Source organism: Pseudoduganella umbonata (assembly GCF_014192225.1).
Taxonomy (GTDB): Bacteria; Pseudomonadota; Gammaproteobacteria; order Burkholderiales; family Burkholderiaceae_D; genus Rugamonas; species Rugamonas umbonata.
In genome coordinates this window covers 114,338-171,359 of the sequence record NZ_JACHXS010000014.1, presented here as the reverse complement: position 1 = coordinate 171,359, position 57,022 = coordinate 114,338, and the positions used below count along the sequence as shown (strand labels likewise).

General features: G+C 65.6%; 50 protein-coding genes, 3 tRNA genes and 1 pseudogene (2 of these 54 cut by a window edge). 36 read left to right on the top strand and 18 right to left on the bottom strand.

The genetic code is table 11. The features are described 5' to 3' along the window. From hflC to FHS02_RS28255, 7 genes are all read left to right on the top strand, one after another. Window positions 1–323 carry the 3' portion of a protease modulator HflC gene (gene hflC, locus FHS02_RS28285; protein ID WP_137314008.1) on the top strand. Its footprint begins 556 nt before the window's first position, so only the last 323 of its 879 coding nucleotides appear in the window; its start codon lies beyond the left edge, outside the window; it ends in the stop codon at window positions 321–323. Window positions 324–520: 197 nt separating this feature from the next. Further along, entirely contained in the window at window positions 521–1,681 is a 1,161-nt protein-coding gene (locus tag FHS02_RS28280) for an ATP phosphoribosyltransferase regulatory subunit (protein ID WP_137314007.1), read from the top strand. Window positions 1,682–1,685: 4 nt separating this feature from the next. Next, on the top strand, window positions 1,686–2,999 hold the full coding sequence (locus FHS02_RS28275; protein ID WP_137314006.1) for an adenylosuccinate synthase: 1,314 nt from the start codon (window positions 1,686–1,688) through the stop codon (window positions 2,997–2,999). Window positions 3,000–3,056: 57 nt separating this feature from the next. Beyond that, window positions 3,057–3,602, top strand: coding sequence for a phosphoribosyltransferase (locus FHS02_RS28270; RefSeq protein ID WP_137314005.1), 546 nt, complete (start codon window positions 3,057–3,059; stop codon window positions 3,600–3,602). Window positions 3,603–3,715: 113 nt separating this feature from the next. Then, on the top strand, window positions 3,716–4,312 hold the full coding sequence (locus FHS02_RS28265; protein ID WP_137314004.1) for a MarC family protein: 597 nt from the start codon (window positions 3,716–3,718) through the stop codon (window positions 4,310–4,312). Window positions 4,313–4,408: 96 nt separating this feature from the next. Beyond that, window positions 4,409–4,696: an autorepressor SdpR family transcription factor gene (locus tag FHS02_RS28260; protein ID WP_137314003.1), complete on the top strand. Its 288-nt coding sequence runs from the start codon at window positions 4,409–4,411 to the stop codon at window positions 4,694–4,696. Then, a complete protein-coding gene (locus tag FHS02_RS28255; protein WP_137314002.1) occupies window positions 4,693–5,340 on the top strand; it encodes an SdpI family protein in 648 nt (215 codons plus the stop codon). The genes FHS02_RS28260 and FHS02_RS28255 overlap by 4 nt, the downstream gene beginning before the upstream one ends. 60 nt (window positions 5,341–5,400) lie before the next feature. Here the strand turns inward: FHS02_RS28255 and uvrB are convergent, their stop codons facing one another. Then, window positions 5,401–7,485 (bottom strand): excinuclease ABC subunit UvrB, encoded by a 2,085-nt coding sequence (gene uvrB, locus FHS02_RS28250; RefSeq protein WP_137314001.1) that lies wholly within the window; start codon window positions 7,483–7,485, stop codon window positions 5,401–5,403. A gap of 216 nt (window positions 7,486–7,701) precedes the next feature. Between uvrB and FHS02_RS28245 the strand changes: the two genes are divergently transcribed. The 5 genes from FHS02_RS28245 to FHS02_RS28225 all read left to right on the top strand — a co-directional run bounded on the left by FHS02_RS28245 (window position 7,702) and on the right by FHS02_RS28225 (window position 11,520). Beyond that, complete coding sequence (locus FHS02_RS28245; RefSeq protein ID WP_137314000.1) at window positions 7,702–8,904, top strand: amino acid aminotransferase; 1,203 nt, start codon at window positions 7,702–7,704, stop codon at window positions 8,902–8,904. A gap of 122 nt (window positions 8,905–9,026) precedes the next feature. Next, window positions 9,027–9,102, top strand: a tRNA-Asn gene (locus FHS02_RS28240). A 135-nt stretch (window positions 9,103–9,237) separates the two neighbouring features. After that, on the top strand, window positions 9,238–9,486 hold the full coding sequence (locus FHS02_RS28235; RefSeq protein WP_137313999.1) for a hypothetical protein: 249 nt from the start codon (window positions 9,238–9,240) through the stop codon (window positions 9,484–9,486). 140 nt (window positions 9,487–9,626) lie between these two features. Next, window positions 9,627–10,718: a sensor histidine kinase gene (locus FHS02_RS28230; RefSeq protein WP_137313998.1), complete on the top strand. Its 1,092-nt coding sequence runs from the start codon at window positions 9,627–9,629 to the stop codon at window positions 10,716–10,718. 10 nt (window positions 10,719–10,728) lie between these two features. Next, entirely contained in the window at window positions 10,729–11,520 is a 792-nt protein-coding gene (locus tag FHS02_RS28225; RefSeq protein ID WP_137313997.1) for a LytR/AlgR family response regulator transcription factor, read from the top strand. 61 nt (window positions 11,521–11,581) lie between these two features. On the opposite strand, the gene FHS02_RS28220 is transcribed toward FHS02_RS28225, so the two are convergent. Continuing rightward, the gene (locus tag FHS02_RS28220) at window positions 11,582–14,257 is read right to left on the bottom strand and encodes a S8 family serine peptidase (RefSeq protein WP_137313996.1); all 2,676 of its coding nucleotides are present in this window, start codon (window positions 14,255–14,257) and stop codon (window positions 11,582–11,584) included. Window positions 14,258–14,471: 214 nt separating this feature from the next. Here FHS02_RS28220 and FHS02_RS28215 point away from each other — a divergent pair. The 3 genes from FHS02_RS28215 to FHS02_RS28205 all read left to right on the top strand — a co-directional run bounded on the left by FHS02_RS28215 (window position 14,472) and on the right by FHS02_RS28205 (window position 17,209). Beyond that, window positions 14,472–14,547, top strand: a tRNA-Asn gene (locus FHS02_RS28215). 183 nt (window positions 14,548–14,730) lie between these two features. Continuing rightward, a complete protein-coding gene (locus tag FHS02_RS28210) occupies window positions 14,731–16,965 on the top strand; it encodes a TonB-dependent receptor (protein WP_137313995.1) in 2,235 nt (744 codons plus the stop codon). 168 nt (window positions 16,966–17,133) lie between these two features. Continuing rightward, window positions 17,134–17,209 (top strand) — tRNA-Asn (locus tag FHS02_RS28205). 56 nt (window positions 17,210–17,265) lie between these two features. Here FHS02_RS28205 and FHS02_RS28200 read toward each other — a convergent pair. Both FHS02_RS28200 and FHS02_RS28195 read right to left on the bottom strand, forming a co-directional pair. Beyond that, a complete protein-coding gene (locus FHS02_RS28200) occupies window positions 17,266–17,826 on the bottom strand; it encodes a type 1 glutamine amidotransferase domain-containing protein (RefSeq protein WP_137313994.1) in 561 nt (186 codons plus the stop codon). A gap of 88 nt (window positions 17,827–17,914) precedes the next feature. Continuing rightward, window positions 17,915–18,586, bottom strand: a complete 672-nt coding sequence (locus FHS02_RS28195; protein WP_137313993.1) for a hypothetical protein — start codon at window positions 18,584–18,586, stop codon at window positions 17,915–17,917. Between the two features lie 121 nt (window positions 18,587–18,707). Here FHS02_RS28195 and FHS02_RS28190 point away from each other — a divergent pair, with 121 nt between their 5' ends. The 4 genes and pseudogenes from FHS02_RS28190 to FHS02_RS28175 all read left to right on the top strand — a co-directional run bounded on the left by FHS02_RS28190 (window position 18,708) and on the right by FHS02_RS28175 (window position 24,446). After that, entirely contained in the window at window positions 18,708–19,538 is an 831-nt protein-coding gene (locus FHS02_RS28190) for a M15 family metallopeptidase (protein WP_137313992.1), read from the top strand. 74 nt (window positions 19,539–19,612) lie between these two features. After that, window positions 19,613–21,982, top strand: a pseudogene (gene tssM / locus FHS02_RS28185) (type VI secretion system membrane subunit TssM); the annotation flags it as partial. A gap of 186 nt (window positions 21,983–22,168) precedes the next feature. Continuing rightward, a complete protein-coding gene (locus tag FHS02_RS32005; RefSeq protein ID WP_137313990.1) occupies window positions 22,169–23,791 on the top strand; it encodes a methyl-accepting chemotaxis protein in 1,623 nt (540 codons plus the stop codon). Between the two features lie 31 nt (window positions 23,792–23,822). After that, the gene (locus tag FHS02_RS28175) at window positions 23,823–24,446 is read left to right on the top strand and encodes a tRNA-uridine aminocarboxypropyltransferase (RefSeq protein ID WP_137313989.1); all 624 of its coding nucleotides are present in this window, start codon (window positions 23,823–23,825) and stop codon (window positions 24,444–24,446) included. A 20-nt stretch (window positions 24,447–24,466) separates the two neighbouring features. On the opposite strand, the gene FHS02_RS28170 is transcribed toward FHS02_RS28175, so the two are convergent. Genes FHS02_RS28170 through FHS02_RS28160 form a run of 3 tightly spaced genes read right to left on the bottom strand, consistent with a single transcriptional unit; the run spans window position 24,467 to window position 29,735 of the window. Then, complete coding sequence (locus tag FHS02_RS28170; protein WP_137313988.1) at window positions 24,467–27,292, bottom strand: Hsp70 family protein; 2,826 nt, start codon at window positions 27,290–27,292, stop codon at window positions 24,467–24,469. Beyond that, window positions 27,289–29,151: an Hsp70 family protein gene (locus tag FHS02_RS28165; RefSeq protein ID WP_137313987.1), complete on the bottom strand. Its 1,863-nt coding sequence runs from the start codon at window positions 29,149–29,151 to the stop codon at window positions 27,289–27,291. Before FHS02_RS28165 ends, FHS02_RS28170 begins: the two co-directional genes overlap by 4 nt. After that, a complete protein-coding gene (locus tag FHS02_RS28160) occupies window positions 29,148–29,735 on the bottom strand; it encodes a DUF2760 domain-containing protein (protein ID WP_137313986.1) in 588 nt (195 codons plus the stop codon). The genes FHS02_RS28165 and FHS02_RS28160 overlap by 4 nt, the downstream gene beginning before the upstream one ends. Before the next feature lie 298 nt (window positions 29,736–30,033). Here FHS02_RS28160 and FHS02_RS28155 point away from each other — a divergent pair, with 298 nt between their 5' ends. After that, window positions 30,034–31,158 (top strand): PA0069 family radical SAM protein, encoded by a 1,125-nt coding sequence (locus tag FHS02_RS28155; RefSeq protein ID WP_137317429.1) that lies wholly within the window; start codon window positions 30,034–30,036, stop codon window positions 31,156–31,158. A 6-nt stretch (window positions 31,159–31,164) separates the two neighbouring features. Here the strand turns inward: FHS02_RS28155 and FHS02_RS28150 are convergent, their stop codons facing one another. The 3 genes from FHS02_RS28150 to FHS02_RS28140 form a co-directional block, all read right to left on the bottom strand. After that, complete coding sequence (locus tag FHS02_RS28150; RefSeq protein WP_137313985.1) at window positions 31,165–31,743, bottom strand: gamma-glutamylcyclotransferase; 579 nt, start codon at window positions 31,741–31,743, stop codon at window positions 31,165–31,167. Window positions 31,744–31,854: 111 nt separating this feature from the next. Then, window positions 31,855–33,579 carry a GGDEF domain-containing protein gene (locus tag FHS02_RS28145; protein WP_229422659.1) on the bottom strand — a complete coding sequence of 575 codons (1,725 nt, stop codon included), beginning with the start codon at window positions 33,577–33,579 and terminating at the stop codon, window positions 31,855–31,857. A gap of 149 nt (window positions 33,580–33,728) precedes the next feature. Then, complete coding sequence (locus FHS02_RS28140; RefSeq protein WP_217496935.1) at window positions 33,729–37,517, bottom strand: ATP-binding protein; 3,789 nt, start codon at window positions 37,515–37,517, stop codon at window positions 33,729–33,731. Window positions 37,518–37,711: 194 nt separating this feature from the next. Between FHS02_RS28140 and FHS02_RS28135 the strand changes: the two genes are divergently transcribed. From FHS02_RS28135 to FHS02_RS28080, 12 genes are all read left to right on the top strand, one after another. Next, on the top strand, window positions 37,712–38,107 hold the full coding sequence (locus FHS02_RS28135; RefSeq protein ID WP_137313984.1) for a hypothetical protein: 396 nt from the start codon (window positions 37,712–37,714) through the stop codon (window positions 38,105–38,107). A gap of 172 nt (window positions 38,108–38,279) precedes the next feature. Continuing rightward, window positions 38,280–39,050, top strand: coding sequence for a uracil-DNA glycosylase family protein (locus tag FHS02_RS28130; protein WP_137313983.1), 771 nt, complete (start codon window positions 38,280–38,282; stop codon window positions 39,048–39,050). Window positions 39,051–39,397: 347 nt separating this feature from the next. Continuing rightward, entirely contained in the window at window positions 39,398–39,880 is a 483-nt protein-coding gene (gene iscR / locus FHS02_RS28125; RefSeq protein WP_137313982.1) for a Fe-S cluster assembly transcriptional regulator IscR, read from the top strand. A gap of 51 nt (window positions 39,881–39,931) precedes the next feature. Further along, window positions 39,932–41,197: an IscS subfamily cysteine desulfurase gene (locus FHS02_RS28120; RefSeq protein ID WP_137313981.1), complete on the top strand. Its 1,266-nt coding sequence runs from the start codon at window positions 39,932–39,934 to the stop codon at window positions 41,195–41,197. Between the two features lie 35 nt (window positions 41,198–41,232). After that, complete coding sequence (iscU, locus tag FHS02_RS28115) at window positions 41,233–41,616, top strand: Fe-S cluster assembly scaffold IscU (protein WP_137313980.1); 384 nt, start codon at window positions 41,233–41,235, stop codon at window positions 41,614–41,616. Between the two features lie 58 nt (window positions 41,617–41,674). Continuing rightward, window positions 41,675–41,998: an iron-sulfur cluster assembly protein IscA gene (gene iscA, locus FHS02_RS28110; protein WP_137313979.1), complete on the top strand. Its 324-nt coding sequence runs from the start codon at window positions 41,675–41,677 to the stop codon at window positions 41,996–41,998. A 21-nt stretch (window positions 41,999–42,019) separates the two neighbouring features. Continuing rightward, window positions 42,020–42,535: a Fe-S protein assembly co-chaperone HscB gene (gene hscB / locus FHS02_RS28105; RefSeq protein WP_137313978.1), complete on the top strand. Its 516-nt coding sequence runs from the start codon at window positions 42,020–42,022 to the stop codon at window positions 42,533–42,535. 79 nt (window positions 42,536–42,614) lie between these two features. After that, window positions 42,615–44,495, top strand: a complete 1,881-nt coding sequence (gene hscA / locus FHS02_RS28100; RefSeq protein WP_137313977.1) for a Fe-S protein assembly chaperone HscA — start codon at window positions 42,615–42,617, stop codon at window positions 44,493–44,495. Between the two features lie 89 nt (window positions 44,496–44,584). Next, window positions 44,585–44,926 carry an ISC system 2Fe-2S type ferredoxin gene (gene fdx, locus FHS02_RS28095; protein WP_130188279.1) on the top strand — a complete coding sequence of 114 codons (342 nt, stop codon included), beginning with the start codon at window positions 44,585–44,587 and terminating at the stop codon, window positions 44,924–44,926. A 1-nt stretch (window position 44,927) separates the two neighbouring features. Continuing rightward, window positions 44,928–45,122, top strand: coding sequence for a Fe-S cluster assembly protein IscX (gene iscX, locus FHS02_RS28090; protein ID WP_137313976.1), 195 nt, complete (start codon window positions 44,928–44,930; stop codon window positions 45,120–45,122). Beyond that, entirely contained in the window at window positions 45,109–46,026 is a 918-nt protein-coding gene (locus FHS02_RS28085; protein ID WP_137313975.1) for a class I SAM-dependent methyltransferase, read from the top strand. The genes iscX and FHS02_RS28085 overlap by 14 nt, the downstream gene beginning before the upstream one ends. Then, complete coding sequence (locus tag FHS02_RS28080) at window positions 46,019–46,696, top strand: RNA pseudouridine synthase (RefSeq protein ID WP_137313974.1); 678 nt, start codon at window positions 46,019–46,021, stop codon at window positions 46,694–46,696. The genes FHS02_RS28085 and FHS02_RS28080 overlap by 8 nt, the downstream gene beginning before the upstream one ends. Window positions 46,697–46,898: 202 nt before the next feature. Here the strand turns inward: FHS02_RS28080 and FHS02_RS28075 are convergent, their stop codons facing one another. Genes FHS02_RS28075 through FHS02_RS28055 form a run of 5 tightly spaced genes read right to left on the bottom strand, consistent with a single transcriptional unit; the run spans window position 46,899 to window position 49,574 of the window. Continuing rightward, window positions 46,899–47,210, bottom strand: coding sequence for an HNH endonuclease signature motif containing protein (locus FHS02_RS28075; protein WP_221403973.1), 312 nt, complete (start codon window positions 47,208–47,210; stop codon window positions 46,899–46,901). Window positions 47,211–47,247: 37 nt separating this feature from the next. Further along, the gene (locus FHS02_RS28070) at window positions 47,248–47,748 is read right to left on the bottom strand and encodes an RDD family protein (RefSeq protein WP_229422657.1); all 501 of its coding nucleotides are present in this window, start codon (window positions 47,746–47,748) and stop codon (window positions 47,248–47,250) included. Between the two features lie 13 nt (window positions 47,749–47,761). Further along, window positions 47,762–48,586 (bottom strand): DUF3106 domain-containing protein, encoded by an 825-nt coding sequence (locus FHS02_RS28065; RefSeq protein ID WP_137313972.1) that lies wholly within the window; start codon window positions 48,584–48,586, stop codon window positions 47,762–47,764. A gap of 14 nt (window positions 48,587–48,600) precedes the next feature. Next, window positions 48,601–49,008 carry a DUF3619 family protein gene (locus FHS02_RS28060; RefSeq protein WP_137313971.1) on the bottom strand — a complete coding sequence of 136 codons (408 nt, stop codon included), beginning with the start codon at window positions 49,006–49,008 and terminating at the stop codon, window positions 48,601–48,603. Next, window positions 49,005–49,574, bottom strand: a complete 570-nt coding sequence (locus FHS02_RS28055) for an RNA polymerase sigma factor (protein WP_137313970.1) — start codon at window positions 49,572–49,574, stop codon at window positions 49,005–49,007. The genes FHS02_RS28060 and FHS02_RS28055 overlap by 4 nt, the downstream gene beginning before the upstream one ends. A gap of 503 nt (window positions 49,575–50,077) precedes the next feature. Between FHS02_RS28055 and FHS02_RS28050 the strand changes: the two genes are divergently transcribed. From FHS02_RS28050 to ilvC, 3 genes are all read left to right on the top strand, one after another. Then, window positions 50,078–51,799 (top strand): acetolactate synthase 3 catalytic subunit, encoded by a 1,722-nt coding sequence (locus FHS02_RS28050; RefSeq protein ID WP_137313969.1) that lies wholly within the window; start codon window positions 50,078–50,080, stop codon window positions 51,797–51,799. Window position 51,800: 1 nt separating this feature from the next. Further along, the gene (ilvN, locus tag FHS02_RS28045; protein WP_131144674.1) at window positions 51,801–52,292 is read left to right on the top strand and encodes an acetolactate synthase small subunit; all 492 of its coding nucleotides are present in this window, start codon (window positions 51,801–51,803) and stop codon (window positions 52,290–52,292) included. A gap of 115 nt (window positions 52,293–52,407) precedes the next feature. Continuing rightward, entirely contained in the window at window positions 52,408–53,424 is a 1,017-nt protein-coding gene (ilvC, locus tag FHS02_RS28040; protein ID WP_137313968.1) for a ketol-acid reductoisomerase, read from the top strand. Between the two features lie 80 nt (window positions 53,425–53,504). On the opposite strand, the gene FHS02_RS28035 is transcribed toward ilvC, so the two are convergent. From FHS02_RS28035 to FHS02_RS28025, 3 genes are read right to left on the bottom strand one after another with little or no spacing between them, the layout of a single operon-like run. Then, a complete protein-coding gene (locus FHS02_RS28035; protein WP_137313967.1) occupies window positions 53,505–54,251 on the bottom strand; it encodes a LytR/AlgR family response regulator transcription factor in 747 nt (248 codons plus the stop codon). Next, window positions 54,248–55,366, bottom strand: coding sequence for a sensor histidine kinase (locus FHS02_RS28030; RefSeq protein ID WP_221403972.1), 1,119 nt, complete (start codon window positions 55,364–55,366; stop codon window positions 54,248–54,250). The genes FHS02_RS28035 and FHS02_RS28030 overlap by 4 nt, the downstream gene beginning before the upstream one ends. Before the next feature lie 30 nt (window positions 55,367–55,396). Next, window positions 55,397–55,879 carry a nuclear transport factor 2 family protein gene (locus FHS02_RS28025; protein WP_137313966.1) on the bottom strand — a complete coding sequence of 161 codons (483 nt, stop codon included), beginning with the start codon at window positions 55,877–55,879 and terminating at the stop codon, window positions 55,397–55,399. A 183-nt stretch (window positions 55,880–56,062) separates the two neighbouring features. On the opposite strand from FHS02_RS28025, the gene FHS02_RS28020 reads away from it, so the two are divergent. Next, on the top strand, window positions 56,063–57,022 hold the 5' end (the start) of the coding sequence (locus tag FHS02_RS28020; protein WP_137313965.1) for a hybrid sensor histidine kinase/response regulator. Its footprint extends 1,257 nt past the window's final position; only the first 960 of its 2,217 coding nucleotides appear in the window; the start codon lies at window positions 56,063–56,065; its stop codon lies beyond the right edge, outside the window.

Here is a 57,022-nt window from a genome sequence, read left to right as displayed (position 1 = left end):
AGGCCGAGCGCCTGCGCGTGGCCAACGAGCTGCGTTCGACCGGCTCGGCCGATTCGGAAAAGATCCGCGCCGACGCCGACAAGCAGCGCGCCGTGATCCTTGCCGAAGCGTATCGCGAAGCCGAGAAGATCCGCGGCGAAGGCGATGCCAAGGCCAGCGCGATCTACGCCGAGGCATTCGGCCGCAACCCCGAGTTCTACAAGTTCTACCGCAGCCTGGAAGCCTACCGGTCGTCGTTCAAGACCAAGGCCGACGTGATGCTGGTGGATCCGAATTCGGAGTTCTTCAAGTACTTCAAGGGTAGCGGTTCGGCTGGTAAATAAGCCTAGTCCGTCGCCGGAAAGCCGGTGACAGACACCAGTTTTCGAGAAACATTTCTCGAAAACTGGTGTCTGTCACCGGTTTTTGCTTGTCCTTTTTTCCTGTTTGGCCACGTTTTCGCGTAAAATATGCGGTTCGGCTTGCGCCGCACGCTTGCGCGCCGTGCCGATTGAACGTTTTTCAACAAACCGGTTTCCCCATGCCGAATTGGCTTTTGCCCGAACATATCGCGGACGTTCTGCCGTCCGAAGCGCGCAAGATCGAGGAATTGCGCCGCCTGATGCTGGATAACTTCCGCCGCTACGGCTACGAACTCGTGATGCCGCCGCTGCTGGAGTACGTCGAGTCGCTGATGACCGGCGCCGGCCAGGATACCGACCTGCGCACCTTCAAGCTGGTCGACCAGATCACCGGCCGCATGCTGGGCCTGCGCGCGGACATGACCACCCAGGTCGCCCGCATCGACGCCCACCTGCTGAACCGTGCTTCCGTCACCCGCCTGTGCTACGCCGGTCCGGTGCTGCATACCCGTCCGTCGGGCCTGCACGCCACCCGCGAGCCGCTGCAGATCGGCGCTGAAATCTATGGCCATGCCGGCCTGGAAGCGGATGCCGAGATTCAGGAACTGGCGCTGGCCTCGCTCGAGATGGCCGGCTTCGCCGAGGTGCGGCTGGACCTGGCGCACGTGGGCGTGCTGCGCGCGATCCTCGACCTGGATCCCGCCGCGCATCGCGACCGCGACGCGATCGTGCAACTGCTGCGCGCGAAGGACGTGCCGGGCCTGCGCGAGCTGACCGCAGGCTACGCGCCCGCCACGCGCGACGCCTTGCTGGCCCTGCCGAACCTGTATGGCGACGTGGACGTGCTGGCCACCGCGAAGCATGCGCTGCCGGACCTGCCGGGCATCGCCAAGGCGCTGGCCGAACTGGCGGCGCTGGCGGCGTCTGCGATCGGCCGCGCCGACGTGGCGATCGACCTGGCCGACCTGCGCGGCTACCAGTACGAAAGCGGCGCCACCTTCGCGCTGTACGTGCCCGGCCTGCCGAACGCCGTGGCGCGCGGCGGCCGCTACGATCACGTCGGCGAAGCATTCGGCCGTGCCCGTCCCGCGACGGGCTATTCGATGGACCTGCGCGAGCTGGCCCGCCTGCTGCCGACGGCCGACCGCAAGCATGCGATCCGCGCGCCATGGGGCAATTCGCCCGAACTGAAAGAACGTATCGCCGAGCTGCGCAAGGCCGGCGAGGTTGTGATCCAGTCCCTGCCGGGTCACAGCGATGAACAGGACGAGTTCGAGTGCGACCGCGCGCTGGTGCTCGACGAGAGTGGTAGTAACTGGATTCTTAAAAACTTAGGTTAGTGTGATGTCAAAAAAAATCACTGCAACAAACGTGGTCGTCATCGGTACCCAGTGGGGCGATGAAGGCAAGGGCAAAATCGTCGACTGGCTGACGGAGCACGCGCAAGGCGTGGTGCGCTTCCAGGGCGGCCACAACGCCGGCCACACGCTGGTGATCGGCGGCGTGAAGACCGCGCTGCAGCTGATCCCTTCGGGCATCATGCGCCCTGGCGTGGCCTGCTACATCGGCAACGGTGTCGTGGTGTCCGTGCCGGACGTGCTGCGCGAGATCGACAAGCTGGAAGCCGTCGGCGTGGAAGTGGCATCGCGCCTGAAGGTCTCCGAGGCTTGCCCGGTGATCCTGCCTTACCACACCGCGCTCGATGCGGCCCGTGAAGCGGCCCGCGGCGCCGCCAAGATCGGCACCACCGGCAAGGGCATCGGCCCGGCCTACGAAGACAAGGTGGCGCGCCGCGCGATCCGCGTTGCCGACCTGCTCAACGAAAAGCGTTTCGCCGAGAAGCTGGCCGAGAACCTGGACTACCACAACTTCGTGCTGGAGAACTACCTGAAGGCACCGAAGGTCGAGTACCAGAAGACCCTCGACGATGCGCTGGCCTACGTGCCGCGCCTGCGCCCGATGGTGGCCGACGTGTCGAGCGCGCTGTATGCCGCGCACAAGGCCGGCGCCAACCTGCTGTTCGAAGGCGCGCAGGGCTCGCTGCTGGACGTGGACCACGGCACGTATCCGTTCGTGACGTCGTCGAACTGCGTGGCCGGCAATGCCGCCGCCGGTGCCGGCGTGGGCCCGAACATGCTGCACTACATCCTGGGCATCACGAAGGCCTACACGACGCGCGTGGGTTCCGGCCCGTTCCCGTCGGAACTGCCGACCGATGCCGGCGTGGGTCATCACCTGGCGCAGGTCGGCCATGAATTCGGCACCGTGACGGGCCGCGCCCGCCGCTGCGGCTGGTTCGACGCCGCGCTGCTGCGCCGCTCCGTGCAGATCAACGGCGTGTCCGGCATGTGCCTGACCAAGCTGGACGTGCTGGACGGCCTGGAAACGCTGAAGCTGTGCACCGGCTACATGCTGGACGGCCGCAAGGTCGACATCTTCCCGGTCGGCGCCGAAGACGCGGCCCGCTGCGAGCCGATCTACGAAGAAATGCCCGGCTGGACCGAAAGCACCGTCGGCGCGAAATCGCTGGCTGCGCTGCCGGCCACCGCCCGCGCGTACATCAAGCGCATCGAGGAACTGGTCGGCGTACCCGTCGACATGGTCTCCACTGGTCCGGACCGCGAAGAAACCATCGTGCTCCGTCACCCGTTCGAATAAAAACGTAATTAATACGTAATAAATACGAAATACTTGCCACAAGCAGGAAGGAATTACATGAGCACCCCTCAATCCGACGACAAGCACCTGTGGGTGACCTGGGATGAGTACAATCGCCTGGTCGAAGGCCTGGCCCTGAAGGTCTACGAATCGAACTTCAAGTTCGACATGGTGCTGTGCCTGGCGCGCGGCGGCGTGCGCCCCGGCGACGTGTTCTCGCGCATCTTCGACGTGCCGCTGGCGATCCTGTCGACCAGCTCCTACCGTGCCGACAAGGGCACGGTGCAGGGCGACCTCGATATCGCCAAGTACATCACGGTGACGCGCGGCTCGCTGGGCGGCAAGATCCTGCTGGTGGACGACCTGGCCGATTCCGGTGTCACGCTGATGAAGGTCATCGATCACCTGAAGGCGAACTACAAGGATGTCGAGGAAGTGCGTTCGGCCGTGATCTGGACCAAGGGCAGCTCGGCGTTCAAGCCGGACTACCAGATGCAGGAACTGCCGCACAACCCGTGGATCCACCAGCCGTTCGAGGACTACGACGGCCTGCGCCCGCACCAGCTGGCATCCTGGTTGAAAAAAGGCGAAACGAACGCTTGAGGATGAAAAGAGCCTCTTAGCATTCGCGCCTGCGCGACAATGGCGGAGGGCCGAGAGGTCCTCCGCCATTTTTTGTTCTGGTACCGCAAAGATAAAAATAAAGAGAGTGCCCCATGACTGAAAACTTCTTCCAGACCTTCATCCTGCTGTTGCTGGTCACCGACCCTTTCGGCAACGTGCCGCTGTTCGCCGCAGCGCTGCAGCCGGTGCCACTGGCCCGCCGGCCGCGGATCGTGGTGCGCGAATGCCTGATCGCGTTCGCCGTGCTGCTGGTCTTCATGTTCTTCGGCCGGCCGTTCCTGCACGCGCTGAGCCTTTCCGAAGTCTCGCTGCGCATCGCCGGCAGCGTGATCCTGCTGATGATCGCGATCCGCATGGTGTTCCCGCATCCCGACGGCGTGCTGGGCAAGAGCGAAGGCGGCGAACCGTTCATCGTGCCGCTGGCGATTCCCGCGCTGGCCGGCCCGTCGGCGCTGGCCACGGTACTGCTGTTCTCCAGCGAGACCCGCGGCGACGTGATGATCCACGTCGCGGCACTGGCCGCCGTGGTCGTCGTCTGGCTGGCCGTATTCCTCGGCGCCGACCGGCTGCAGCGGGTACTCGGTACGCAGGTGATGACGGCCTTCGAGAGGCTGATGGGGCTGATCCTCGCGGCGATGTCGATCGAGATGCTGCTGGGCGGGATCAGGGAGTTCGTGAAGACGCTGTAGCCGCCACCATGCGCGCATGCACAGGCCGGGCTTGCCCCGGCCTTTGTTTTGTCCTATATTTAGATATCCATCTAATTAGTGATCGATCGAAATACGATGCCAGTCCCCACCGATGCCTTCAAGGCCATGGCCGATCCGGCGCGCCGCGAAATCCTGCGCCTGCTGCGCGATGGCGAAATGACGGCCGGGCAGCTGGCCGAGCATTTCGACATGACGCGGCCGACCATGTCGCACCATTTCTCCGTGCTGTCGGAGGCCGACCTGATCACCCGCCGCCGCGACGGCCAGACCATCTGGTACGGCCTGAACACGACGGTGCTGCAGGATGTCGTGGCGTGGATGATGGACCTTACCGAACCCCAGCCGAGAAGGAGAGGTACATGACAAGGCAGCACCTGATCGCCAATATCGTTCTGATCCTCGCCGCCACCGTGTTGACGGCGTTCTGCTGGCCGCAGCTGCCGGAGAGCATTGCGATCCACTGGAATCTTGCCGGGGAGCCCGATGGGTGGGCCGGGCGCTGGACGCTGTGGCTGACCGGGCCGGGGCTGATGGCGCTGCTCCTGGCAATCGGGGCGGCGCTGCCGTACCTGTCGCCGCGCGACTTCTCGGTCGCCAGTTTCGGTGCGACCGCCGGCCATATCGTGACGCTGATCGTGCTGATGGCCGGCGCTGTACACGTCCTGCTATTGGCCGGCAACTTCAATATGGACATCGACATTGCCCGCGTGGTACCGGCCGGCGTATTCCTGCTGCTGATCCTGATCGGCAATCCACTGGGCAAGGTACGGCGCAATTTCTACATCGGCATCCGCACACCGTGGACGCTGGCCAGCGAGCGTGTCTGGTATGCGACGCACCGCATGGGCGCGCGCGTGATGGTGGCAACCGGCATGTGCGGCCTGGCCGCCGTCCTGCTGCGCGCGCCGGCGCCGATGCTGCTGGCACTCATTGCCGCCGCGGCGTTGCTGCCAGTGCTGTACTCGCTGATGCTGTACAAGCGGCTGGAGCGGAAAGGGCAGGTGTAGAAAAAGAAAAACGCCGCGTCGACCGCGGCGTTTTGCATGAGGCGCAGCCTGCAGGGAGGCTTACTTCCCGGTGATCGAAATCACGTCCGCCCCTGGCGCCCCGAAGGCCTGTTCCTTCAGCAGGTGCAGCTGGTCGCGCACCTGCGCCGCCTTTTCGAACTCCAGGTTCTTCGCATGCTCGACCATGAGCTTCTCGAGGCGCTTGATCTCTTTCGAGACCTGCTTCTCGCTCATCGTCTCGTACTTGGCCGTTTCCTGCGCCGCCTTCAGGTTCGTCGACTCGCGGTTCGGGTCGTACACGCCGTCGATCATGTCCTTGATGACCTTGTTGACGCCGCGGGCAATGATGCCGTGCTTCTCGTTGTGGGCGATCTGCTTGGCGCGGCGGCGTTCGGTCTCGTCGATCGCGCGCTTCATCGAATCGGTCATCTGGTCCGCATACAGCAGCGCCACCCCGTTCAGGTTGCGGGCGGCGCGGCCGATGGTCTGGATCAGCGAACGTTCGGAACGCAGGAAGCCTTCCTTGTCGGCGTCGAGGATCGCCACCAGCGACACTTCGGGCAAGTCGAGGCCTTCGCGCAGCAGGTTGATGCCGACCACGACGTCGAACGTGCCGATGCGCAGGTCGCGCAGGATTTCCACGCGCTCGACCGTTTCGATGTCGCTGTGCAGGTAGCGCACCTTGATGCCGTGGTCTGACAGGTATTCCGTCAGCTGTTCGGACATCCGCTTGGTCAGCGTCGTCACCAGCACGCGTTCGTTCTTGGCGATGCGGTCGTTGATTTCCGACAGCAGGTCATCGACCTGCGTGCGCGCCGGCCGCACGATCACCTGCGGGTCGACCAGGCCGGTCGGGCGCACCACCTGTTCCACCACCTGGTCGGCATGCTGCTTCTCGTACTCGGCCGGCGTGGCGGACACGAAGATCATCTGCCGCATCTTGTTCTCGAATTCCTCGAATTTCAGCGGGCGATTGTCGAGCGCGGACGGCAGCCGGAAACCGTAGTCGACCAGGTTGGTCTTGCGCGAGCGGTCGCCGTTGTACATGGCCGACAACTGGCCGACCAGCACGTGCGACTCGTCCATGAACATCAGCGCATCCTGCGGCAGGTAATCGATCAGCGTCGGCGGCGGCTGGCCCGGCAGCGCGCCGGACAGGTGCCGCGAGTAGTTCTCGATGCCTTTCGTAAAACCGATCTCGGCCATCATTTCCAGGTCGAAGCGGGTGCGCTGCTCGAGGCGCTGTTCCTCGATCAGCTTGCCTTCCTTGCGGAAGAATTCGAGCCGGTCGCGCAGTTCCGCCTTGATGCTTTCGATGGCGCGCAGCACGGTCGAACGGGGCGTCACATAGTGCGAGCCTGGGTAGACGGTGAAGCGGGGGATCTTCTGGCGCACGCGGCCCGTGAGCGGGTCGAACAGCTGGATCGATTCCAGTTCGTCGTCCCACATTTCCAGGCGCACGGCCAGTTCCGCGTGTTCGGCCGGGAAGATGTCGATCGTGTCGCCCCGCACGCGGAACGTGCCGCGGCCGAAGTCCACCTCGTTGCGCGTGTACTGCATCTGGATCAGGCGCGCGATGATGTCGCGCTGGCTGACCTTGTCCTTGGCGCGCAGGGTCAGGATCATCTGGTGGTATTCGGTCGGATTACCGATACCGTAGATCGCCGACACGGTGGCCACGATGACGACGTCGCGCCGTTCCATCAGCGACTTCGTGCACGACAGCCGCATCTGCTCGATGTGCTCGTTGATCGAGGAATCCTTCTCGATGAACAAGTCGCGCTGCGGCACGTAGGCTTCCGGCTGGTAGTAATCGTAGTACGACACGAAATACTCGACGGCGTTCTGCGGGAAGAATTCGCGGAATTCGCTGTACAGCTGGGCTGCCAGCGTCTTGTTCGGCGCGAACACGATGGCCGGGCGGCCCATGCGGGCGATCACGTTGGCCATCGTATAAGTCTTGCCGGAACCCGTCACGCCCAGCAGTGTCTGGAACGACAGGCCGTCGGAGATGCCTTCGCACAGGCTGTCGATCGCGGTCGGCTGGTCGCCGGCGGGCGGGAACGGCTGGTGCAGCTTGAACGGGGAATCCGGGAACGTCAGCACGGTGGGCTCGGGAGCGCCGGCCAGTGATAAATCAGCCATGAAGTCAGACCTTTGCTAGAATAGGGAGTTGCACACCACATTGTGCAGTCATTGCGCGGTGGCCGGCACACCTGGCCAACGCCGCGCATCGGAATTGCTGTGCACCGTCATCACTGTCCAGAGTAATTGCCGCTGAATTTCTTGCTCAGTAATTCACTCAGTAATGTTGTAGTGCTCATCCGCTGCGAATCGCATCCAATCGAATCCAATCCTACCATGACGAATCCTTCCGTTTTCAGTGCCATCGAGATGGCTCCGCGCGACCCGATCCTGGGTATCACCGAAGCTTTTAACGCCGACACCAACCCCAATAAAATCAACCTGGGCGTGGGTGTTTATTATGACGACAACGGTAAAGTGCCGCTGCTGTCGTGCGTGCAGAAAGCTGAAAACATCCTGATTGAACAGCCAGCCCCGCGTACCTACCTGCCGATCGAAGGCCTCGCCGCGTATGACAAGGCGGTGCAGGAGCTGGTATTTGGTGCCGACAGTGCTGTTATTCAAGAGCGCCGCGCGATCACCGTGCAGGCCATCGGCGGCACCGGCGCACTGAAGCTGGGCGCCGACTTCCTGAAGCGTTTCTCGCCGTCGTCGGACGTCTACATCAGCGATCCGAGCTGGGAAAACCACCGCGCGCTGTTTGAAAGCGCCGGCTTCAAGGTCAACAATTACGCTTACTACGATGCCGCCAGCCATGGCGTGAACTTCGACGGCATGCTGGCCGCGCTGAAGGCGATGCCGCAAGGCGCCGTCGTCGTGCTGCACGCGTGCTGCCATAACCCGACCGGTGCCGACCTGACCCAGCAGCAGTGGGACCAGGTGATCGACGCCGTCGTGACCGGCGGCCTGATCCCGTTCCTGGACATGGCTTACCAGGGCTTCGGCGCCGGCATCGCCGAAGACGGCGCCGTGGTGCGCCGCTTCGCCGCCACCGGCGTGCCGCTGCTGGTGTCGAACTCGTTCTCGAAGTCGTTCTCGCTGTATGGCGAGCGCGTGGGTGCCTTGTCCGTCGTGGCCGCCACTGCGGAAGAAGCTTCGCGCCTGCTGTCGCAGCTGAAGCGCGTGGTGCGCACCAACTACTCGAACCCGCCCGTGCATGGCGGCAAGGTCGTCGCCACCGTGCTGTCCACGCCGGAACTGCGCCAGCTGTGGGAAGAAGAGCTGGCCGCGATGCGCGTGCGCATCAAGGCAACCCGCGACCAGTTCGTGCAGAAGCTGAAGGAAAAGGCCCCGGGCCACGATTTCGCTTTCGTGCGCGAACAGGTGGGCATGTTCTCGTACTCGGGCCTGACGAAAGAGCAGGTCGCCAAGCTGCGCGAACAGTCGATCTACGCGGTGGACACGGGCCGTATCTGCGTGGCCGCGATGAACTCGAAGAACATCGACATCGTTGTTGACGCGATCGCCAAAGTTCTCTAAAATCCTGCTTCTTCGTTGACGCAAGTCAGCGAAGAAAGCAAGCAGTAAAGTAGTTCGCAGCAAACGATACCGATAAGCAAGCTTGCAAATGTTGCTCTGAACGTATAAAATGCTGCTTCTAATCCCTGATAGCTCAGTCGGTAGAGCGACGGACTGTTAATCCGCAGGTCCCTGGTTCGAGTCCAGGTCGGGGAGCCAGAATTCATGTGAAGAGCCCAGCCTTTGGTTGGGCTTTTTTCATTTCGAGATGTAATTCCGGCCGCGTTCCAGCCTTCGTTCCGGGTCCCGGTTCAGATCTCATTTCACTCCCCATTTCAACTTCGAGCGTTCACCATGGAAAACATCGATCAGCGCTACCTGGTCCAGCAAAACAAAATCAGCGACGGCGACAGGAAGCCGCCCGTCTTCGCCAAGGTCATGCGCAGCAAGGAAGGGGTGTTCGAAGGCGTTTCCTTCATCAAGAACAAGGAAAAGGCGACGGTGATGACCATCGCCCAGGCGGAGGAGGCGGTCGAGTGGGCGAAGAAGAAAAAGGCCGCATCCCACGAATATGAAACGAAGATCATCTGCCTGGGGCAATAAAGGATCTGGCGCGCGGTGATCCAGGCCGCTTCGCGCCATAGGGGGCCTGTTTCACGCTGCGCCACCGCGGTTTCGTCGCCCGGCCGTTGCCATGACACCGCTGCCGCGACAGAATGGCTGCTCACCCACCCCGAGCCGCCATGAACGACACCGCCACCCTCGACCGATCGCACCCCGCGCGCCGCTTCCCATGGCGGCGCTTCGCCACCGATGCCTGCTGGATGATGGTTCTGGTCGCGATCTGCGCCGTGATCATCACCTGGTCGTTCGGCGACGGTACCGGCTTCGGCATCAACCTGCTGGTCTCGGCCTGCATCGGCACGATCGCGTTCGTCATCATCGACGGTGTGCGGCTGGCATTCTGGGGGCAGGGCGTGCGCCCGCACTGGCTGGCGTTTGCCGCCATCATCGCGGTCGGCGTGCCGGTCGGCCAGATTGGCGGCGCGCGCGTGGCCGGCTGGCTGCTGGGGCGCGAGCTGACCACGCTGCACACGCTGGGGTCGAGCCGCACCACCGGCATGCTGGTGTTTACCTTGCTGACCACGGGCGCCGTGACGCTGTTCTTTGCCAGCCGCGACCGGCTGGCACGGGCGGAAGCAGCGGCCGCGGAAGAGCGGGCGCGTGCCGAAGCCGTCGAGCGCCAGGCGCTGCAGGCGCAACTGCAGCTGCTGCAGGCGCAGATCGAACCGCACATGCTGTTCAACACGCTGGCCAACCTGCAGGGCCTGATCGCGCTGGATCCGGAACGCGCCCAGCAGATGCTCGACCAGCTGATCCAGTACCTGCGCGCCACGCTGTCGTCGTCGCGGGCGCAGCGGACCACGCTGGCACAGGAATTCGCGCTGCTGGATGCCTATCTCGGCCTGATGTCGGTGCGCATGGGCGCCAGGCTGACCTACGCGTTCGACCTGCCGGACGCGCTGCGCGCCGTCGAGATTCCGCCGATGCTGCTGCAGCCGCTGGTGGAAAACGCCATCGCGCATGGGCTGGAGCCCACGATCGACGGTGGCCATATCCGCGTTTCCGCCCGGCGCGACGCAGGCCTGCTGACACTGTGCATCCGCGATGATGGCCGCGGCCTCGATGCCGGCCCGGGCAAGGCCGGCACGGGCCTGGGCCTGGCCAATACCCGCGCCCGCCTGGACGTCCTGTTCGGCGGGCGCGCATCCGTTACCCTGCGCCCGGCCGATGGCGGCGGCGCGCTGGCCTGCATCACCATTCCACTGACGTGAAAACCTAGCCATGACGACTGCCCTGATTGCCGAAGACGAACCGATCCTCGCCGCCACGCTGGCAGCCAGCCTGAAACGGCTATGGCCCGGCCTGGAGATCGTGGCCACGTGCCCGCACGGCGTGGCCGCGCTGGCCGAGGCGCTGGCGCGCCAGCCGGATGTGCTGTTCCTCGACATCAAGATGCCGGGCAAGACGGGACTGGAAGTGGCGGAAGAGCTGGCCGAGCAATGGCCAGCCGGCAAGCCGTTCCCGCAGATCGTGTTCGTCACCGCTTACGACGAGTATGCGGTGCAGGCTTTCGACAATGCCGCCGCCGATTACGTGCTGAAGCCGGTCAGCGACGAGCGGCTCGGCCGCACCGTGCAGCGCCTGCGCCAGCGCCTGGAAGCGCAGCCCGGTGGCGGCATGGAGGCATTGCTGGCGCAACTGCGGGCGGTCGCGCAGTTCCAGCCGCAGCCGGCGCAGGCGCCCGTCGAGCGGCTGACGGTGATCCGCGCCGCCGTCGGCAACCAGGTGAAAATGATTCCGGTGGCCGATGTGATCTATTTCGAAGCGACCGACAAGTACGTCAACGTGGTCACGGCGGAAGGGGAAGCGCTGATCCGCACCAGCCTGAAGGAGCTGCTGCCGCAGCTGGACGACCGGCAGTTCTGGCAGGTGCACCGGGGCACGATCGTCAATGCGTCCTGCGTACTCAGCGCGGTCAAGGATGAGGCCGGCAAGCTTGCACTGAACATGAAGCGCCGGCCGGAAAAAGTGCGCGTCAGCCCGCTGTACGCGCACCTGTTCCGGCAGATGTGACTTGCGGCGACAGATGTGATGTGCGGCGGCACTGCGCCCCCGCACGGCGCTCGCCGGCGCGCTATCGCACGACGTACACCATGCCCGCGCCGCCCACGGCCATGCCCTGGCTATTGAGCTGGGCCACGCCGAGCATGAACTGCTGGCCGCCTTCGGCCGAGGCGGGAATCGTGGTACGCAGGGCCAGCGGGTAGACGATGCCGGGCGCCTTGTCCATTGTCACACGCACCAGCGGACTGGTAATGTCCACATAGCGCTGGCCGTTGCGCACTACCACGTCGCCGCCCTGCACGGTCACGTTGCCCGGCTTGTGCGCCTTGTTGCACTCGAACTTGGAGCCCTTGCCCAGCGTGAGGATACCGGCGCAGCAGCCGAAGCGGGTTTTCACCCGCGTTTCCTCGAGGAAGACCAGGCCGTCGCAGCCGCCATCGTCCGGCTGGTCGCCGGCGCCGGCCTGGTTGAGGAAATCGACCGCGGGGAAAGCGCTGCCGGGTTCGTCGAGCGAGAGCGTGACCGGCATCCCGGCCGGCAGTCGGCTGCGGTCGATCTGCAGCGTCATCCGGCTTTCCAGGTTGAAGCGGTTGCCGGCGATGAAGTGGAACGCGGCCGGCGCGCCGGCCAGCACGTCGATGACGGACAGGTTGCGCTGCGCCAGGTTGTTGCGCAGCGCGCTGATCGGGTCGCCGGTCAGCGGCGCCGTGGCGAACGCATAGTCGTTGTCGGCATTGACCACCGCCACCAGGCAGCCGTGCCAGCCGTTGCCGGCCTGCCAGCCATACAGCGTTTCGGTCTGCGGCGCTTCGATGCGGAACTTGGCGATCACGGAAGTGCCGGGCGCCACGGTGCCGAAGCTGGTGGTGATGCCGGTCGGGGCGACGTGCATCGCATCGGTCAGCGTCCAGTCCTGCGGGTAGACGAACTGGGTGCCGACGAACGGCGTGATGCGGGCGCCGACGGTGACGTTGCGGGCTTCCCGCGCGCCATTGTTCGTCACGCGCACGTAGATGTAGTTGGCCTGGCCCCGTTCCACGTTCTTCGATTGCAGCGGGTCGCTGGGCTGGAACACGTTGTCGTCCATGATGCGCACGACGACGTCCGAGAAATCCCAGAAATTGCCGCCGGTGAAGGGCTCGTCGCCGGTATCGGAGGGCGCGTCCTTGATCATCACATCCGCCTCGTCGAGCGCGCGGAACACGTTGATGCGGCCGTAGCCCATTTCCTGGTTCCAGCTGCCGTTGGGCCGTCCGAGCGTGTCGGCATAGGCCACCGCGCCGACCTTCTGCGCGGTGCGTTCGATGTGGGCGCGCACCTGGACATTGGTCAGCGCGGGATAGGCGCTGCGGATCAATGCGGCCAGGCCGGCCACGTGCGGCGTCGCGGACGAGGTGCCGTTGAACACCAGGTCGTAGTCGCCGGCGGTGCCGGCGCCAGTGTTGTAGCCACCGGTGCCCTGGATATCCGTGGTGGGGATGTGCACGCCGGGCGAGACGACGGAAATCTGCGGGCCGAAGTTCGAGCCCCAGTTTTCACCGTCGGGCGAGAGCGGCGTCTTGCGGTTGTCGATTTCATCGGATGCGCCGACCGCGATCACCAGCGGGTTGGTGGCGGGGTAGGTGATCGGGCCGTTGTAGTTGTGCGTGGCCACGCACATCACCACGTCGTTGTTGAAGGCATTCTGGATCGCCGGGTCGATGATCGCCGCGCTCCAGGCGTTCCAGCCGAAGCTCATGCTGATCACGCTGGCACCGTTGGCGGTGGCGAAGTTGATGCCGGCGGCCACTTCCACATCGGTCCAGGCATCGAACGCCACCGGCAGGATGCGCGCATTGCCGGCCACGCCGGTCACGCCGGTGCCGTTGTCATAGGTGGCCGCGACGATGCCGGCGCAGGCGGTGCCGTGGTTGCCCGTGGGCGCGCCGTCCGGCAGCATCGTGCCCAGGTTGATGCCCGGCGCGGAAAAGCGCAGGTCCGGATGGGTCAGGTCGCAACCCTCGTCGAGCACGCAGACCACCACGGTCGACACGCCGGTGGTGATGTCCCAGCCGGTGGTGCCCGGGCCGCCGGCCTCGATGCGCGTCATGTCCCACTGCTGTGCGAACAGCGTATCGTTGGGGGCGATCGAAGTGGGCGTCAGCAGCGGCATCGTCTCGAACTGGAAATCCACCAGGCCGGCATTCGGTGACTGGCGCACGCGTTCACGCAGTTCATAGGCGTTGACGTCCTGCGGATTGGCGATCCTGAAGTAGCGGTAGCCGTTCAGGTAGCGCGATTTTTCCGGCACTTCGTTCAGGATCGGCTCCTTGCCCTCCGCGCTGGCCAGGCCGTTGGGCAGGGGAGCGCCCGCCGGATCCTGGCCGCGCCCGTCGCGCAGCTTGATCACGCCGACGTCCGGCAACGGCGTCATCAGGCCGCGCCGCCCTTCCTGGCCCGCCATGCGGTACACGGGGCCGATCCATTCCAGGCCCACCGCCGCGCCGGCCTGCGTGATCGCCTGCAGCCGCTCGTCGTTCAGCGGGCGCCGTGCCTGCGCCCAGTAGCGCGTTTTCGTATGATTGACCCGTTCGCCGGGGATGTTGGCACGCTCCGCTTCGTCTTCCAGGAACATGTCGAAGCCGTGCAGGAACTTTTCAACGTCGGCCCTGTCGCGCGGTGCCTTCAATGCCAGCAGGAGACGGCCGGGGTCCAGCGCCAGCGGGGCGCCAGAGGCATGCGACAGTATTTGGGGAAATTTGCTCATGATTCTTCCTTGGGTAATCCTCGTTGTTTCGGAGGTCCCTCGGCCGGGGGATGTTGCCGCCCTTGCAGACGGTACGACCCAGTCTACGCGCTGCAATCGCACATGCTAGTCGCAGTATGTCGTTCCTTTGCCGCCGCTTTGAGACAGTTCGAGACACCATGCGGAAAAATAGTGTTGTCGACTTTGCCTGGCGCCGCTATAATGCGGCCTCTTTTCCCTGATAGCTCAGTCGGTAGAGCGACGGACTGTTAATCCGCAGGTCCCTGGTTCGAGTCCAGGTCGGGGAGCCAGAATTTCAAAAGCCGCGTTTATCGCGGCTTTTTGTTATCCGCGACAATGACAGAATTACAGGTAGTTGGCAGTGCGTACATACAGAGACGGAGCCGGGCCGTTGGGCATCCGCACGAGGACGTTAAAAATCCGGAGACAGCGTTGACCACCTTTGCAGCATTATTTTTAACCCAGGAAGGCAAATGATGAAACTGTCCAAGATGCACAAGCGTCTCCTCGCGCTGACGGCCGTGCTGCCGATGGCCGCCATGGCCCAGGACGCTACCCAGGCAAACACCGAACAAACCACCCAGCAGGCTGCCCAGCAGCCGGTCGCCAGCGGCCAGCTGGAAACGGTGACCGTCACGGCCCAGCGCCGCGCCGAGAACATCAAGGAAGTGCCGGTATCGGTATCGATGCTGCAGCACGAAAAGCTCGACGTGATCCTGTCCGGCGGCCAGGACGTGCGCGTCCTCGCCGGCAAGACGCCCAGCCTGAACGTGGAATCGTCGACGGGCCGCGTGTTCCCGCGCTTCTACATCCGCGGCTACGGCAATGCCGACTTCTCGATCTTCGCCTCGCAGCCCGTGTCGCTGATCTATGACGACGTGGTGCAGGAAAACCCGATCCTGAAGGGTTATCCGATGTTCGACCTGGCCAACGTGGAAGTGCTGCGCGGCCCGCAGGGCACGCTGTTCGGCCGCAACACCCCGGCGGGCGTGGTGAAGTTCGAATCCGCCAAGCCGAGCCTGAAGGGCGTGGAAGGCTACTACAACTTCTCCGTGGCCTCGCACGGCACTACCAACGTGGAAGGCGCCGCCAACATTCCGCTGTCGAACGAGTGGGCACTGCGCGTTTCCACCCTGCGCCAGCACCGCGACGACTACGTGGCCAATGGCTTCACCGACGGCCGCGATTCGCTGGACGGCTACAACGAGCACGCCGAACGCGTGCAGCTGCTGTACCAGCCGAATGGCACGTTCAACGCGCTGTTCAACGTGCACCAGCGCACCACGACGGGCAATTCGCGCCTGTTCCAGGCCAACATCATCAAGAAGGGCAGCAACCAGCTGGTCGACAACTACGATGAAGGCATGGTGTTCACCAACGGCCAGAACTACCAGAACCTGACCACGCGCGGCGGCAACGTACGCCTGTCGTGGGACCTGGGCGCGGTGAAGCTGTACTCCGTGACCGGCTACGAGTCGATCGCCGAGTACAACAGCCGCGGCGACATCGACGGCGGCAATCCGGTCTACGGCCCGGGCGTGGTGCCGTTCCAGGTGGAGACGGCATCCGTGCTGCCGGACCTGAAGCAGTACACGCAGGAATTCCGCATCGAATCGAAGAAGGCCGGCCCGATGAGCTGGCAGGCTGGCGTGTACTACTTCGATGAAGACGCCACCGGTGGCAGCGACAACTTCAACACCGCCGGCGCGCGCACCAGCCGCGTGATCAGCAACCAGCGCAACAAGGCCTGGGCGGCATTCGGTTCCGTGAACTACGCGGTGACCGATGCGCTGACCGTGCGCGGCGGCCTGCGCTACACCAACGACAAGAAGGACTTCCGCACGATCGAAGCGACCGGCACGACGCTGCAGGGTCCGGCCACGATCAACGCTGAACGCCACAAGACCAACTGGGATCTGTCGGCAACGTATGCGATCAATCCGGACGTGTCGGCCTACGCCCGCGTGGCGACGGGCTTCCGCGCTCCATCGATCGGCGCGCCTTCGGCTTCCGGCCCGGCCACGATCGCCGATGCGGAAACCATCACGTCGTATGAAGCCGGCATCAAGGCCGACCTGCTGAACCGCCGCGCCCGCGCTTCGCTGTCGATCTTCGACTATGACGTGAAGGACCAGCAGCTGACGGTGGTAGGCGGCAATTCCAACGTGACCGCGCTGATCAACGCCGAGAAGACCAAGGGCCGCGGCATCGAAGCGGAGATCGAAGGCTTCGTCACGCCGGACTTCAAGGTATCGGCATCGACCAGCTACAACTACACGAAGATCCAGGATCCTTCGCTGTCGGTCAACAAGTGCGCCCAGTGCACGGTGGTCGACCCGATCAATGCCGCCGGCCGCGTCGTCATCGACGGCAATGCGCTGCCGCAGGCGCCGAAGTGGATCGTCAACCTGACGGCCCGCTACAACTGGCCGCTGGCCGAAGGCAACCTGTTCGTGCTGACCGACTGGTCGTACCGCAGCAAGGTCAACTTCTTCCTGTACGAGGCGAAGGAGTTCACCGGCGCACCGCTGACGGAAGGCGGCCTGCGCATTGGCTACAACTGGCAGGGCGGCAAGTATGAAGTGGCCGCGTTCGGCCGCAACATCACCGACCAGCGCCGCATCACGGGCGCCATCGACTTCAACAACCTGACCGGCTTCGTCAACGAGCCGCGGCAGTGGGGTGTGCAGTTGAAGGGTCTGTTCTAAGGCCGCCGTAAACGAGCCGTGGCGTTGTTGCGGCGCCTTGCCGTACAGATGGGTACTGTCTGCGGCGCCGCGCCTAGCCACAACTCGTTTGCGACAGCCTTAACGCTTGCTGGGAGAAATGTTTCTTCTTGCCAGCGGTCAAAGCGGCCGCTATAATACGGCCTCTTTTCCCTGATAGCTCAGTCGGTAGAGCGACGGACTGTTAATCCGCAGGTCCCTGGTTCGAGTCCAGGTCGGGGAGCCAGAATACAAAAAGCCCAGCAGCGATGCTGGGCTTTTGCATTTCCTGCGGCGTGAGCGTTAGCCAGCCAGCTGCTTCAGGATCGCCTCATTGAATGCCGGGATATCGTCCGGCTTCCGGCTGGTAACCAGCTTGCCATCCACGACCACTTGCTCATCCGTCCATTCGGCCCCTGCATTGCGCAGATCGAGCTGCAAGGTCGGCCAGCTGGTCAAGCGCTTGCCCTTCACGAGGTCGGCGTCGATCAAGGTCCACGGGCCGTGGCAGATCGCGGCGACCGGCTTGTTCTCGCGGCCGAATTCACGGATGAAGGTGATCGCTTCCGTCGACAGGCGCAGCTGGTCCGGGTTGGCCACGCCGCCGGGCAGCACCAGCGCGTCGAACTCGATGGGGCGGGCATCGCGCACATCAAGTTCCACGTCGAATTTCTGCGCCGGATCGAGGTGATCGAAGCCCTGGATCTGTTCGCCCTTTGCCTTCGGCGAAATCAGTGTCACCTTGGCGCCATGCTGTTCCAGGAACTTGCGTGGTTCCGTGTATTCGACCTGCTCGACACCGTCCGTCATCAGGATGGCGACGTTCTTGCCGTTCAGTTTGTTGCCATTGTCTTGCTGTGTCATCGTGTTCTCCCATGTGAATACGAGGGCGACAGCATGCCATGGCGCCCCGCACCGGGATGTGCGCGCACGAACGTTTCAGCAAAGGTGCCTAGTCGGCATGGCAGGCTGCGTCGCCGGCCCGGGTGGCGCAGATGCGGATCGCGCACAGCCGGCCTTCCTCGCCACCGACGCGCCGGCAGCGCTGCAGCAGGCTCGCCGCACTGTCTCCGGCGCGCGCTTCGACCACGTCATGGTCATTGGCATGGGCAACCAGGGCTGACAGCAGTGCCACGTCCGTATCGGCAGGCGTCCGCGCCGGGCGGAAGGCCTGCTCGCGCGACACCGCGAATTGCTTCACTCCAGGTTTCGGTTTCGGCTTGGGCTGCGCCATCGCCACGCGGTCGCGGCGCATCACGGCCGGGGTGACCGGCGCCGGCCCCAGCACGGCGATCAGCGATGGCGACACGGCTGGCGGCCGGGCAACGACGGGAGGCAGTACATCGTCGACGATAGCAGCCGCCGCGGCTTGCGTCATCGGTGCCGGCTCCTGTCTCGGAGGAGCGGCCTGCGCGAAGGGCGGCAGCGCTTCGTGCACGATCACGGGCGAGGGCCCGTTCGACAGCCACCAGGCCAGCAGCGCACCGATCAGTACGCCGCCAGCCACGATCAGCGCGGCACCGCGCCCCCGCGATGGCGCGGTAGTGGCGGAATATCGCGGCGTTTCCGCGGCCTTGTGTTCGAGGCTGGCCAATATGCCCCTGCCGGGTTTTGATCGATCCAAGGTCGTTCTCCAAAGCTTGATGTAGGCGGTCCTGCGCGGGGCTTTGCCTGGCTTACGATGGCAGCCCGCCCGCCGGTTAGTGTCGCGCGGAAACTTTTTGATCATGTTGACGGAGCTCACCATGTTTCTCCTTTCGATGCTGCTGTTGTTCGTGACCGCCTGCGTGGCAGGTTGGCTGCTCGTGTTCCCTGCCGGGCGGGATCTCGCAGGCGCGGCGCTGTTGCGGCTGGGCCGCGATGCCGATCGCGTCCGGCAAGGCATCAGCATGGGAGGCGTGCAGGCCCTGCTGTCCGCCGGTCGTGCGGCGCATGCCGTGCTGGCGCGGGCGGGGCGGCTGGTGCAACGGTCTCCGCTGCTGACCGTCGGCTGCGCCGCGCTGGTGCTGGTGCCGCCGCTGACGGCGCTGCTGCTGGCCGTCCGCACGTCGCTGCCCAGCGGGGCGACGCCAGCCCACGCGGTCAATGAGCAGGTGGCTGAACTGCTGCGCGGCGAACGGCTGGCGGCACCGCCCTCATTGCCACCCACCGTTTTCACCACGGCCGAAGTGACGCTGGTGCGCCCCCAGGTGGCCAGCGCCAACCGCAACTGGGATTTGCTGGACGCGGACTTCACGCAGCGGCTGCTGCTGGTGTTCAAGGTCATGCGCGACCAGTACGGCTACGAGATGGTGCTACTGGAGGGCTACCGCAGCCCGGAGCGGCAGAACCGGCTGGCCGACGCCGGCGGCCATGTCACGAACGCGCGCGCCTTCCAGAGCTGGCACCAGTTCGGCCTGGCTGGCGACTGCGCCTTCCTGCGCAACGGCAAGGTCGTGATATCGGAAAAGGATCCGTGGGCGATGCGCGGTTACGAGCTGTACGGGCAGGTGGCCGAAGCGGCCGGGCTGACGTGGGGTGGGCGCTGGAAGATGATGGATTTCGGCCACGTGGAATTGCGTGGCCGCCGCCGCTAAAGTTGCGTTCAGTCAATAAATTTCCTGGAGGATAGTGGCACCATCATCCGATCCGAAACGAACGGGTGGACATGATGCGACGAATCTGGCTGTTCCTGACGGACTCCCGTCACCTTGCGATCCTTGGCCTGGCCGCGATGGCAGGTCTTTATTATCTCGGCGCCGAGCTGATGGAGCTGGCGCTGATCTGGGTGATTGCCGCCACCTGCGCGACCGTGCTGCTCTGGCTCGCGGTGCGATGGCTGCGGCGCGCGCTGGCGGCACGCCACGCTGCCCGGATGGCACGGGCCATCGAAGAAACGTCCCGGGCGTCGGGCACGCGCGGCGACGACGACGTCGATGTGCTGCGTACCGGCTTGCTGAAAGCGATCGACACGATCCGCACGTCGAAGCTGGGCATGAAGTCCGGCAGCCGCGCGCTGTACGAACTGCCGTGGTACATGATCATCGGTAATCCGGCGGCCGGCAAGAGCAGTGCCATCGTGAACTCCGGCCTGCAGTTCCCGATCGCCGACAACAAGGTGGTGCAGGGCGTGGGCGGTACCCGCAACTGCGACTGGTTCTTCACCACCGAGGGCATCGTGCTCGATACCGCGGGCCGCTATTCGGTCGACGACGAGCACCGCGGCGAATGGCACGGCTTTCTCGACCTGCTGAAGAAGCACCGTGCGCGGGCGCCGATCAACGGCATCCTGGTCGCCGTCAGCATCGCCGAACTGCGCGGCGGCGACGCCGATGCCGGTATCCGGCTTGCGCGCGGCCTGCGCAAGCGCGTGCAGGACCTGATCGAACGGCTGCAGGTGTTCGCGCCCGTGTACGTGGTGTTCACGAAGGCCGACCTGATCGCCGGCTTCGCCGAGTTCTTCGCGCCATTCGAGCGCGCCGAGCGCGAACGTCCCTGGGGTGCCACGATGCCTTACCAGCGCAGGGCGGGAACGCAGGAAATACTGGCGTTCTTCGACAGTGCGTTCGACGAACTGCACGAGGGCCTGAAGGAAACCTGCGTCGCCAACATGTCGCTGCAGCGGCGCGACGGGCCGCCTTCCGGCATCTTCACCTTCCCGCTCGAGTTCTCGTCGCTGCGGGTGCCGCTGCGCGCTTTCCTGGCCACGCTGTTCGAGGAAAACCCGTTCCAGTTCAAGCCGGTATTCCGCGGCTTCTACTTCACCAGTGCGCTGCAGGAAGGCGTGCCTGCATCGGCGCAGTCGCACCACGTGACGCAGCGCTTCGCCCTGTCTCGCCGGCCGGAGCCGGAGCCGGCGCCGCCACAAGCCGGCGAAGTGCGCCAGGCCGGCTACTTCCTGCTCGACCTGTTCCGCAAGGTGATCTTCGAAGACCGCAACCTGGTGTCCCAGTACGCCAGCCGCGGCACGCTGCAGTTCAAGGTTGGCGCATTCATCGCGGTGGCCGTGGCGCTGGGCGTATCGCTGGCAGGGTGGAGCTGGTCCTACGTCGGCAACCGGCAGCTGCTGGCCTCCGTGCAGGGCGATCTCGACAAGGTGGTGCGCCTGCAGGACCGCCGCCTCGACCTGCAAGCGCGGCTGGAAGCGCTGGACGTGCTGCAGCGGCGCATCGAACAGCTTGAAAAATATCGCCGGGACCGGCCGTGGGCGCTGTCGTTCGGCCTGTACCAGGGCGAGCTGCTCGAGCGCAAGCTGCGCGAGGAATTCTTCGGCGGCGTGCGCGAGGTGATGGTGAAGCCGGTGGCGGCCAACCTGGAGGCGCTGCTGTACGAGATGAACGCCAGCGCCGGCCAGCTGGTTGCGCCCGCGGCGGCGTTGCAACAGCCAGCGCAGCCGCCTGTACACCAATCTGCGCGCGCTTATGCCGATGCCTCGCCGACCAATGTGGAAGATGCCTACAACGCGCTGAAGACCTACCTGATGCTGGCCGATCCCTCGCACGCCGAACGAGGCCACCTGAACGACCAGTTGACGCGCTTCTGGCGCGGCTGGCTGGAGGCCAACCGGGGCACGATGCCGCGCGAGCAGATGATCCGCAGCGCCGAGCGGCTGATGACGTTCCATCTCGCGCAAGTCGGCGACCCGTCATGGCCGCGGGTCGAGCAGAAGCTGGCGCTGGTGGACACGGCACGCGAGAACCTGCGGCGCGTGGTGCGCGGCATGCCGGCGCGCGACCGGGTGTATGCGGAGATCCGCGCCCGCGCGGCGACGCGCTTCCCGGCGATGACGGTGGGCCGCATCGTCGGCGAACAGGATGCCGCGGTAGTACAGGGAAGCCACGCGATCTCCGGCACGTTTACCCGCGAGGCCTGGGGGAAATACGTGGCCGGCGCGATCCGGGAAGTGTCGGCGAAAGAACTGCAAAGTACCGACTGGGTCCTGAAGACCGCCAGCCGCGACGACCTGACGCTGGAAGGCAGCCCGGAACAGATCGAAAAGAACCTGGTTGCCATGTATCTTGCCGACAAGGCCGCGGCATGGGCGGCGATGCCTTTGCATCAATGGCTGCGCGCCGTCGTCAAGGATCCCGGCCAGATGGCCCAGCTCGATGAGTTGCTGGGCACTGTCGCGCGGGAACCCGAGAACTGATTTCGGTTGCCGCGTTCCGCTTGCATTCTCCCTGTGTTATCGGCAGACTGGCTTGCAACGGTAATGCAGGGAGGCAATATGGGCAATCTTCGTATCGGCGCGCGGCTGGCGCTCGGCTTTGCGCTCGTGCTGGCGCTGCTGGCGGCGATGACGGTCACCGGCGTGCTGCGCATGAACGGCGCCAGCCGGCTGACCGACGAACTGGTCACCCAGCGGGTCCATAACGAGCGCCTGATGGCCGAGTGGAACAAGGTCATCGAAGTCAACGCGGCCCGCACGATCGCCGCCTTCCTGGCACCGGACGCGGCAACGCAAAAGGCCATCGAGGCGACAATGGCGGCCTCGTCGAAGCGGGCCACGGAAATCCAGGACCTGCTGGGGCGCACGCTGGCCGATGACGACTCCCGCCGCGGCCACGCCGCCGTGATGGCCGCGCGCAAGCAGTACAGCGATATCCGCAAGAACATGCTGGCGGCGAAGGTGGCCGGCGACATGGCCACCGCCCAGCGCCTCTACGCGACCGACCTGAATACGAGCCGTGAAACGTACCTGGCCGCGCTGGCAAGCTTGCTGAAAACGCAGCAGACGGCGCTCGATGCCACTGCCGCCGCCATCCACGCCAACTATGCCGCCGGCCGCAACCTGCTGGTTGCGCTGGGTATCGGCGCCACCGTGGCCGGCGTGCTGCTGGCCTGGCGGCTCACGCGCGCGATCACGGCGCCGCTGCGGCAGGCCGTGCAGGTGGCCGAGAACGTATCGTCCGGCAATCTCACCAGTGCCATCGATGCTTCGCGGGGCGACGAGACCGGTGAACTGATGCGTGCGCTGAAAAAGATGAACGGCAGCCTGCAGACCATCGTCGGCCAGGTGCGCAACGGCACCGACACGATCGCCACCGCCGCCGCGGGGATCGCCGCCGGCAACTTCGACCTGTCGTCGCGCACCGAGCAGCAGGCCAGCGCACTGCAGCAGACCGCCGCCACGATGGAGGAACTGACGTCCACCGTGCGCTCGAATGCCGACAACGCGCGCGCAGGCCGCACGCTGGCCGATGGCGCCGCCGTCCTTGCCGGCCAGGGCGGCACCGTGGTGGCCGACGTCGTGCGCACGATGGAGGACATCAACGCATCGTCGGCCCGCATCGTCGACATCATCGCCGTCATCGACGGCATCGCGTTCCAGACCAATATCCTGGCGCTCAATGCGGCCGTCGAAGCGGCGCGCGCAGGCGAGCAGGGCAGGGGATTCGCCGTCGTCGCGTCCGAAGTGCGCGCGCTGGCGGCGCGATCGGCGGCGGCGGCCAGGGAAATCAAGGAACTGATCGGCGACTCGGTACAGAAGGTGCAAGCCGGTTCCGCGCTGGTGGACCGCGCCGGCCAGGCGATGGGCGACATCGACGCGGCGATCGGCAAGGTCACGCAGATCATGAACCAGATCGCCGATGCCAGCGCGCAGCAGCAGGACGGCATCGAGCAGGTCAACACGGCGATCACGCAGATGGACCAGGTGACGCAGCAGAACGCGGCGCTGGTCGAACAGGCCGCCGCCGCCGCGGCGGCGATGCAGGAGCAGGCCGAGCGGCTGGCCGACGCGGTGGCCGTGTTCCGGCTCGATACGGCACCGCCGTCGCGCCGCCGCGAAGATCACGGCAGCGGTGAAGACCACCGTGGCGGGAGCCGGCCCATCGCGCTGCCCGCCTGAAGATGGTTGCAAGCCCGGCTACAATGCGCGGATGACGAAGAAACGGGCCGAATGCCCCACCTGCCTGCGTGCCGCCAGTGCCTGCATCTGCCACTGGATACGCCCGGTCGACAGCCGCACGGCGTTGCTGATCCTGCAGCATCCGATGGAAACCATGAACGCCAAGAACAGCGCGCGGCTGCTGCACCTGTGCCTGCCCGGCAGCACGCTCGCCGTCGGCGAGACTTTCGACAGCCTGGATGAACGATTGAGCGGGCCGCGCCGGCCCGTGCTGCTGTATCCCGACACGCCGGGCGACCGTTCGCTCGGCATTCCGGCGCCGCCGCCATACCGGCCGGAAGAGGCGGAGCAGGTGCTGCTGGTCGTGCTCGACGCCACGTGGCGCAAGAGCCGCAAGATGCTGTACCTGAACCCGGCGCTGCAGGCGCTGCCCCGGCTGGCGTTGCACGATGTGCCGGCCTCGCATTACCTGATCCGCAAGGCGCACGCGCCGGGCCAGCTGTCGACGCTGGAGGCAACGGCGTATGCGCTGGCCCGGCTGGAAGGCGACCCGTCGCGCTTCGCGCCGCTGATCGACGCGTTCGACGGCTTCGTCGGCCAGCAGCAGATGCTGGCCGCGCAGCGCGGCCAGCCAGGGCTGGCACAGGTCAGCTGATCGGTTTCAGCTGCTCAGTTTCAGCTGATCAGCTTCAGCCCCGGCGGCAGCGCGTCGCCGAACATGCGCTGCTCGCTGGCCTGGTCCAGTTCGACGACGTCGCGCACCATCGCGCTCCACGTCGGCGGTGCGCCCACGCCGGTCAGCCGGCGCAGTATTTCCTCGCGCAGGGCGGGATTGATGTCGCGCGACCGGTCGCCGGTCATGCGCGCCAGGTGCGCGGCGGCGAAGCCGGCCGGCTCGATCTTCTTCCAGTCCAGTTTCAGGATCGCGCCCAGCCAGCCTTCCACCGACGCCACCGGCGCCACTTCGTGTGCGCTGCCATGGAACGGCTTGCGTGCGCCCACCCGGCCCAGCGCCCACAGGTAGCGGGTAAAGCTGGCGGCCGCCTTCGCGTCGAATTTCGGGCCCGATGCGGGCAGCTTGCCGATCGTGCCTACCATCCAGTCGCCGATCTCCGCCTTGTAGGCGGCCGGGATGCGTTCCAGCGAAGCGCCGAGGCGCAGCATGTCTTCCTCGCTGCCGTCGACCAGTGTGGCGGGACGGGTACCCCGCTCGGCGGCAGTGGCCTGCAGGTTGAACGCGAAGTCGTCCAGCAGGCGCAGCTGCATGTCGGTGGACAGGCCGCCGGCCACGCGGCGCCACAGCGTCCACCATTCGGCGCGCACCTGGCTGTCCTTGAAATACTGGGCGCCGCTGCCGAACAGCGCCCACAGCTGGCCGATGCGCCAGTCGTCCAGCGGCGCGCCGAAGCCCGGCCGCAGGCACCAGCCGGCCAGGTTGAGCCACACGCGCTCGTGCTCGGCCGAACGGCGCCGGCCCTTGGCGCGCGCCATCAGCGCATCGAACAGGTGCCGTAGCAGCGCGGTCGGCCAGCGCTCGCGGCTGCCCAGCAGTTGCTCGAGCTGGCCGCGCAACTGGCGTACGTCCTTGCTCTCCACCGGCAGCACGCGGGCGCCGAAGATGCGCTCGATCTTCTCGACGGCATCGGCGAAGCGCGGCGGCGGCGCGTTGTCCTGCGGCTCCGCCGCCTGCTCCTCCTCGCCGCGCAGCTGGAACTCCAGCAGCCAGCGCCGGCCGCTCGCCGCTTCCACGCAATGCACTTCCAGCGTGCCGACTTCGGACAGCGCCGCCGCCAGCCGCACGGGGATCTCCTTCGGCATCTTCGTGTCGTCGGTCTTCAGCACCGTGGAGATCGCCGGCAGCGCCACGTAGTCGGCCGGATCGAGGTCGGCCAGGTCGCCGGCGCCGTGGCGCAGGTCGGTCACGGTGGAGACCAGGTGAAAGCGCACCGGGCGGCCGACGCGCAGGCCGAACGTGCGGTCGGCCAGCGTCACCTCGCTGCCCGGCTGGGCGCCGCGCGGCAGGATGCAGACGGCGCGGCGCTTCACGCCCGGCGCCTTGTCCGCATCGAGCAGCAGGTAGTAGGCGCGCGCGGAACCGCCGGCAATCGACGGCGCCATGCCCTGCCGCGACAGCGAATACGCGACACCGCCGCGCGCCACGGCCACGTCCGGGTTGTCGTTGTGCAGTACCTTGACCGGCCCCAGTTGCTGCAGGCCGCGCCAGCCGTCCAGCGTGGCGGCCAGCCGCTGCGCCAGCGCATCGGCACGGAACACGCCGCCGTTCAGCAGCAGCGTGTCCGGCACCGGGAACGTGGTGTCGTCGGCAATGCCCAGCGCGGCCCGCGCGGCCTGCCCATGCTGGCGCAGGAAGCTGGCGAGATGCCGCGTGACGGCGGCATCGCTGGCATACGGCAGCCCGAACTCGACGATGGCGCCACGCGCGCGGCGCGCATCGGCCTGCTCCTGGTTCAGCGGGAAAAAGCCTTCGACGACGATCTGCGCCACGTCGGCCCGGGTCAGCGTCACCGAGCGGCTGCCGCCGATCAGCTTCGAACCGCTGCCGAGCAGCGTGACGTTGGCCTGTTCCGGACCGCCCGCCGCCAGCAACTGCTCCTTCGCAGCGCGGCAGCGTTCCGTCAGCTGCGCCAGCCGTCCCGCGGACAGCCGCTGCTGGCTGTCCGGCGGCGCCAGGCGCGATTCGGCCAGGTGCGCCAGGGCCAGGTCCATGTTGTCGCCGCCGAGGATCAGGTGGTTGCCCACGCCGATCCGTTCCAGCACCGGCTCGCCGTTCGCTACCCGGACCTGCACCAGCGAGAAATCGGTGGTGCCGCCGCCCACGTCGGCCACCAGTGCCAGCCGCGTGTCCGCCAGTTCGGCGGCCAGCGTGGCGCGGTGGCGGTACAGCCAGTCGTACAGCGCCGCCTGCGGCTCCTCCAGCAGGCGCACGCCATGCAGGCCGGCCAGCTTGGCCGCCTCCAGCGTCAGCGCGCGCGCACCTTCGTCAAACGATGCGGGGACCGTCAGCACGATGCGCTGGTCTTCCAGCAAATGATCGGGGAAACGGGCATTCCAGGCGCCGCGCAGGTGCGCCAGGTAGCTGGCGCTGGCGGCCACCGGGGAAACTTTCGGCACTCCGTCGGGAGCGCCCCATGGCAGGATCGGCGCCGTGCGGTCGACGCCCGGGTGCGACAGCCAGCTTTTCGCGCTGGCCACATAGCGCCCCGTGACCTGCGCGCCGAGCGTGCGGGCCAGGCGCCCGACCACGAACCGCTCGACGCCGGCCACGTCGGCCTGCAGCCATGGCAGCTGCAGTTCGGCCGGACCCAGTTCGCCTTCGGCGGGGTGATAGCGGCTCGACGGCAGCAGCAGCGCGCCGTGCACTTCGCCCGGCGCGGTCAGCTGGTCGATATCGAGCAGTTGCACTTCGCTGGCGCCGGGCGCGGCGTAGGCCAGCACCGTATTGGTGGTGCCGAGGTCGATGCTGACCAGGTAAGGTGTCATTGCCCCTCGGCGGTGCCCCGCACGTCGAATTCCACTTTCCAGCGCTGGCCGTCATCGGCCACCGCCAGCAGTTCCAGCGTGCCCGCCTCGGTGGCGTGCGCATGCAGGCGCACCTGCACCACGTCGCCCGGCCGGCGGCCTTCCGGCGACAGCTCGGCCTGGATCTCGTTCAGCTCCACCAGTTCGTCCGGTGCCCAGAAATCGAGCACGGTGCCGATCGTGTCCTGCCGGCGGGTGGAGGAACCGAAGAAGCGGAACTGCACCGGCTCGCCGACGACGAGGCCGAATTCCTGCCCCGGCAATTCCAGCTCGCTGCCTTCTTCCATGCCGAACGGCGCCACGCACAGCGCCTGGATTGGCGGTTCCATGCCGGGAATGGCCGGCATCGACGATTCCACGGCCACGTAGTACGAACGGGCCGTGCCGCCGCGGATGCGCACGCCGGTGCCGCGCCGCACGTAGCTGTAGTACGCCGCGCCGCGGGCGACGGCCAGGTCCAGGTCCGCGCCGCCCAGCATGCGCGCGGCTTCGGCGCCTTCCATGTACAGCCAGTCGTTGATGGTGTCCATCACGCGCTGGGCCAGCAGCGCCGACTTGAACACGCCGCCGTTGAACAGCACGGCGCTCGGGTGCAGGAACGAATGGTCCGGGTTCTGGCGCTCGGCGAAGCCGGGGACGTCGGCCGTCGCACCCTTCTGGCGGCCCAGGAAGGCGGCCAGGTGGCGCGTGATCGCCGCATCCTGCGCATACGGCAGGCCCAGTTGCGTCAGGCCGGCGCGGGTGCGCACGGCCGGGCGGGCGGTCGCTTCCACTTTCGGGAAGAAGCCGTCGGTGATGAACGTCGTCACTTCATCGCGGGTCAGCTCGGTGCGGATCGAGCCGCCGATCAGCTTCGAGCCGCGGCTCGGCACCACGATCGGCCAGCTGTCGGCGCTGGCGTCGGCCAGCAGGTTTTCCTTGGCGGCGCGGCAGCCGTAGGTCAGCGCGCGCAGTTGCCACGGGTCGAGCTGCGTGCCGTTCGCGGACAGCTTGCGCGCCACCAGGTGGGCCAGCGCCAGGTCCATGTTGTCGCCGCCCAGCAGGATGTGGTCGCCCACGGCCACGCGGTGCGGTTCCAGCACGCCGTCGCGCTCGGCGATGGCGATCAGCGAAAAGTCGCTGGTGCCGCCGCCCACGTCGACGACGAGGATGATGTCGCCGGGCTTGACTTCCTTGCGCCAGCGGCCTTCGCTGCCCTGGATCCAGCTGTACAGCGCGGCCTGCGGTTCTTCCAGCAGGGTCACGGCATCATAGCCCGCGGCCCGGGCCGCCTCGGCGGTCAGCTCGCGCGCGGCCGGGTCGAAGGAGGCGGGAATCGTCACCGTCACGGCCTGTTCGCCGAACGGCGCATCCGGGTGCGCGGCATTCCACGCCTGGCGCAGGTGGGACAGGTAGCGGGTGGACGCTTCCAGCGGCGAGACGCGCGCGACTTCTTCCGGCGCGTCGTTCGGCAGGATCGCGGCGCGGCGGTCCACGCCGGGGTGGCACAGCCAGCTCTTCGCGCTCGACACGAGGCGGATCGGCGTGGTGGCACCGCGGCTGCGCGCCATTTCGCCGGCGACCGAAGTCTCCCCCTCGGTGCTCCATGGCAGCGCGAGCTCGCCGGGCGGCACTTCATCCGGATGCGGCAGGTACAGGAAAGACGGCAGCAGCGGCAGCTCTTCGACCGTGCCGGGCGCCGTCAGCTGCGGCACGCCCAGTACGGTTTGCTGGGTCTTTTCGCCATCGCTGGCAGCCAGGTCCACATACGACAGCGCGCTGTGCGTGGTGCCCAGGTCGATGCCGATCGCAAAACGTGGCGCGTTGTTTTCGCCGCTCACAGTTCCACCTCCGCCGGTGCCAGGATCTTCGCATCGTGGGCCTCGGCCAGCTTCGGCAGGCGCACCGCCGTGGCACGCCAGCCGCGGTGGCTCAGCGTACCCTTGAACGGGGGCTTGCCGACCACGTTGCCGGTCAGGCGCACGGCGCCCGCATCGAAGCCTTCTTCCAGCGTCACGCGGCTGCCTTCGGCTTCGGTGCGCGCCGGCTCGATCGTGAAGTGTTCCTTGAGTACCTTGCTGCAGCCTTCGTGCACCACGCGGGCCGCGGCGCCGATGTCGGCATCCGAATAGCCGGCCAGGTTTTCCTGCGTGAAATCGATCAGGCGCGCTTCGCGCTGCAGCAGCGACAGCAATTGCAGGGCCGCATCGGGGGTTGCTTCGCGCAGCGGCGGTGCGACCGGCGCGGAAACCGGGGCAGGGGCGGGTGCTGGAGCAGGAGCCGGTGCGGGAGCCGGTGGCGCGGCAACCGGGCCGATCTGGTCGTTCTGGTAACGGCCGGCGAATTCGGCGTCGCCCAGCGTCTTGAAGAAAGCGCTGAAGGCAAGCGGGATCCTGGCCAGGAAGGACGGATTTTTGGTAGTCATATTGCTTATGGATGGTGGGTCCGGGTCGCTCCGGACAGGCAATTGCGAATCATACCAGTTGGCGAACTGCCAAGGTGCATGTAGCGGTTGCATGCCCTTGAAGATCGGCCTAGAATACTGTATATACATACAGTCATAGCGAAACTCTGGAGCGGCCATGCACCGAGACAACTTCACCACGAAGAGCTTTACCAGGAACGACTTCACCAGGAACGACTTCACCAGGAACGATTTCCCCGATAACGACTTCCCGGCGAATGAATTCACCAGGGAATTCGATCCCCAGGCCGGACAGGTCATGCTGATGCCCCGTTCGCTGAAGGCGCTGAAAGGGCGCGGCGCCGTCGCGAACGTGCAGGGCCGCTACGAGGTGGACGTGCGCGAAACGTTCGACGACGGCTGGCTGCGCGAGGAAGAGGAAGCGCGCGTGTGGCGCACCCATGTCACCGAGGAAACGGCCAAATCGATCCTGTCGCGCAACCAGTCGCCCGATATTCCGTTCGGCGTGTCGCTGAACCCATACCGCGGCTGCGAACATGGCTGCATCTACTGTTTCGCGCGGCCCACGCACAGCTACCTGGGCCTGTCGCCGGGGCTCGATTTCGAGAGCAAGCTGTATGCAAAGATGAACGCGCCCGACTTGCTGCGCAGCGAACTGGCGAAACCCGGTTATGCGGTGGAGCCGATCGCGCTGGGCGTGAATACCGATGCCTACCAGCCGATCGAGCGCGAACTGAAGCTCACCCGGCGCGTGCTCGAGGTGTTGCAGGAATGCCGGCATCCGGTCGGGCTGATCACGAAATCGGCACTGATCGAGCGCGATATCGACATTCTCGCGCCAATGGCGGCACAGGGGCTGGCGGCTGCATCGATCACGCTGACCACGCTCGACCCGAAGATCGCGCGCACGCTGGAACCGCGCGCCGCGGCACCGGAGCGCCGGCTGCGCGCGATCCGCACGCTGACCGAAGCAGGCATCCCGGTCGGCGTGTCGGTCGCGCCGATCATTCCGTTCGTCACGGAACCGGAGATCGAGAAAGTGATCGAGGCCGCTTTCGATGCCGGCGCGATCCAGGCCAGCTACGTGGTGCTGCGCCTGCCATGGGAAGTCAATCCGCTGTTCAAGGACTGGCTGGAAGCGCATTTCCCGGACCGCGCCCAGCGCGTGATGAACCGCGTGCGGGAGATCCACGGCGGCAAGGATTACGACGCATCGTTCGACACGCGGATGGGTGGCCAGGGCCTGTGGGCGGACCTGATTCGCCAGCGCGTGGAAAAGTCCATCCAGCGCTGCGGCATGGCGGGCCGTGGCAGCCGGTTCAGGCGGCTCGACTGCACGCAGTTCAGGGCGCCGCTGGTGGTGCCGCCGCAGGGCGCAAAGGCGCGGCGGGCCGAGGCGGCAGGGCAGTTGAGCCTGTTCTAAGTGTCTTCAGCGACCGAGGCCGGCCAGGTGCCGCTCGATCGCGAACACATGCTCGTCCTCGTGCCCCATGTCGCGCAGCGCGTGTGCCAGGTGTACCAGGTATTCCACGTTCGGCCCGCTGGGACCGCGTGCGCCGGCGATGTGCCGGGCGATCTCCAGTTCCGATGCCTCGCCCAGGTAGGCGGCATTGTCGTGCCGGGCAATGTAGACCAGGCCTTTCTCGCTGCCGCCGCCGTCGAAGCGCATGTCGATCGGCAGCCGCAGGTAGCCGTTTTTTTCGCGGTGGTCCAGGTGCAGGAATTCTTCCGGCGTCACCAGGTAGGCCATGCCGTGGCACACGGCATTTTCCTGCGGCACGAGCGTCACCACGCGGCCCGGCGCATCCGGTGTGCCGCGGTGGTCGTGCGAACCTTGCCAGAAGCGCCGTACCCAGCCGGCGATGCTGGCCGGCCGCCGTTCGATGAACGGGAAATCGGCCTTCCAGATCAGCGAACCGTAGCCGAACAGCCACACGCTGTGGCGGCCGTCGAAGAGGTTCATCGAGCGGTCCATCGCGCGGTTGATCTCGATGGTGTTATGCGACATGGCGGCAAAGGGAAATGTTGGATGGGCAATTATAGGACGCGAACGCGTGCGATAAGGCGCGAACGCGTGTCATAAGCAAGAACGCGTGTTGCTGCCGGCGGGAGGCCAATGCTAGAACCGCACCACGCGGTCGCGGCCTTCCTGCTTGGCGCGGTAAAGCGCCTGGTCGGCGCGCATCAGCAGCGTCGACGGCGTGTCGCCGGCGATCGCCGACGCCACGCCGATGCTGATCGTCAGCGTGACCTCGCTGCCATCCTCGCTGTGCAGGCGGAGCGCGGCAGCCGCTGCGCGCAGCCGTTCCGCCGCCACCGCGGCCACCGCTTCCTCGGTTTCCGGCAACAGCACCACGAACTCCTCGCCGCCGAAGCGCGCCGCGGTATCGATCACCCGCAGCGACTCGGCCAGCAGATTCGCCACCGCCACGATCGCGTGGTCGCCGGTGTCGTGGCCAAAGGTGTCGTTGATGCGCTTGAAAAAGTCGATATCCACCATCAGCACCGAGACCGGGTGGCCAAAGCGCCGTGCGCGTTCCTGTTCCGCGACGATCTGCTCGGTCATCTTGCGGCGATTGGCAATGCCGGTCAGCGGATCGGTGGTGGCCAGCTGTTCCAGCTGGGTGTTCGCGGTGCGCAGCTCCAGCGTGCGGCGCTGTACACGCTCTTCCAGGTGGTCGCGCTCGTCGTTCAGCGCGGCCAGCGTGCGGCGGCGGTCGCGCAGCGCCACCACCAGTGCCGAGATCAGCGCGCCCTGCAGGACGATCAGCGTGATGCCGGAAACGATCTGCCAGCGATAGCGTTCCCATACGCTGTCCGGCCGGTTCAGCAGCTTGGCCTCGGGCGGCAGGTTCCGCAGCTTGAAGCGGGCGACCGTGGGCGCATCGAACACGTAGCGCTGCAGCGGGATATCGTCGGTGCGCGCATCCACCAGGATGCGGGCGATGACGCGCCCGATGCCTTCGCCGCTGACGACATAGCCGCCCACCATGCCAGGCAACACCAGCGAATCCAGGTGCGTAAACACGGGGACCGGGCTGGCGGCGGCGATGCGGTGCGCCATGTCGTGCGGATCGAGGCGGCCGGCCTTGTCGTTCAGGCCGGCGGCCAGCAGCAGCAGGGCGCTGTGCCGGTCCAGCGTCGACAGCTTGCGTGCCACCTGGTCGAAGTCCTCCCCGGTCCAGTACTCGAACGTCAGTTCCCCGGCATGGCGTGCCGCCGCGGCACGGATCGCGGTGATCCAGCGCTGCACGCGCGGGCTGCTGTCGCCGATCACGACAAGGTGCCGCACGTCCGGTGCCGTGCGCGCCACGATGCCGACGGCCCGGTCGAAATCGGGATGCACCGCGATCGGCGTGCCGTCCGGCGGCTGCCAGCCCGTGTGGCCGTAATTGACATAGAAGCGCCGCGCACCGGGAAACAGGTCGGGATGCTCGCCCAGGAACATGGCGGCCACCTGCCCTTCGGTCACCACCAGGTCGAATTTCACCCTGGCGTACTTGCTGCGCAGGTAAGGGGCCATGCCGGCCGTTGCGGCGTCGGCACCGACGCGGATCGCGTCCAGCCGTTCCTCGTGGATGACCGGCATCGCGGCGGCACCGCGCTTGCCCAACTCGTCATACATGCCGTCGTGCAGCAGCCGCTGCCAGTTCGACATGGTATCCGGGCCCAGCGAATACAGCACGAGTACGCGGCGTTCAGCCACCGCTTCTGTCACCGCGCCTGTCATCGCTTGTGCCGCATGCGTTGGCAACAAGACCAGTGCGAGCACGGCGGCCAGCCAGCAGCCGGCGATCAGCCGGTAAAGCCTGGAGGACGGCGCGAGGGGCAGCGTGAAGTGCATCGGATGGTGGAAACGGCAATGGCGGAGAGGCTGGCCGGGCATGGAGGCCGGCGCAAGGTTTTACATGCAGAAAAGTGTAACACCGCCACGTGGAAAATAGTTACTTTAAGGGAATACTCCGGACGCCGTTGCAATGGCGCGACGGCGTCTTACTGCACTTGCGCTTCGTCTTCGACCAGCGTTTGCAGTTCGCGCGCGTTGATCGGCTTGGTCAGGTGCGCGGTAAAACCGGCCGCGGCGGCGCGTCGCTGATCGGCCTGCTGGCCATACGCCGTCAGCGCGATCAGGCGGGTATCGCGCAGGTGTGGCCGGCGGCGCAGTTCGGCAGCGAGCTCGTAGCCATCCATGCCGGGCAGGCCGATGTCGAGAATGGCCAGGTCCGGCGCCAGGCTGTCGGCCAGCCGCAACGCCGTGGCGGGATCGGACACGGCATGCACTTCGTGGCCGCGCAGCTCGAGCAGAGCGCGCAGCCCGTCCAGCACGTTCGGGTTGTCGTCCACCAGCATGACCCGGCTGCGCGCGGCCGGTATGGCCCTGCCTGCCGAAACGGGCTCGATCGCGGCCGGCAGCAGCGTGGACGTCGCCGTTCGCGTGGTCCCCGTTGCCAGCGGCAGGCGTATCTCGAACACGCTGCCCCGGCCTGCGCCGGCGCTGCTGGCGGTAACGGTGCCGCCGTGCAGCGTGACGATGCTCTTGACGATCGCCAGGCCCAGGCCGAGGCCGCCGCGCGAGCGGTCCAGCGCCTGGCGCTCCTGCACGAACTTGTCGAACAGCTGCGGCAGCATCTCGGGCGAGATGCCGATGCCGTTGTCGGTCACGCGGATCACCACGTGGTCGCCCGTGCGCAGCGCCGTCAGGCCGATGTCGCCACCGTCACCGGTGTACTTGGCCGCGTTCGTCAGCAGGTTCGACAACACCTGGACGAAGCGCACCGCGTCGGCGTCCACCGGCATGCCGGCGCCCGGCACGTCCAGGTGCAGCCGGTGCCGCCGCTCTTCCAGTAGCGGGCTCACCGTTTCCACCGCCTGCGTGACCAGCGCCCCCAGCTCGATCCGCTCGCGCCGCAGTTCGAACTTGCCCTGGGCGATGCGGGCCACGTCCAGCAGGTCGTCCACCAGGCGCACCAGGTGGCGCGCCTGCCGCTCGATCACGGCGTGCTCCCTGTCCAGCGTGCCGATGCCTTTCAGGCGCATCAGTTCCAGCGCCACCAGGATCGGCGACAGCGGGTTGCGCAGTTCGTGGCCCAGCATGGCCAGGAATTCGTCCTTGGCGCGGTTCGCCACCTCGGCCTCGCTGCGGGCCCGTACCAGCGCGGTCACGTCGAACGCCACGATGGCGACACGGTCCACCACGCCGCCCGTATTGCGGATCGGCTGGTGCACGTAGTCGAAGAAGCATTCCTCGGGTGCGGTGTCCGGCTGGCGTTGCAGCAATACCCGGCGCGCCCGGCCCACCGCCGGTTCGCCGCTGGCCAGCACGTGTTCCAGTTCCTCGAACAGGGCCTGGTCGGATACTTCCGCCAGCGCTTGCCGGAACGGCGTGCCCTGCACGTCGCGCCCGCCGATCAGCGCCGCGTAGCGCGCGTTCACCAGCTCGTAGACCAGGTTCGCGCCACGCAGGATCGCGATAGCCGCCGGCGCCTGCATGAACACCTCGGCCATCCGCTCCGCATGCGCGCGTTCCACCTGGCGGATGCGGTAGCGGATCAACTGGGACTCGATGCGCGTGAGCAGCTCGCGCGCCGAGAACGGCTTGACGAGGTAATCGTCGGCGCCTGCGTTCAGGCCTTCGATGCGCGCCTCCTCGCCGGCGCGCGCCGACAGCAGCAGCACCGGCACGTCGTGCAGCGCATCGTCGGCCTGCAGGGCGGCGATCAGGCCGAAGCCGTCCAGCTCCGGCATCATCACGTCGGAGACGATCAGGTCGGGCCGCTCATGCCAGGCCGCTTCAAGCGCCTCGCGGCCATTGGCCACCGTCGTCACGCGCCAGCGCTGCTTCAGCAGGCGCTCCAGGTAGCCGCGCATGTCGGCGTTGTCGTCCGCCACCAGCACGTGGGCGCCATGCGCCAGCAGCGTGCGATCGTCTTCCTCGTCGCCGGCCTGCCGCGGCAGCCAGCGCCGCGCCTCGGTCGTATACGCTTCCAGCGTGGCCGCGGACACGGTGCCGTCGGCACGGCCCGCGAGGCGTTCTTCGGGGAGGTGCGCGTGGCCCAATGGCAGCGTCACCGTAAAGCAGGTGCCCGTGCCGGGTTCGCTGCGGACAGCGATCGCGCCGTGATGCAGGTCCACCAGGTCGCGTACCAGCGCCAGGCCGATGCCGGAGCCTTCGTGCGACCGCGAGCGCGCGCCTTCGACACGCTGGAAGCGCTCGAAGATCTTGTCCAGGTGTTCGGCGGCAATCCCCACGCCGGTATCCTGCACGGTCAGCACCGCGTGGCCATCGTGCTGCCGCAGCGCGACCTCGATACGGCCCGCGAAGGTGAACTTGAACGCGTTCGACAGCAGGTTCAGCACGATCTTTTCCCACATCGACGTGTCCACCCAGGCCGGCGCCGGCAGCGCCTCGCAGTGCACGTCCAGCGCCAGCCCGGCGCTCTCGACGATCGAGCGGAAGCCGCTGGCCAGGTCGCACGTCAGCGCGGCCAGGTCCACCTGCGCATACGAGGCGTGCATGCGGCCGGCCTGCACGCGCGAAAAATCGAGCAGGGTGTTGACGAGCTTTTGCAGCCGCAACGCATTGTCGTGCGCCAGCTCCAGCCGCTGGCGCTGCGCAGGCGGCAATGGCGCCGTCTCGTCGTCCAGCGCATCCTCCACCGGCCCCAGCATCAGCGTGAGCGGCGTGCGGAATTCATGGCTCACATTCGAGAAGAAGGCCGTCTTGGCACGGTCCAGTTCGGCCAGCGCGTCGGCGCGGCGGCGCTGCTCCTCGGCCGCGGTGGCATTCTGCAGCGCCGCCGCAACCTGGCCGGCGACCAGGCCGAAGAAGGTCTGGTGGTCGGCATCGAGCGGCCGCGCCGGGTTGACGCCGGCGATCAGTACACCGGCTGCCCGGGCGCGGCCCGGGATCGACAGCGGCAGCGCGAGCGCCTGCGTGACCGGTTGCCCGGCAACGCCGGCCGGCAGGCCCGCCACGTCGCCGACCGGCACCAGCACGGTGCTGCCGGTCGTGCAAACCTCGGCAATGGGCCACGGCGCGGCGGCATCCTCGAGCGCGATGGCGGCGGGCGTGACGCCATCGGAGCCCGGCAGGTGCACAGCGTGCTGGAGCCGCGCGGTCCCGGTTTCGTCGTCGACCAGGTAGAGCAGGGCGAACGGCATGTCGAGCGGATTGCGGCCGATGATGGTCATCGCCGCCGCGCAGGCGCGCGTGACGCTGTCCTCGCCGGTGGCGGCCGCCAGCGCCGACAGCGTGGCAAGCCGGCGCGTGTTCAGGTTGCTGGCGGTAACGTCCGTGGATGGGCAGAACAGGCCGCCGACGCCGCCGGATTCGTCGACGATCGGGCTGTACGAGAACGAATACCATGTCTCTTCGAGGTAGCTGCCGCGGTTCATGTACAGCTGCACGTTGGCGACGAACGTGGCTTCGGCCTGGCGGAATACCTTGTCGGCAAGGGGGCCGCAGAAGTCCCAGATCTCCGCCCACACGCGGGCGGCGGGCAGCCCTAGCGCCCATGGATGCTTGGCGCGGCTGAGCACGTCCACATAGGCATCGTTGTACAGGAAGGTCGCTTCCGGCCCCCAGCCGATCCAGATCGGGTGGCTCGAGTTCAGCATCAGGCTGACCGTGGTGCGCAGGCTCTGCGGCCATGCATCGAGCGGTCCGAGCGGCGTGGCCGACCAGTCGTGGCCGGCAATCAGTCCGGCCATCTCGCCAGGGGCGGCGAGAAAACCCAGGTGGGTCGGTACAACGGGTGGCGCCGGCTGCTCGTGGTCCTTCAAGGCGCTCTCCGTCGAAGGTTTTGCAAAATATTGTGCAATGTTGATGAATGTCTACTTTACGGCAATCCAGCAAGCAAGTCGCGCACGATAGAGGGGGACGTTGCGGAAATCCATACAGCCGAGCTTGCGCTTGCACACGCGTTTGACACCTCGAAGCGTGCGCAGGATACTTTTCCAGCCATTACTTTCACGCCATGTTCCCACTTCCGATCCGCAAGGAGTGCCCGCCGGGCGCTTGCGACTGCAAGCGCGAGCTGCTGGACAACGACCCGCAGGCGGATGTCCGCGTACTGCGCCTGACGCGCGACGAAGAAAAGCGGCTCATCGAGCGCATCGAGGCACTCGGCAGCTATGCCGAGCTGATGCGGCTTGGCCAGCGCTTGCAGGAACAGCTGGGCGTGACATTGACGATCGCGCCGGGGCCGAACGAAGTCCGCACCGTGCGCGGTTTCGCCATCGAGCTGGCACCGCGGCCCGGCCTGTGCCGCAAGACCCGGCAAGCCGTGCCCGCCGCGATCCGGCGCTGCCTCGAAGCCCGCCCGGAAATCGCCTTCGCCATCCTCGATGCGCACGACCTGCTGGGGCGATAGCGGTGCCGATAAACAGGGACGCAAAATAGGACGGAAAATTGGGACGGCCCCTGTTTTCCAGGCAATAAGTTGCCCGGAAAATGGGGACGGACCCCATTTTTCAGGCAACAACCTGCCCGGCGGTAGAGCTTGTGTAAGGTAAAATCCCGCCCTTTGCCTTCTTCGCCAGCGCATGACGATTCCCCCGCATTTCCTCGCCGCCCTCGACAGGGCCGACCCTTCCTGGCATCCGGTGCTGGTAAAAGGCCTCGAAGCTGTCGCCGCCGCGGATCCCGCCTATCTGCCGGCGCTGGCCGAAGACACCTACCTGCCCACCGAAATGCGCTTGTTTGCCGCCTTCGCGCTGCCGCTGGAGCGGGTGCGCTATGTGCTGGTCGGCGAGGGCCCGTACCCCCGTGCGGAAAGCGCGACCGGGGTGTGCTTCATGGATGGCGCCGTCGACAGCCTGTGGTCGGAGCTCGCCGATGGCGGCCTGTCGAAGCGTGTCAACCGTGCCACGTCGCTGCGCAATTTCATGAAGATGCTGCTGGTGGCGGACGGGCAACTGCAAGAGGCGGACACCGCCGGTGCCGCACTGGCCGCCTGCGCGACGCGGGCCCGGGCCGGGGGCGCAATCGGCACGCTGGCCGAACTGCAGGAGCGGCTGACGGAGCATGGCTTCCTGCTGCTGAATGCGTCGCTGGTATTCCGCACGCATGTGGCGCCGGTGAAGGATGCCAAGGCATGGCTGCCGTTCTTCGCCACCGTGATCGACGCCCTTGCGGCGCGCGCGGAGCAGCCCCAATTGGTGTTGTGGGGCAAAATTGCCGAGCAGCTCAACAAGCTGCCGGCCGTGCAGGCAATGCCGCAGGCGGTGGCCGAGCACCCCTACAACCTGTCGTTCATCGCCAACAAGGACATGCATGCCCTGTTCGGTCCGCTGCGCGTGTTGCATCGCAGCTAATCCTTCGGGGGCGACGGGCAGGGGGATGGCGGAAGGAGCAAGCTGGGCCCGGTACGGTGCCGTTGAAAACGGAGGCGCGCCGGGCAAGGATCGGGCGAAGCTGTTATACTTGACTAAATCGTTCAGGTAATCAGGTTTTGTTTGCAGCGCCGCAGGATGTTTGCAAAGGAACCTGTTAGTTGAAGCACGAGATTTTACCTTAGTTCAACGAAGCCAAGCACTGAGCTGAATACAGAGCTGAACACAGAAGCTGAACACCAAGCAGCGACTGAGTGGGCACTTCGTTGGACACCCAGTTGGAACCGTGCCGGGTTAGGTTGTTCCCGGCGGCATTTAATCGAGGTCGTATGCGTCTGACTACCAAAGGCCGCTTTGCCGTGACGGCAATGATCGACCTGGCAATGCGCCAGGGCAAAGGTCCCGTCACGCTCTCTGGCATCAGCCAGCGGCAGGCCATTTCGCTGTCTTACCTGGAACAGTTGTTCGGCAAGCTGCGCCGGCACGAGATCGTGGAATCGATTCGCGGTCCCGGCGGCGGGTACAGCCTGGCACGCCGTGCCGACAAGGTGACGGTGGCCGACATCATCATCGCCGTCGACGAGCCGCTGGATGCGACCCAGTGCGGCGGCAAGGAAAATTGCCATGGCGCGGACCACGCCAGCGGCGCCCGTTGCATGACCCACGAACTGTGGACCACGCTGAACGAGAAAATGGTCGATTACCTTGACTCGGTCTCGCTGCAGGACCTGGTCGACCAGCAGAAACAGAAGAACGCCGAGCAGAACGTGGTGGTCATGCACCGCAACGAACACGCCGCCCTGGCAAAGTAAGCCCAGCTACACAGATAACCCATACACGCCGCAAAGCACTGGAGTGAAAAGATGAACGCCCCTGAAAAAAACGTCCCCAAGGTTGCCCCGGTCGATTTCAAGACCGCGCCGCACTTCCCGATCTACATGGACTATTCGGCGACCACGCCGATCGACCCGCGGGTGGCGGACAAGATGATTCCGTACCTGCGCGAGCAGTTCGGCAACCCCGCCTCGCGCAGCCACATGTACGGCTGGACGGCCGAGGCGGCCGTGGAAGAGGCGCGCGGCCACGTGGCGGCGCTGATCAATGCCGATCCGCGCGAGATCATCTGGACTTCCGGCGCGACCGAAAGCAACAACCTGGCAATCAAGGGCGCGGCGCAGTTCTACAAGACCAAGGGCAAGCACATCATCACGGTGAAGACCGAGCACAAGGCCGTGCTGGACACCGTGCGCGAACTGGAGCGCCAGGGCTTCGAAGCAACGTACCTGGACCCGCAGGACAACGGCCTGATCACCGTCGAGCAGCTGGCCGCGGCCGTGCGCCCGGATACGATCCTGGTCTCCGTCATGCTGGTCAACAACGAGATCGGCGTGATCCAGCCGGTCGGCGAGATTGCCGCCTTCTGCCGCGGCAAGGGCATCATCTTCCACTGCGACGCGGCACAGGCGACGGGCAAGCTGGCCATCGACGTGCAGGCGCTGAAAGTGGACCTGATGACGTTCACCGCCCACAAGACCTACGGCCCGAAAGGCATCGGCGCGCTGTACGTGTGCCGCAAGCCGCGCGTGCGCCTGGAAGCGCAGATGCACGGCGGCGGCCACGAGCGCGGCCTGCGTTCGGGCACGCTGCCGGTGCACCAGATCGTCGGCATGGGCGAAGCGTTCCGCCTGGCCAAGGTGGAGATGGATGAAGAGATCGCCCGCATCAAGGCGCTGCGCGACCGCCTGGCCACGGGCCTGCAGGAAATCGAAGAGGTCTACATCAACGGCGACATGGACCACCGCGTGCCGCACAACCTGAACGTGTCGTTCAACTACGTGGAAGGCGAGTCGCTGATCATGGCCGTGAAGGACCTGGCCGTATCGTCCGGTTCGGCGTGCACGTCGGCCAGCCTGGAGCCGTCCTACGTGCTGCGCGCGCTGGGCCGCAGCGACGAATTGGCGCACAGCTCGATCCGCTTCACGATCGGCCGCTTCACGACCGAACAGGACATCGACTTCGCCATCGAACTGATGAAGTCGAAGGTGGGCAAGCTGCGCGAACTGTCGCCGCTGTGGGACATGTTCAAGGAAGGGATCGACATCAGCTCGATCCAGTGGGCCGCTCACTAAGCTGGCCGTCATAACGAATCTTTAGGAGCAATATCATGGCTTACTCGGAACAAGTACTCGATCACTACGAAAACCCGCGCAACGTGGGCGCCTTTGAAAAGGGCGATGAAACCGTCGGTACCGGCATGGTCGGCGCGCCGGCCTGCGGCGACGTGATGAAGCTGCAGATCAAGGTCGGCGCCAACGGCCTGATCGAAGACGCGAAATTCAAGACCTACGGCTGCGGCTCGGCCATCGCTTCCAGCTCGCTGGTGACCGAATGGGTCAAGGGCAAGACGCTGGACGAAGCACTGGCCATCAAGAACACGCAGATCGCCGAAGAGCTGGCGCTGCCGCCGGTGAAGATCCACTGCTCGATCCTGGCGGAGGATGCCATCAAGGCGGCCGTCAGCGATTACAAGGCAAAGCATTCTGCTTAATTGGTAATACCAGTACGACGGGGCTCGCGAGGCGGGCCCCGATGAAGGAGGAATTCGCATGGCAGTCACCCTGACCGAAAAGGCAGCAAAGCACATTTCCCGCTACATCGAACGGCGTGGCAAAGGCGTCGGCCTGCGCTTCGGCGTGCGCACGACGGGCTGCTCGGGGCTGGCCTACAAGCTGGAATATGTCGATGAAGTGGCACCGGAAGACACGGTGTTCGAATCGCACGGCGTGAAGGTGTTCGTCGACCCGAAAAGCATGCCGTACATCGACGGTACCGAGCTCGACTTCGCGCGCGAAGGCCTGAACGAGGGCTTTAAGTTCAACAACCCGAACGAAAAAGACGCCTGCGGTTGCGGCGAAAGCTTCCGCGTCTGACGCATTGACATCATCTCCACCGTGCAGAATTACTTCGAGTTATTCCAGCTGCCGCGGCAGTTCGCCATCGATACCGCCGCGCTGGACGCCGCTTACCGCGAAGTCCAGGGCCGCGTCCACCCCGACAAGTTCGTGAACGCCACGGACGCTGAAAAGCGTGTCGCGATGCAGTGGGCCACGCGCGCCAACGAAGCCTATCAAACGCTGAAGAATCCGCAGCGCCGCGCCCAGTACCTGTGCGAATTGCATGGTGTCGACCTGCAGACCGAGTCGAACACGGCGATGCCGATGGCGTTCCTCATGCAGCAGATGGAATGGCGCGAGGAACTGGCCGAGGCGCGCGCCAGCCGCGATGCCGGGCTGCTCGACCAGCTCGACGGCCAGTTGCGCACCGCGCGCAAGGGGCAGCTGAAGGACATCGAAGCGCAGCTGGACGTGGGCGACTACCACGCCGCCGCGCAGGGCGTGCGCGCGCTGATGTTCCTGGAAAAATTCGGCGAAGACGTCCGCCACGCGTTCGACGCGCTGGACGCCTAGGCGGACTTCAACAAGCGCCGCAACGTCGTCCCCGGCGGCACGCAGCATACAACAAGCGCACAACAAGAACAGGTTTCACATGGCTCTTCTGCAAATTTCCGAACCCGGCATGTCCACCGCACCGCATCAGCATCGGCTGGCGGTCGGCATCGACCTGGGCACGACGAACTCGCTGGTCGCCACCGTGCGCTCGTCCATTCCCGAGGTGCTGAACGACGAGGACGGCCGGCCGCTGCTGCCGTCCGTCGTGCGCTACCTGCCGAATGGCCACGCCAACATCGGCTACAAGGCGCTGGCGGCGCAGACCACCGACCCGAAAAACACGATCGTCTCGGTCAAGCGCTTCATGGGCCGCGGCCTGAAGGACATCGCCTACGCCGAGAACCTGCCGTACGATTTTGTCGACGCTCCCGGCATGGTGCAGCTGAAGACCGTGGCCGGCGTGAAAAGCCCGGTCGAGACGTCGGCGCAGATCCTGGCCACGCTGCGCCAGCGCGCCGAGGATGCGCTGGGCGACGACCTGGTGGGCGCCGTCATCACCGTGCCTGCCTACTTCGACGATGCGCAGCGCCAGGCCACCAAGGATGCGGCCCAGCTGGCCGGCCTGAACGTGCTGCGCCTGCTGTCCGAGCCGACCGCCGCGGCGATTGCCTATGGCCTCGACAACGGCTCCGAAGGCCTGTTCGCCGTGTATGACCTGGGCGGCGGCACGTTCGACATCTCGATCCTGAAATTGTCGAAAGGCGTGTTCGAAGTGCTGGCCACCGGCGGCGATTCCGCGCTGGGCGGCGACGATTTCGACCACCGCCTGTTCTGCTGGATCCACGCGCAGGAAAAGCTGGCACCGCTGAACGAGAAGGACACCGCCGTGCTGATGGTGAAGGCGCGCGAAGCCAAGGAGCTGCTGTCGACCAAGAACGAGGTGCTGGTCGATGCCAGCCTGTCGTCCGGCGAGAACGTGCACCAGATCATCACGGCCGAAACGTTCAACGAGATCACCAAGCACCTGGTGGCCAAGACCATCAACGCCGTCAAGAAGGCGCTGCGCGACGCCAACATCGATGCCGACGATATCGACGGCGTGGTGATGGTGGGCGGCGCCACGCGCATGCCGCACGTGCAGCGCGCCGTGGGCGAGTTCTTCCATACGATTCCTCACGCGAACATCGACCCGGACAAGGTGGTGGCGCTGGGCGCCGCGATCCAGGCGAACCTGCTGGCCGGTAACCGCGCCGCCGGCGACGACTGGCTGCTGCTCGACGTGATTCCGCTGTCCCTGGGCATCGAGACGATGGGTGGACTGGTTGAAAAGATCATCCCGCGCAATTCGACGATTCCGTGCGCCCGCGCGCAGGAATTCACGACGTTCAAGGACGGCCAGACGGCACTGGCGGTGCACGTGCTGCAGGGCGAGCGCGAGCTGGTGTCCGATTGCCGTTCGCTGGCGCGCTTCGAGCTGCGCGGCATTCCGCCGATGGCGGCCGGCGCGGCGCGCATCCGCATCACCTACCAGGTCGATGCCGACGGCCTGCTGTCGGTCTCGGCACGCGAGCTGCGTTCCAACGTCGAGGCATCGATCACCGTGAAGCCGTCGTATGGCCTGGGCGACGACGATGTCGCGCGCATGCTGCAGGATTCGTACACGTCGGCCGAAAGCGACATGAAGGCGCGCGCACTGCGCGAAGAGCAGGTCGAGGCCGAGCGCATCCTGCTGGCGACCCAGTCGGCGCTGGATGAAGACGCGGCCCTGCTGACCGCCGAAGAACGGGCCGCGGTCGATGCGCTGATGCAAAAAACGCGCGAGATCCTGGCGCAGTCGGTCGCCGGCACGGTCGATCACCTGGCCGTGAAAGCCGCCGTCGAGGAACTGGCGCACGGCACCGAGGAATTCGCTTCGCGCCGGATGGACCGCAGCGTGCGCAGCGCACTGGCCGGCAAGTCGCTGGACCAGGTCGCGTAATCCAGCCGCATAAGTTAGCCGCATAAGTTAGCCGCATAAGCCAGCCACGTCTTCCACCGCGTCATCTACAAATATTACAGAGGTAGCAAGTGCCACAAATCGTCATCCTGCCCCACGCCAAGCTGTGCCCCGAGGGCGCCGTCATCGAGACGGAAGCGGGCAAATCCGTCTGCGATGTCCTGCTGGACAACGACATCCACATCGAGCACGCCTGCGAGAAGTCGTGCGCCTGCACCACCTGCCACGTGATCGTGCGTGAAGGTTTCGACTCGCTCAACGAAGCCACCGAGACGGAAGAAGACCTGCTCGACAAGGCATGGGGACTGGAAGCACAATCGCGCCTGTCGTGCCAGTCGATCGTGGCGGACGAGGACCTGGTCATCGAGATCCCGAAATACACCATCAACCACGCCAGCGAAGGCTCGCACTGAGATGAAATGGACGGACATCACGGCGATCGCGGAAGCGCTGTATGACAAATATCCGCACCTGGACCCGACGCAGATCCGCTTTACGGACCTGCACCACTGGGTGGTGACGCTGGAAGGATTCGACGACGACCACAAGCGCGGCGGCGAAAAGATCCTGGAAGCGATCCAGCAGGCGTGGATCGATGAAGCGCAATAAGACGAACAACGTCGGCAAGGCGGACAAGGCGCCGTTGCCGGCGACCGTGACGGATATCCCGGAAATCAAGCCAGGGCAGTCCGTCGCGCTGCTGCAGGAACTGCACATTCTGACGCGCGACGGCAAGCTGAACCAGGACAGCCGGCGCAAGCTCAAGCAGGTGTACCACCTGTACCAGTTCATCGAGCCGCTGCTGAACGACGTGGTGAATGACAAGGGTGCCGTGTCGCTGGTCGACCATGGCGCCGGCAAGTCCTACCTCGGCTTCATCATCTACGACCTGTTCTTCAAGGCCTTGCAGGACGGGTCGCATGGCAATTCGCACATCTACGGCATCGAAACGCGCGACGAGCTGGTACAGCGCTCGCGCGAGCTGGCCGCCAGGTTCGACTTCCCAGGCATGTCGTTCCTGCCGCTGTCGGTGGCCGAATCGACGACGTCGTCGGAACTGCCGGCGACCATCGACATCGTCACCGCGCTCCACGCCTGCAACACGGCCACCGACGACGCGATCGACTTTGCATTGAAGAAGCAGGCGAAGCACATCGTGCTGGTGCCGTGCTGCCAGGCGGAAGTCGCGTCGGTGCTGCGCAAGAACAAGGGCCAGTCGCTCGGCAAGAGCGCCCTGACGGAAATCTGGCGCCATCCGATCCATACCCGCGAGTTCGGCAGCCAGATCACCAACGTGCTGCGCTGCCTGCAGCTGGAAGCGCACGGCTACCAGGTCAATGTGACGGAGCTGGTGGGATGGGAGCATTCGATGAAGAACGAGCTGATCATCGCCACGTATAAAGACCTGCCGCGCAGGCGTCCCGCCGACCGCTTGAAGGAAGTACTCGATACCGTAGGATTGCAGGAAATGGGCCACCGTTTCTATACCGGCGCGGAGGCTGCCCATGAGTGACGAGTCGATCCGCCTGTCGAAGCGGGTGATGGACGAGAAGGGCTGCTCGCGGCGCGAAGCGGAACTGTACATCGAAGGCGGCTTCGTGCTCGTCGACGGAACTGTCGTCGAAGAACCGGGTGCCCGCGTGGCACCGTCGCAGGCGGTGGCGCTGGCTGCGGACGCCACGCTGCTGGACATCGTGCCGGTCACGATCCTGCTGAACAAGCCGGCCGGCGCCGATGCGCTGCGCTGCCTGGTGCCGGAGGCGCGCAGCGAGCACGCTGCGAAAGAACGCTTCCTGAAGCGGCACCTGCACAACCTGACGCCGGTGCTGCCGCTCGACCTCTCGGCCAGCGGCTTGTTCGTGTTCACGCAGGACTACCGCGTGATCCGCAAGCTGGTGGATGAGCCGGGTTCGGTGGAGCAGGAGCTGATCGTCGATGTCGACGGCAGCATCGTCGACAACGGCCTGGCCCAGCTGAACCAGGGCGCCACGAAGGTCAGCTGGCAGAACGAGCGGCGGCTGCGCTTCGCCGTCAAGGGCCCGAAGCCGAGCCAGATCGAGCGGATGTGCGGCGCCGTCGGGCTGACGCCCACCGCCATCCGGCGGCTGCGCATCGGCCGCCTCTCGATGGGCAGCCTGCCCGTCGGACAGTGGCGCTACTTGCTCGGATACGAACGCTTCTGACGCCCCAGAACCGGTGACAAAACCGGTGACAGGCACCAGTTAATTTGCAATATTTCCTCAAAACCGGTGACAGGCACCAGTTAATTTGCAATATTTCCTGAGCAAACACGGTGTCGAAGCAGGTGCTGCGTTGCGGTGACAGGCACCTGTTTATCTGAAATGTTTCAAATAAATAGGTGCCTGTCACCGGTTTTGTCGTTGGTCATTTCCGCTTCTTGCTGTTCGCGGTGGCCGTGGTCGTATAAAACTCCGGCGGCTTGCGCGCGACCCAGTCGATGAAGGTGCGGATGTCTTCGTTCTCGCGCAATTTTTCCCACGTGTGATATGTGCGGAACAGTTCCTTTTCGGTGAAGACCGAATGGATTTTCCGGTGGCAGATCTTGTGGATGGGGAACTGCGCACGGCCCTTGAACGTCTTCGGCACGAGGTGGTGCCGGTCGATGTTGACGGTACCGAGCGGGCGGCCGCAGAGCGGGCACCGCGGTTCGGTGAGGGAGTCGTCGTCCGGGATCATCCGGGACAGGTGAGGGCGGCAATCGCCCCCTGCAAGGTCAGGCCGCCTGGGCGGAAGCCTTCTTCGGGGGCTTCGGCAGTTGCACCAGTCGCGTACCGGCGATCCGGTCATGGAGAAATTGCCGGTTGCGGTCGAGGAACGCCGTCAGCGACCAGGCGCCGATGCCGATCGCGATGGCGCCCAGCGCATGCCAATGGGCGAGTCCGAACGCCCAGCTGGCGACGAGCGCGGGCAGCACCCACATCCAGGCCAGCAGGTAGCGTAGCGCGGCGCGCTTCGGCGTTACCGGCGCGCCATCGGCCAGCGTGACACGCAGGCGCCAGGTCTGCATCGCCAGCGTCTGGCCGTTGCGGCTCCACTGATGAATGAAATACGCACCCAGCACGAGGAAAGCAAGCGCCTGCCGGCCATGCTCGACCGCGGTGGAATGGCTGGCATCGACAAGGAATTCGAACACCAGGAAAGGCAGGAACAGGGCGGCGAACGCGAGCAGCAATTCATAGACCATCGAGACCAGGCGGCGCCTGATCGAAGGCATGGATACTGTCGCGTTACTTGACTGCATTGGGCGCGGCGGACGACGCGGCGGGCGCTGGCGCCGGCGCGGTCGGGGCCGGCGCGGGCACGAGTGCCGGGGCAGTCGGCACTGCCGGAGCGGGCGCCGGCGAAGGCGGATTCTGCTGCAGCATCACGGCCGGCGTGGCGGCGCCTTCGAGCGGATACACGAGTTCCTGCACCGGCTGCTGTGGCGGCGCCGGCGGCGGTGCGGCGGGTGCCGGGGCCGGCGTCGCGGCTACCGCTGGCGTGGGAGCGACCGGCCCGTGCGGCTTGGCCGGATGCGGCGTCTTCGCCAGGCTTTGCGCCGGCGTGGGCGGCTTCGCCACCTGCTGCTTCTTCACGGTGCCGGCCTTGGCCAGCTTGCGTTTTTCCTCGTCGGAAAGCTGCTGGTATTCTTCCCACTGGGCCGCTTTCTTGCCGCCGACGGCGCGCTGCGCACGCGCGTAATTCTCGCGCACGGCCTTGCGTTCCTCCGGGGACATCTCGGTCCAGGCACGCATGCGCTCGAGCATGCGTTTCTTCTCGGTGGGTTTCATCGACGCATAACGGCCGGCGATGTCGAGCCACTTCTGCTTGCGCACCGGGCCCAGGTCGTCCCATCCCGCTTTCAGCGGGCCGAGCGCTTCCTGCTGCGCGGGCGTGAGATCCTGCCAGCGCAATTCGGTCACGGAAGAGGAAAGCAGTGCCGAGGCCGAGGCGGCGGGCGACGGCGCGACGTCCGCACGATGATGCCGCAACACGGCAGCGCCGACGGCGATCGCCACGATCAGCGCTGCGCCACCGCCCAACAGCCACGCGCGGCCATTCTTTTGCGCCATCCTACGCGCCTTCCCTAGCGTCCGCGGGTTTCAAGATAGGCGTTGAATCCGTTATCCAGGTAGGCCGACAGCGGCAATTCATCCGACAGCAGGGCCGCATCCAGTTCCGCCAGCTCGGCGATCGACTGCTGCTGCTCGTACTGGTACACACCGACCATGCCACCCACGACGAGCAGCAATGGCAAGACCACGGAGAAGCGGCTGATCCAGCCGAACGGTGCCGAGAAGAAGCCGTTACCGCCTGCGGTGGCAGCCACCGTCGCGGTACGGGTCACGCGCACTTCCACATGCGCTTTCTTGCGGGCCATGGCGGCCTGGCGGGCGGCGGCAAGGCGATCGGTAGTCGAGGCCGGTAAATCGTCCAGCTTCTCGTTGAGCGCATGGCGCACGCGGTAAGCGAAATTGATTTCTTCGGTATTCATAATTTGATTCCCTTGGCTTTGAGTGCTTCGGCGAGAGTGTGATTTGCTCTTGAGCAATGTGTTTTCACGCTCCCTTCGGAACATCCCATCGCTGCGGCCGTCTCTGCTACATCCATATCCTGCCAGTAACGCATAAGGAACGCTTCCCGTTGACGCGTCGGGAGCTTTTGCACTTCATCTTCAATGATTTGCAGGACCTGCATGCGTTCGACCTGGTCGGCGCTCGATTCGGCAGCCTGGGTGCCCTGTTCGGCCTCGTAGGATTCGAGTATATCAAAATCCTCATGTTCCTCCTGGGAATTTCCCAGTCCGGAAAACAGGCTGACCCAGGTATTTCGCACCTTTTCGCGGCGAAAATAATCGAGGATGGTGGTTTGCAGGATGCGCTGGAACAGCAGGGGCAGTTCGGCAGCCGGCTTGTCGCCGTATTTTTCCGCCAGTTTGATCATCGCGTCCTGGACGATGTCCAGTGCTGCCTCATCCTTGCGTACTGCATAGACCGCCTGCTTGAAGGCACGTCGTTCGACGTTTTCCAGAAAGTCTGAAAGTTCTTTATCTGTTGCCATCAGGAGGGGTGCATGGGAAATTCGGTGCCGTTGAGGTCTTCTGAACTCTGCATCCTAGCAAAAAACCGGTATTCCCGCATTTTTTTGGCGCTTTTCGCCACGCTTGCCCCCGCGCGGTGCACCGAACCGGCGCATAAGTACGAAAAAATCATAATATTTCTTGACCATCGATGGTGCAACGCAGTAACGTATGGGACGCTTTGTACACCACGAAGCTCCCAGGTCGCGCGCAGTTGCACACAACGCCGCCGTGCACGATCCGCTTTCATATGTCAGCAGTTTGCTCCAGCCCGTGCCAAAAGCGCGAGAGGTCGTCCGAACAGCTGCAGAAACTCCAGCGGAAATAATTGCGTTACAGCGTCCGTCTCGCACCCCACTACGGTTGGGGGAACAGCCGGCGTCACCGCAAATGCAAGTACGCTCGAGGGAGCTGTGGCGATAGGCTAACTTCGACAGGCAAGAGCATCCGTTCAATCTCCTATGGACCTTGAAAGGAATGTTTCATGAACAACGAAGCAGCCATCACTGGCGCCGAGATACTCGTGCGCTGTCTGGCCGAAGAGGGCGTCGAACACGTCTTCGGCTATCCGGGAGGAGCAGTCCTCTATATCTACGACGCCATCTTCAAGCAGGACAAATTCCAGCACATCCTGGTTCGCCATGAGCAGGCTGCCATCCATGCGGCGGACGCGTACTCGCGCAGCTCGCAGAAAGTCGGCGTTGCCCTCGTCACGTCGGGACCGGGCGTCACCAATGCGGTGACCGGCCTGTCGACCGCGTACATGGATTCCGTGCCGATGGTCGTCATTTCCGGCCAGGTGCCGAGCCATGCGATCGGCCAGGATGCATTCCAGGAATGCGACACGGTCGGCATCACGCGCCCCGTCGTCAAGCACAATTTCCTCGTCAAGGATGTGAAGGACCTGGCCGAAACGGTCAAGAAAGCCTTCTATATCGCCCGCACCGGCCGTCCCGGCCCCGTGCTGGTCGACATCCCGAAAGACATCTCGATGCACAAGCACGTGTTCTCCTATCCGAAGGAGATCGAGATGCGCTCGTACCGGCCGGTCGACAAGGGCCACTCGGGCCAGATCCGCAAGGCGGTGCAACTGCTGCTGGCGGCCGAGCGCCCGATGATCTACACGGGCGGCGGCGTGATCCTGGCCAATGCATCGAACGAATTGAACAAGCTCGTCGAGCGCCTCGGCTTCCCCGTCACGAATACGCTGATGGGCCTGGGCGGCTCGCGTTCGTCGAGCGACCAGTGGGTGGGCATGCCCGGCATGCACGGCACCTACGAAGCGAACATGGCGATGCAGAACTGCGACGTGCTGATCGCCATCGGTGCCCGTTTCGACGACCGCGTGATCGGCAACCCGAAGCACTTCGCGTCGAACCCGCGCAAGATCATCCACGTGGACATCGACCCGTCGTCGATCTCCAAGCGCGTGAAGGTGGACATTCCGATCGTCGGCAACGTCAAGGACGTGCTGATCGAATTCCTGGCGCAGCTCGACGCCGCCGACCACCGGCCGAATCCGGCCCAGCTGTCGAAATGGTGGGGCCAGATCACCGAATGGCGCAACCGCCAGTGCCTGAAGTACCCATCGTCGGACCTGATCATCAAGCCGCAGTCGGTGGTTGAAAAAGTCTACGAAATCACGCAGGGCGACGCGTTCATCACGTCGGACGTCGGCCAGCACCAGATGTGGGCGGCGCAGTACTACAAGTTCGACAAGCCGCGCCGCTGGATCAATTCCGGTGGCCTGGGCACGATGGGCGTGGGCCTGCCGTACGCAATGGGCGTGCAGATGGCGAATCCCGATGCCACGGTGGCCTGCATCACCGGCGAGGGCTCGATCCAGATGAACATCCAGGAACTTGCCACCTGCAAGCAGTATCACCTGACGCCGAAGATCATCATGCTGAACAACCGCTTCCTGGGCATGGTGCGCCAGTGGCAGCAGCTCGACTACGGTTCGCGTTACTCCGAGTCCTATATGGATTCGCTGCCGGACTTCGAAAAGCTGGCCGAGGCCTATGGCCACGTCGGCATGCGCATCGAGAAGCCGGGCGACGTCGACGGCGCTTTGCGCGAAGCCTTTGGCATGAAGAACCGCCTGGTGTTCATGAACTTCATTACCGACCAGAGCGAAAACGTGTGGCCGATGATCCAGAGCGGCAAGGGCCTGTCCGAAATGCTGCTTGGTTCGGAGGATCTCTGATATGCGACACATCATTTCTGTTTTGCTGGAAAACGAAGCCGGCGCGCTGTCCCGCGTCGTCGGCCTGTTCTCCGCGCGCGGCTACAACATCGAGACGCTGACCGTGGCGCCGACCGAGGATTCCACGCTGTCGCGGATGACGATCGTCACCAGCGGCTCCGATGACATCATCGAGCAGATCACCAAGCACCTGAACCGGCTGATCGAGGTGGTCAAGGTGGTCGACCTGACCGAAGGCCAGCACATCGAGCGCGAGCTGATGCTGATCAAGGTGAGGGCAGTGGGCAAGGAGCGCGAGGAAATGAAGCGCACCGCCGACATCTTCCGCGGCCGCATCATCGACGTGACCGAGAAGACCTACACGATCGAACTGACCGGTGCGAAGAGCAAGCTCGACGCCTTCATCGACGCCATCGACCGCACCTCGATCCTGGAAACCGTCCGTACGGGCGGCTCCGGCATCGGCCGCGGCGAACGCATCCTGAAGCTCTGAACACGCTGCACGCGGTATCGACACCGCGTTGAAGCTACCGGGTTAAAGCTGCCGGCTTTAAGCTGCCGGCTTTAAGCTGATTAATACGATTCACACAAAATACTTAGGAATGACCATGAAAGTTTTCTACGACAAAGACGCCGACCTCTCCCTGATCAAGGGCAAAAACGTTGCCATCATCGGCTACGGCTCGCAGGGTCACGCGCACGCACAGAACCTGACCGAGTCCGGCGTGAACGTCACCGTCGGCCTGCGCAAGGGTGGCGCGTCGTGGCAGAAGGTCGAAGCGGCCGGCATCAAGGTTGCCGAAGTCGACGACGCAGTGAAGGCGGCCGACGTCGTCATGATCCTGCTGCCGGACGAGAACATCGCCCAGGTCTACAACGAAAACGTGGCACCGAACATCAAGCAGGGCGCCGTGCTGGCCTTCGCCCACGGCTTCAACGTGCACTACGGCCAGGTCGTGCCGCGCGCCGACCTCGACGTGATCATGGTCGCACCAAAGGCCCCCGGCCACACCGTGCGCAACACGTACAAGCAGGGTGGCGGCGTGCCGCACCTGATCGCCGTGTACCAGGACAAGTCCGGCCACGCTCGTGACATCGCCCTGTCCTACGCTTCGGCCAACGGCGGCGGCAAGGCCGGCATCATCGAGACCAACTTCCGCGAAGAAACCGAAACCGACCTGTTCGGCGAGCAGGCCGTGCTGTGCGGCGGCGCCGTGGAACTGATCAAGGCCGGCTTTGAAACGCTGACGGAAGCGGGCTATGCGCCGGAAATGGCGTATTTCGAGTGCCTGCACGAACTGAAGCTGATCGTCGACCTGATCTACGAAGGCGGCATCGCCAACATGAACTACTCGATCTCGAACAACGCCGAGTACGGCGAATACGTGACCGGCCCGCGCATCGTCACGTCCGAGACCAAGGATGCCATGCGTGCGGTGCTGAAGGACATCCAGACCGGCGAATACGCCAAGTCCTTCATCCTGGAAAACAAGGCCGGCGCCCCGACGCTGATCTCGCGCCGCCGCCTGACGGCCGAGCACCAGATCGAAGAAGTCGGCTCGAAGCTGCGCGCGATGATGCCTTGGATCGCCGCCAACAAGATGGTCGACAAGTCGAAGAACTAAGCGGCTTTCGCCTGACGGAAAACGGCCCTTGCGGGCCGTTTTTTTTTGCCGAGACATTCCGTGAACCCGGAGCGGAACGCTCAAGCGGCGGTCCGCTGCCGCTCCAGCGCCGCCAGCAGCGCGTCGATATACGTACGGCTGGCGCGCAAGGGCGTGCCGTCGCGCAGCCGCAGCACCGCGTCGCGGTTGCCCAGCGTGCGCAGTTCTGCCACGCGGTCCAGGCGGACGATGGCCGAGCGGTGCACGCGGACGAACGCCGCGGGGTCGAGCGACTCGGCCAGCCGGTGCAGCGGCGTGCGCACCAGGTATTCGCGGCCAGCCGCGTGCAGCGTGGCGTAGTCGCCCGCCGCGTCGATCCAGTCCACGTCCCCCGCATCGACGAACACCAGGCGGCTGCCGTAGCGCACCGTGAAGCGCGACAGGTATCCGCCATGCCGCTGCGCCGCTTCCGGCGCCTGGTGCCGGAAGCGCCATGCCTGCCGCGTGCGCGCCACCGCTTCCGCGAAGCGCTCGTCCTCCACGGGTTTCAGCAGGTAATCGACGACGTCCAGCGCAAACGCCTGCACGGCGAACTGCTCGTACGCCGTCAGCAGCACGGCCAGCGGCCGCTCCGCCGGCGGCAGCGCGGCCAGCACATCGAGGCCATTCAGGCCGGGCATGTCCACGTCGAGGAATACCAGGTCGGGCCGGGCATCGCGGATACCGGCCAGCGCGGCGGGTCCGTCGCCGTACTCCGCCACCACGTCGATATCCGGGCATTGCCGCAGCCGGGCCAGCACGCCGGCACGGGCCAGCGGTTCGTCGTCGATGACGAGCGCGCGCATCATGCCGCACGCACCCCTGACCCACGCACCCCTGACCCACGCTCCCATGATGCGCCCGCGCCCGCGTCGCGCCGCAGCGGCAGTTCGATCGTGACCTCGAAGCGGCTGCGTGCCACGTGCCGTGCCGTGAAGCGGTACGTACCGCCATACAGCTTGCGCAGCCGCTCGGCCACATTGCGCATGCCCACGCCCAGGGAGTCGCCATTGGCGCCCTCGCTGCGCGCGTCGTTGACCAGCAGGATGCGCAGTCCGCTGCCGGCCGCAGCGATTGTCAGTGCCAGTTCGCCACCGGCGGGATCGGGCGCGATGCCGTGCCGCACGGCGTTCTCGACCAGGGGCTGCAGCAGCAGGCACGGTACCTGCACATCGAGCAGGCCGGGCCCGATGTCAATGGCGATGCGCAGCCGGTCGCCCAGCCGGGCCTTCTCGATTTCCAGGTAGTTTTCGGTCAGTGCCAGTTCATCGGCCAGCGCGTGCTCGTGCGCGTGTTCGGTGGCCAGCGTGGCGCGCAGCAAGTCGGCCAGCTGCGCGATCATCCGGTTGGCGTCGCGGTCGCGGCCCGTGGCCACCAGCGTGGAGACAGCGTTGAGCGTATTGAACAGGAAGTGCGGCTGCAGCTGGTAGCGCAGCGCGCGCAATTCGGCATCGCGCGCCAGCAGCAGGGCCTCGGCCGCGCGCGTGCGCTCGGTCCCCAGCGCGCTGTTGTAGGCCACGACCGCATGGGTGGCGCAGAACGCGATCAGTGGCAGCCAGCAACCGTCCAGGCCTGCGAACAGCATGCCCAGGCGGTATTCGTCGCGCAAGCCGAGCCGGATGCCCAGCGTCTGCCCCAGGCCGCTGTTCGCCACCGACATCGCGTACGTGGCCGCCAGCAGTGCCAGCGCCACGACCCACCACGGCAGGCCGCGCCGCCACAGGCGGCGCTGCAGCCACGCGGTGGGCGCGATCCACGCCAGGTAGGTGCACAGGTACAGCGTGCGGAAGATCAGCGGCCGTTCGTGGCCGAAGTCCGGCACGCCCATGATCGCGATGCACGCCGAGATCGGCAGCGCCGCCAGCAAGGCATGGTGAAAGGGAAGGTCGGCCAGGCGGGCCGTGTCGAACGTGCTTGGGGACATCGGGCGATTGTAGCCGCAATTTCAACAATTTCAGCCGAGTGAAAACACCATCGAACTGATCTTCCAGCCGCCTTCGGTTTTCACCAGGTGCCATGATTCGGCGCCCTTGTTGATGACCTTGCCATCCTCGATGAAGTCGAAATCGAAGTACACCATGCCGATGCTGCCATTGCTGTGGATACGCACGTTGTAGAAGCGCTCTTCGACGGGTACTTTGCTGGCGCCGATGGATTCGGCAAACTGTCGGTAGCTGGAAGCCCGCACGCGCGGCCGGCCCGGCTTCAGACGGGACGGATCGCTGGCCACCATCAGCCAGCTGTTATCGGCCGGAAGGAACATCGCCTCCAGGGCGGCGCGGTCTTTCGCAATGATCGCGGCCTGGAAAGCCTTGACGATGGTATCGATCTCCGCCACGGCAGCCGCATCGTCGCCGGCCGGTCCGGCGTGGGCGATCGGGCAAAAGGAAGACACCAGCAGGGAGGACAGCAGCAGGGTTGCCAGCAGTTTTTTCATCGGGATTCTCCGGATTCATGGCGACACCGGCACTGTAGGACGGCGGCCAGCCCGGCGGGAGCCTTTTGCGGCGAACCGGTAGTTGCTCGCGCTGAAGCGTGCAAGGCGTTGCGTGCCTTGCTCGGATAGAATGCGTGTTGCTGTTTCGTTATCATCGCCGCATTACCGTCATTCGACATCCCCATGCCTATCCGAACCCGCCTGCTGCTGCTGATCCTGTCGATCCTGTTCCCCGCCGTGGTGGTGGCATCCGTGGCCGTGTGGTACGTGTACCAGGAACAACGCAAGGCCGAACAGGCCGGCACGAAGGAAGCGGTGCGTGCGCTGTCGCTGCTGGCCGACCGCGAAGTGCTGGCGATCGAAGGCATCCTGCGCACGCTGGCCGCGTCGCCGGCCCTGCGGGATGGGGACTTCCGCGCGTTTCACGAGCAGGCCCGCAGCGTGGCGCCGCCGCAGACGTCGACGGTGGTGATCCAGGACCTGGAAGGGCGCCAGCTGCTCAATAGCCGACAGCCGTTCGGCAGTACGCCGCCGCAAGGCGGTTCGACGCTGCGAGAACTGCGCCAGGCCAAAGGCGAGCACGGCACGGTGGTCTCCGACCTGTTCATGGCGCCGGTCGGCAAGCGTCCCGACATTGCCGTGCAGATTCCGGTGCATATCGGCGGTGAGTTGCGCTACTACCTGGCGATGGGCATGGCGGCGGAACGGCTGGTGCCGCTGCTGGTCCAGCAGGGGCTGCCGCCGCAGTGGACCGCGTCGCTGGTGGACCGCCAGGGCCGCGTGATCGCGCGCAGCCGCGACGCCGGGAAGTACATCGGCATGAGCGTGCGCCCTGTGCTGCGCGGGCGCATCCTGGCCGGCGAGCGGTCCGGCGTGCACCAGGGCGTCACGCTGTCCGGCATCGACACCAAGGCGTTCTTCAGCCGTGCCCCGTTGTCCGGCTGGACCGTGATCCTCAGCGTGCCGCTCGACGAGATACGCCGGCCGGCCATCTACGCGGCCACCGGCTTTGCCGCGATGATCGTGCTGATGCTGGCACTGTCGATCGCCGGCGCACACTGGTACGCGCGGCGCACCGCGGCGCCCATCGAGCGCCTGCGCCGCAGTGCCGAAGCGCTGGGTGCGGGCGAAGCCGTGGCGGCG

Coding starts and splice junctions, on each gene's coding strand:
- FHS02_RS28280 (WP_137314007.1), top strand. CDS start 521: ATGCCGAATTGGCTTTTGCCCGAACATATCGCGGACGTTCTGCCGTCC.
- FHS02_RS28275 (WP_137314006.1), top strand. CDS start 1,686: ATGTCAAAAAAAATCACTGCAACAAACGTGGTCGTCATCGGTACCCAG.
- FHS02_RS28270 (WP_137314005.1), top strand. CDS start 3,057: ATGAGCACCCCTCAATCCGACGACAAGCACCTGTGGGTGACCTGGGAT.
- FHS02_RS28265 (WP_137314004.1), top strand. CDS start 3,716: ATGACTGAAAACTTCTTCCAGACCTTCATCCTGCTGTTGCTGGTCACC.
- FHS02_RS28260 (WP_137314003.1), top strand. CDS start 4,409: ATGCCAGTCCCCACCGATGCCTTCAAGGCCATGGCCGATCCGGCGCGC.
- FHS02_RS28255 (WP_137314002.1), top strand. CDS start 4,693: ATGACAAGGCAGCACCTGATCGCCAATATCGTTCTGATCCTCGCCGCC.
- uvrB (WP_137314001.1), bottom strand. CDS start 7,485: ATGGCTGATTTATCACTGGCCGGCGCTCCCGAGCCCACCGTGCTGACG.
- FHS02_RS28245 (WP_137314000.1), top strand. CDS start 7,702: ATGACGAATCCTTCCGTTTTCAGTGCCATCGAGATGGCTCCGCGCGAC.
- FHS02_RS28235 (WP_137313999.1), top strand. CDS start 9,238: ATGGAAAACATCGATCAGCGCTACCTGGTCCAGCAAAACAAAATCAGC.
- FHS02_RS28230 (WP_137313998.1), top strand. CDS start 9,627: ATGAACGACACCGCCACCCTCGACCGATCGCACCCCGCGCGCCGCTTC.
- FHS02_RS28225 (WP_137313997.1), top strand. CDS start 10,729: ATGACGACTGCCCTGATTGCCGAAGACGAACCGATCCTCGCCGCCACG.
- FHS02_RS28220 (WP_137313996.1), bottom strand. CDS start 14,257: ATGAGCAAATTTCCCCAAATACTGTCGCATGCCTCTGGCGCCCCGCTG.
- FHS02_RS28210 (WP_137313995.1), top strand. CDS start 14,731: ATGATGAAACTGTCCAAGATGCACAAGCGTCTCCTCGCGCTGACGGCC.
- FHS02_RS28200 (WP_137313994.1), bottom strand. CDS start 17,826: ATGACACAGCAAGACAATGGCAACAAACTGAACGGCAAGAACGTCGCC.
- FHS02_RS28190 (WP_137313992.1), top strand. CDS start 18,708: ATGTTTCTCCTTTCGATGCTGCTGTTGTTCGTGACCGCCTGCGTGGCA.
- FHS02_RS32005 (WP_137313990.1), top strand. CDS start 22,169: ATGGGCAATCTTCGTATCGGCGCGCGGCTGGCGCTCGGCTTTGCGCTC.
- FHS02_RS28175 (WP_137313989.1), top strand. CDS start 23,823: ATGACGAAGAAACGGGCCGAATGCCCCACCTGCCTGCGTGCCGCCAGT.
- FHS02_RS28170 (WP_137313988.1), bottom strand. CDS start 27,292: ATGACACCTTACCTGGTCAGCATCGACCTCGGCACCACCAATACGGTG.
- FHS02_RS28160 (WP_137313986.1), bottom strand. CDS start 29,735: ATGACTACCAAAAATCCGTCCTTCCTGGCCAGGATCCCGCTTGCCTTC.
- FHS02_RS28155 (WP_137317429.1), top strand. CDS start 30,034: ATGCTGATGCCCCGTTCGCTGAAGGCGCTGAAAGGGCGCGGCGCCGTC.
- FHS02_RS28150 (WP_137313985.1), bottom strand. CDS start 31,743: ATGTCGCATAACACCATCGAGATCAACCGCGCGATGGACCGCTCGATG.
- FHS02_RS28145 (WP_229422659.1), bottom strand. CDS start 33,579: ATGCACTTCACGCTGCCCCTCGCGCCGTCCTCCAGGCTTTACCGGCTG.
- FHS02_RS28135 (WP_137313984.1), top strand. CDS start 37,712: ATGTTCCCACTTCCGATCCGCAAGGAGTGCCCGCCGGGCGCTTGCGAC.
- FHS02_RS28130 (WP_137313983.1), top strand. CDS start 38,280: ATGACGATTCCCCCGCATTTCCTCGCCGCCCTCGACAGGGCCGACCCT.
- iscR (WP_137313982.1), top strand. CDS start 39,398: ATGCGTCTGACTACCAAAGGCCGCTTTGCCGTGACGGCAATGATCGAC.
- FHS02_RS28120 (WP_137313981.1), top strand. CDS start 39,932: ATGAACGCCCCTGAAAAAAACGTCCCCAAGGTTGCCCCGGTCGATTTC.
- iscU (WP_137313980.1), top strand. CDS start 41,233: ATGGCTTACTCGGAACAAGTACTCGATCACTACGAAAACCCGCGCAAC.
- iscA (WP_137313979.1), top strand. CDS start 41,675: ATGGCAGTCACCCTGACCGAAAAGGCAGCAAAGCACATTTCCCGCTAC.
- hscA (WP_137313977.1), top strand. CDS start 42,615: ATGGCTCTTCTGCAAATTTCCGAACCCGGCATGTCCACCGCACCGCAT.
- iscX (WP_137313976.1), top strand. CDS start 44,928: ATGAAATGGACGGACATCACGGCGATCGCGGAAGCGCTGTATGACAAA.
- FHS02_RS28085 (WP_137313975.1), top strand. CDS start 45,109: ATGAAGCGCAATAAGACGAACAACGTCGGCAAGGCGGACAAGGCGCCG.
- FHS02_RS28080 (WP_137313974.1), top strand. CDS start 46,019: ATGAGTGACGAGTCGATCCGCCTGTCGAAGCGGGTGATGGACGAGAAG.
- FHS02_RS28075 (WP_221403973.1), bottom strand. CDS start 47,210: ATGATCCCGGACGACGACTCCCTCACCGAACCGCGGTGCCCGCTCTGC.
- FHS02_RS28070 (WP_229422657.1), bottom strand. CDS start 47,748: ATGCCTTCGATCAGGCGCCGCCTGGTCTCGATGGTCTATGAATTGCTG.
- FHS02_RS28065 (WP_137313972.1), bottom strand. CDS start 48,586: ATGGCGCAAAAGAATGGCCGCGCGTGGCTGTTGGGCGGTGGCGCAGCG.
- FHS02_RS28060 (WP_137313971.1), bottom strand. CDS start 49,008: ATGAATACCGAAGAAATCAATTTCGCTTACCGCGTGCGCCATGCGCTC.
- FHS02_RS28055 (WP_137313970.1), bottom strand. CDS start 49,574: ATGGCAACAGATAAAGAACTTTCAGACTTTCTGGAAAACGTCGAACGA.
- FHS02_RS28050 (WP_137313969.1), top strand. CDS start 50,078: ATGAACAACGAAGCAGCCATCACTGGCGCCGAGATACTCGTGCGCTGT.
- ilvN (WP_131144674.1), top strand. CDS start 51,801: ATGCGACACATCATTTCTGTTTTGCTGGAAAACGAAGCCGGCGCGCTG.
- ilvC (WP_137313968.1), top strand. CDS start 52,408: ATGAAAGTTTTCTACGACAAAGACGCCGACCTCTCCCTGATCAAGGGC.
- FHS02_RS28035 (WP_137313967.1), bottom strand. CDS start 54,251: ATGATGCGCGCGCTCGTCATCGACGACGAACCGCTGGCCCGTGCCGGC.
- FHS02_RS28030 (WP_221403972.1), bottom strand. CDS start 55,366: ATGTCCCCAAGCACGTTCGACACGGCCCGCCTGGCCGACCTTCCCTTT.
- FHS02_RS28025 (WP_137313966.1), bottom strand. CDS start 55,879: ATGAAAAAACTGCTGGCAACCCTGCTGCTGTCCTCCCTGCTGGTGTCT.